The 54615-nt window shown below is 51.2% G+C and carries 67 protein-coding genes (2 of these 67 cut by a window edge); 46 read left to right on the forward strand and 21 right to left on the reverse strand.

Features of this window, described 5'->3' with window-relative positions:
- The 7 genes from map to ET464_RS19155 all read left to right on the forward strand — a co-directional run.
- Positions 1-215, forward strand: partial view of a type I methionyl aminopeptidase gene (map, locus tag ET464_RS19125; protein WP_129443685.1) — the 3' portion only. Its footprint begins 535 nt before the window's first position; only the last 215 of its 750 coding nucleotides appear in the window; its start codon lies beyond the left edge, outside the window; it ends in the stop codon at positions 213-215.
- Between the two features lie 86 nt (positions 216-301).
- Entirely contained in the window at positions 302-2113 is a 1812-nt protein-coding gene (gene ade, locus ET464_RS19130; protein WP_129443687.1) for an adenine deaminase, read from the forward strand.
- 89 nt (positions 2114-2202) lie between these two features.
- Complete coding sequence (locus ET464_RS19135) at positions 2203-2634, forward strand: GNAT family N-acetyltransferase (protein WP_129443688.1); 432 nt, start codon at positions 2203-2205, stop codon at positions 2632-2634.
- Between the two features lie 290 nt (positions 2635-2924).
- Positions 2925-4094 carry a Gfo/Idh/MocA family protein gene (locus ET464_RS19140; RefSeq protein WP_129443689.1) on the forward strand — a complete coding sequence of 390 codons (1170 nt, stop codon included), beginning with the start codon at positions 2925-2927 and terminating at the stop codon, positions 4092-4094.
- 26 nt (positions 4095-4120) lie between these two features.
- The gene (locus ET464_RS19145; protein WP_129443691.1) at positions 4121-5194 is read left to right on the forward strand and encodes a Gfo/Idh/MocA family protein; all 1074 of its coding nucleotides are present in this window, start codon (positions 4121-4123) and stop codon (positions 5192-5194) included.
- A 57-nt stretch (positions 5195-5251) separates the two neighbouring features.
- Positions 5252-6109, forward strand: a complete 858-nt coding sequence (locus ET464_RS19150) for a sugar phosphate isomerase/epimerase family protein (protein WP_129443693.1) — start codon at positions 5252-5254, stop codon at positions 6107-6109.
- Positions 6106-6990: an AraC family transcriptional regulator gene (locus tag ET464_RS19155; RefSeq protein WP_129443695.1), complete on the forward strand. Its 885-nt coding sequence runs from the start codon at positions 6106-6108 to the stop codon at positions 6988-6990. Before ET464_RS19150 ends, ET464_RS19155 begins: the two co-directional genes overlap by 4 nt.
- A gap of 549 nt (positions 6991-7539) precedes the next feature.
- On the opposite strand, the gene ET464_RS19160 is transcribed toward ET464_RS19155, so the two are convergent.
- From ET464_RS19160 to ET464_RS19180, 6 genes are all read right to left on the reverse strand, one after another.
- On the reverse strand, positions 7540-8001 hold the full coding sequence (locus ET464_RS19160) for a DUF2269 family protein (protein WP_129444595.1): 462 nt from the start codon (positions 7999-8001) through the stop codon (positions 7540-7542).
- Positions 8002-8035: 34 nt separating this feature from the next.
- Positions 8036-8335 carry a TetR/AcrR family transcriptional regulator gene (locus ET464_RS19165; RefSeq protein WP_244226785.1) on the reverse strand — a complete coding sequence of 100 codons (300 nt, stop codon included), beginning with the start codon at positions 8333-8335 and terminating at the stop codon, positions 8036-8038.
- A gap of 280 nt (positions 8336-8615) precedes the next feature.
- The gene (locus ET464_RS20945; protein WP_129443697.1) at positions 8616-8726 is read right to left on the reverse strand and encodes a TetR family transcriptional regulator; all 111 of its coding nucleotides are present in this window, start codon (positions 8724-8726) and stop codon (positions 8616-8618) included.
- A 69-nt stretch (positions 8727-8795) separates the two neighbouring features.
- Positions 8796-8948 (reverse strand): hypothetical protein, encoded by a 153-nt coding sequence (locus tag ET464_RS19930; RefSeq protein WP_165280060.1) that lies wholly within the window; start codon positions 8946-8948, stop codon positions 8796-8798.
- Positions 8949-9062: 114 nt separating this feature from the next.
- Complete coding sequence (locus ET464_RS19175) at positions 9063-9506, reverse strand: GNAT family N-acetyltransferase (RefSeq protein ID WP_129443699.1); 444 nt, start codon at positions 9504-9506, stop codon at positions 9063-9065.
- Entirely contained in the window at positions 9503-10249 is a 747-nt protein-coding gene (locus ET464_RS19180; protein WP_129443701.1) for an MBL fold metallo-hydrolase, read from the reverse strand. Before ET464_RS19180 ends, ET464_RS19175 begins: the two co-directional genes overlap by 4 nt.
- Positions 10250-10376: 127 nt before the next feature.
- Between ET464_RS19180 and ET464_RS19185 the strand changes: the two genes are divergently transcribed.
- The 5 genes from ET464_RS19185 to ET464_RS19205 all read left to right on the forward strand — a co-directional run bounded on the left by ET464_RS19185 (position 10377) and on the right by ET464_RS19205 (position 14761).
- Complete coding sequence (locus tag ET464_RS19185; protein ID WP_129443703.1) at positions 10377-10805, forward strand: Lrp/AsnC family transcriptional regulator; 429 nt, start codon at positions 10377-10379, stop codon at positions 10803-10805.
- A 451-nt stretch (positions 10806-11256) separates the two neighbouring features.
- Entirely contained in the window at positions 11257-12003 is a 747-nt protein-coding gene (locus ET464_RS19190; RefSeq protein WP_129443705.1) for an MBL fold metallo-hydrolase, read from the forward strand.
- The gene (locus tag ET464_RS19195; protein WP_129443707.1) at positions 11981-12547 is read left to right on the forward strand and encodes a TetR/AcrR family transcriptional regulator; all 567 of its coding nucleotides are present in this window, start codon (positions 11981-11983) and stop codon (positions 12545-12547) included. The genes ET464_RS19190 and ET464_RS19195 overlap by 23 nt, the downstream gene beginning before the upstream one ends.
- Before the next feature lie 172 nt (positions 12548-12719).
- Positions 12720-13928: an MFS transporter gene (locus ET464_RS19200; RefSeq protein WP_165280061.1), complete on the forward strand. Its 1209-nt coding sequence runs from the start codon at positions 12720-12722 to the stop codon at positions 13926-13928.
- 110 nt (positions 13929-14038) lie between these two features.
- On the forward strand, positions 14039-14761 hold the full coding sequence (locus ET464_RS19205) for a hypothetical protein (protein WP_129443711.1): 723 nt from the start codon (positions 14039-14041) through the stop codon (positions 14759-14761).
- A 157-nt stretch (positions 14762-14918) separates the two neighbouring features.
- Here the strand turns inward: ET464_RS19205 and ET464_RS19210 are convergent, their stop codons facing one another.
- Positions 14919-15149 carry a 3-dehydroquinate dehydratase gene (locus ET464_RS19210; RefSeq protein WP_129443713.1) on the reverse strand — a complete coding sequence of 77 codons (231 nt, stop codon included), beginning with the start codon at positions 15147-15149 and terminating at the stop codon, positions 14919-14921.
- A 350-nt stretch (positions 15150-15499) separates the two neighbouring features.
- On the opposite strand from ET464_RS19210, the gene ET464_RS19215 reads away from it, so the two are divergent.
- The 4 genes from ET464_RS19215 (at position 15500) to ET464_RS19230 (ending at position 19321) form a co-directional block, all read left to right on the forward strand.
- Entirely contained in the window at positions 15500-16261 is a 762-nt protein-coding gene (locus tag ET464_RS19215; RefSeq protein WP_129443715.1) for a sugar phosphate isomerase/epimerase family protein, read from the forward strand.
- Between the two features lie 24 nt (positions 16262-16285).
- Positions 16286-17308, forward strand: a complete 1023-nt coding sequence (locus ET464_RS19220; RefSeq protein WP_129443747.1) for a Gfo/Idh/MocA family protein — start codon at positions 16286-16288, stop codon at positions 17306-17308.
- A gap of 327 nt (positions 17309-17635) precedes the next feature.
- The gene (locus ET464_RS19225) at positions 17636-18532 is read left to right on the forward strand and encodes a CAP domain-containing protein (RefSeq protein ID WP_165280062.1); all 897 of its coding nucleotides are present in this window, start codon (positions 17636-17638) and stop codon (positions 18530-18532) included.
- Positions 18533-18673: 141 nt separating this feature from the next.
- Entirely contained in the window at positions 18674-19321 is a 648-nt protein-coding gene (locus ET464_RS19230; protein ID WP_129443750.1) for a 3D domain-containing protein, read from the forward strand.
- A 39-nt stretch (positions 19322-19360) separates the two neighbouring features.
- Here the strand turns inward: ET464_RS19230 and ET464_RS19235 are convergent, their stop codons facing one another.
- Together ET464_RS19235 and ET464_RS19240 are read right to left on the reverse strand one after the other, a co-directional pair.
- Positions 19361-20149, reverse strand: coding sequence for a polysaccharide deacetylase family protein (locus ET464_RS19235; protein ID WP_244226597.1), 789 nt, complete (start codon positions 20147-20149; stop codon positions 19361-19363).
- A gap of 170 nt (positions 20150-20319) precedes the next feature.
- Positions 20320-21582, reverse strand: a complete 1263-nt coding sequence (locus ET464_RS19240) for a methyl-accepting chemotaxis protein (RefSeq protein WP_129443752.1) — start codon at positions 21580-21582, stop codon at positions 20320-20322.
- A 231-nt stretch (positions 21583-21813) separates the two neighbouring features.
- Here ET464_RS19240 and ET464_RS19245 point away from each other — a divergent pair, with 231 nt between their 5' ends.
- The 4 genes from ET464_RS19245 (at position 21814) to ET464_RS20640 (ending at position 23688) form a co-directional block, all read left to right on the forward strand.
- Entirely contained in the window at positions 21814-22227 is a 414-nt protein-coding gene (locus tag ET464_RS19245; protein ID WP_129443754.1) for an O-methyltransferase, read from the forward strand.
- A gap of 74 nt (positions 22228-22301) precedes the next feature.
- Positions 22302-22487, forward strand: coding sequence for a hypothetical protein (locus tag ET464_RS19250; protein WP_129443756.1), 186 nt, complete (start codon positions 22302-22304; stop codon positions 22485-22487).
- A gap of 84 nt (positions 22488-22571) precedes the next feature.
- A complete protein-coding gene (gene trpS, locus ET464_RS19255; RefSeq protein WP_129443758.1) occupies positions 22572-23561 on the forward strand; it encodes a tryptophan--tRNA ligase in 990 nt (329 codons plus the stop codon).
- Position 23562: 1 nt separating this feature from the next.
- Positions 23563-23688, forward strand: a complete 126-nt coding sequence (locus ET464_RS20640) for a hypothetical protein (protein ID WP_279630109.1) — start codon at positions 23563-23565, stop codon at positions 23686-23688.
- Here the strand turns inward: ET464_RS20640 and ET464_RS19260 are convergent.
- On the reverse strand, positions 23678-23866 hold the full coding sequence (locus ET464_RS19260; RefSeq protein WP_129443760.1) for a hypothetical protein: 189 nt from the start codon (positions 23864-23866) through the stop codon (positions 23678-23680). The genes ET464_RS20640 and ET464_RS19260 overlap by 11 nt on opposite strands.
- 121 nt (positions 23867-23987) lie before the next feature.
- On the opposite strand from ET464_RS19260, the gene ET464_RS19265 reads away from it, so the two are divergent.
- Positions 23988-24209, forward strand: coding sequence for an alpha/beta-type small acid-soluble spore protein (locus ET464_RS19265; protein WP_129443762.1), 222 nt, complete (start codon positions 23988-23990; stop codon positions 24207-24209).
- 180 nt (positions 24210-24389) lie between these two features.
- On the opposite strand, the gene ET464_RS19270 is transcribed toward ET464_RS19265, so the two are convergent.
- Positions 24390-25376, reverse strand: coding sequence for a metal-dependent hydrolase (locus ET464_RS19270; protein ID WP_129443764.1), 987 nt, complete (start codon positions 25374-25376; stop codon positions 24390-24392).
- Between the two features lie 117 nt (positions 25377-25493).
- Between ET464_RS19270 and ET464_RS19275 the strand changes: the two genes are divergently transcribed.
- Positions 25494-25784: a hypothetical protein gene (locus tag ET464_RS19275; RefSeq protein WP_129443766.1), complete on the forward strand. Its 291-nt coding sequence runs from the start codon at positions 25494-25496 to the stop codon at positions 25782-25784.
- A 32-nt stretch (positions 25785-25816) separates the two neighbouring features.
- Here the strand turns inward: ET464_RS19275 and gerQ are convergent, their stop codons facing one another.
- Positions 25817-26365, reverse strand: a complete 549-nt coding sequence (gene gerQ / locus ET464_RS19280) for a spore coat protein GerQ (protein WP_341869719.1) — start codon at positions 26363-26365, stop codon at positions 25817-25819.
- A 38-nt stretch (positions 26366-26403) separates the two neighbouring features.
- Entirely contained in the window at positions 26404-26826 is a 423-nt protein-coding gene (locus ET464_RS19285; protein ID WP_129443768.1) for a cell wall hydrolase, read from the reverse strand.
- A gap of 245 nt (positions 26827-27071) precedes the next feature.
- On the opposite strand from ET464_RS19285, the gene cyoE reads away from it, so the two are divergent.
- The 4 genes from cyoE to ET464_RS19300 all read left to right on the forward strand — a co-directional run bounded on the left by cyoE (position 27072) and on the right by ET464_RS19300 (position 29594).
- Positions 27072-27935 (forward strand): heme o synthase, encoded by an 864-nt coding sequence (gene cyoE / locus ET464_RS19290; protein WP_129443770.1) that lies wholly within the window; start codon positions 27072-27074, stop codon positions 27933-27935.
- Between the two features lie 24 nt (positions 27936-27959).
- Positions 27960-28430, forward strand: coding sequence for an SCO family protein (locus ET464_RS19295; RefSeq protein WP_129443772.1), 471 nt, complete (start codon positions 27960-27962; stop codon positions 28428-28430).
- A complete protein-coding gene (locus ET464_RS19935) occupies positions 28427-28573 on the forward strand; it encodes a hypothetical protein (RefSeq protein WP_165280063.1) in 147 nt (48 codons plus the stop codon). Before ET464_RS19295 ends, ET464_RS19935 begins: the two co-directional genes overlap by 4 nt.
- Positions 28574-28655: 82 nt before the next feature.
- A complete protein-coding gene (locus tag ET464_RS19300) occupies positions 28656-29594 on the forward strand; it encodes an AEC family transporter (protein ID WP_129443774.1) in 939 nt (312 codons plus the stop codon).
- On the opposite strand, the gene ET464_RS19305 is transcribed toward ET464_RS19300, so the two are convergent.
- The 3 genes from ET464_RS19305 to ET464_RS19315 all read right to left on the reverse strand — a co-directional run bounded on the left by ET464_RS19305 (position 29585) and on the right by ET464_RS19315 (position 31559).
- The gene (locus ET464_RS19305; protein WP_129443776.1) at positions 29585-29956 is read right to left on the reverse strand and encodes a toprim domain-containing protein; all 372 of its coding nucleotides are present in this window, start codon (positions 29954-29956) and stop codon (positions 29585-29587) included. The two genes, ET464_RS19300 and ET464_RS19305, sit on opposite strands and share 10 nt — an antisense overlap.
- Positions 29957-30107: 151 nt before the next feature.
- The gene (gene yjcZ, locus ET464_RS19310; RefSeq protein ID WP_129443778.1) at positions 30108-30236 is read right to left on the reverse strand and encodes a sporulation protein YjcZ; all 129 of its coding nucleotides are present in this window, start codon (positions 30234-30236) and stop codon (positions 30108-30110) included.
- A gap of 135 nt (positions 30237-30371) precedes the next feature.
- Positions 30372-31559, reverse strand: a complete 1188-nt coding sequence (locus ET464_RS19315; RefSeq protein ID WP_129443780.1) for an MFS transporter — start codon at positions 31557-31559, stop codon at positions 30372-30374.
- A 184-nt stretch (positions 31560-31743) separates the two neighbouring features.
- Between ET464_RS19315 and ET464_RS19320 the strand changes: the two genes are divergently transcribed.
- From ET464_RS19320 to ET464_RS19375, 12 genes are all read left to right on the forward strand, one after another.
- Positions 31744-32202, forward strand: a complete 459-nt coding sequence (locus tag ET464_RS19320; protein WP_129443782.1) for a hypothetical protein — start codon at positions 31744-31746, stop codon at positions 32200-32202.
- A gap of 74 nt (positions 32203-32276) precedes the next feature.
- Entirely contained in the window at positions 32277-33425 is a 1149-nt protein-coding gene (locus tag ET464_RS19325; protein ID WP_129443784.1) for a transglutaminase domain-containing protein, read from the forward strand.
- A 41-nt stretch (positions 33426-33466) separates the two neighbouring features.
- Positions 33467-35554, forward strand: a complete 2088-nt coding sequence (locus tag ET464_RS19330; RefSeq protein WP_129444603.1) for a peptidoglycan D,D-transpeptidase FtsI family protein — start codon at positions 33467-33469, stop codon at positions 35552-35554.
- 488 nt (positions 35555-36042) lie between these two features.
- Positions 36043-36795 (forward strand): Cof-type HAD-IIB family hydrolase, encoded by a 753-nt coding sequence (locus ET464_RS19335; protein ID WP_129443786.1) that lies wholly within the window; start codon positions 36043-36045, stop codon positions 36793-36795.
- A 6-nt stretch (positions 36796-36801) separates the two neighbouring features.
- The gene (locus ET464_RS19340; RefSeq protein WP_129443788.1) at positions 36802-37290 is read left to right on the forward strand and encodes a DUF456 domain-containing protein; all 489 of its coding nucleotides are present in this window, start codon (positions 36802-36804) and stop codon (positions 37288-37290) included.
- 91 nt (positions 37291-37381) lie between these two features.
- Complete coding sequence (locus tag ET464_RS19345) at positions 37382-39037, forward strand: putative polysaccharide biosynthesis protein (RefSeq protein WP_129443790.1); 1656 nt, start codon at positions 37382-37384, stop codon at positions 39035-39037.
- Complete coding sequence (locus tag ET464_RS19350) at positions 39034-39564, forward strand: N-acetyltransferase (protein ID WP_129443792.1); 531 nt, start codon at positions 39034-39036, stop codon at positions 39562-39564. The genes ET464_RS19345 and ET464_RS19350 overlap by 4 nt, the downstream gene beginning before the upstream one ends.
- Before the next feature lie 153 nt (positions 39565-39717).
- Positions 39718-41322: a copper amine oxidase N-terminal domain-containing protein gene (locus ET464_RS19355; protein WP_129443794.1), complete on the forward strand. Its 1605-nt coding sequence runs from the start codon at positions 39718-39720 to the stop codon at positions 41320-41322.
- Positions 41323-41355: 33 nt separating this feature from the next.
- Positions 41356-41706 (forward strand): thioredoxin family protein, encoded by a 351-nt coding sequence (locus tag ET464_RS19360; protein ID WP_129443796.1) that lies wholly within the window; start codon positions 41356-41358, stop codon positions 41704-41706.
- Between the two features lie 135 nt (positions 41707-41841).
- Positions 41842-42786: a COX15/CtaA family protein gene (locus ET464_RS19365; protein WP_129443799.1), complete on the forward strand. Its 945-nt coding sequence runs from the start codon at positions 41842-41844 to the stop codon at positions 42784-42786.
- A gap of 6 nt (positions 42787-42792) precedes the next feature.
- On the forward strand, positions 42793-44559 hold the full coding sequence (locus tag ET464_RS19370; protein WP_129443801.1) for a UbiD family decarboxylase: 1767 nt from the start codon (positions 42793-42795) through the stop codon (positions 44557-44559).
- A gap of 209 nt (positions 44560-44768) precedes the next feature.
- The gene (locus ET464_RS19375) at positions 44769-45503 is read left to right on the forward strand and encodes a Cthe_2314 family HEPN domain-containing protein (RefSeq protein ID WP_129443803.1); all 735 of its coding nucleotides are present in this window, start codon (positions 44769-44771) and stop codon (positions 45501-45503) included.
- A 62-nt stretch (positions 45504-45565) separates the two neighbouring features.
- On the opposite strand, the gene ET464_RS19380 is transcribed toward ET464_RS19375, so the two are convergent.
- Positions 45566-45808 carry a NifU family protein gene (locus ET464_RS19380; protein ID WP_129443805.1) on the reverse strand — a complete coding sequence of 81 codons (243 nt, stop codon included), beginning with the start codon at positions 45806-45808 and terminating at the stop codon, positions 45566-45568.
- Positions 45809-45897: 89 nt separating this feature from the next.
- On the opposite strand from ET464_RS19380, the gene ET464_RS19385 reads away from it, so the two are divergent.
- The gene (locus ET464_RS19385; RefSeq protein WP_129444605.1) at positions 45898-46167 is read left to right on the forward strand and encodes a YuzB family protein; all 270 of its coding nucleotides are present in this window, start codon (positions 45898-45900) and stop codon (positions 46165-46167) included.
- Positions 46168-46187: 20 nt separating this feature from the next.
- Here the strand turns inward: ET464_RS19385 and ET464_RS19390 are convergent, their stop codons facing one another.
- Positions 46188-47252 carry an NAD(P)/FAD-dependent oxidoreductase gene (locus ET464_RS19390; RefSeq protein ID WP_129443807.1) on the reverse strand — a complete coding sequence of 355 codons (1065 nt, stop codon included), beginning with the start codon at positions 47250-47252 and terminating at the stop codon, positions 46188-46190.
- Positions 47253-47386: 134 nt separating this feature from the next.
- Complete coding sequence (gene mqnE / locus ET464_RS19395; protein WP_129443809.1) at positions 47387-48490, reverse strand: aminofutalosine synthase MqnE; 1104 nt, start codon at positions 48488-48490, stop codon at positions 47387-47389.
- A 255-nt stretch (positions 48491-48745) separates the two neighbouring features.
- On the opposite strand from mqnE, the gene ET464_RS19400 reads away from it, so the two are divergent.
- Both ET464_RS19400 and ET464_RS19405 read left to right on the forward strand, forming a co-directional pair.
- Entirely contained in the window at positions 48746-49102 is a 357-nt protein-coding gene (locus tag ET464_RS19400) for a HesB/IscA family protein (RefSeq protein WP_129443811.1), read from the forward strand.
- Positions 49103-49227: 125 nt separating this feature from the next.
- On the forward strand, positions 49228-50031 hold the full coding sequence (locus ET464_RS19405; RefSeq protein ID WP_129443813.1) for an alpha/beta hydrolase: 804 nt from the start codon (positions 49228-49230) through the stop codon (positions 50029-50031).
- A 63-nt stretch (positions 50032-50094) separates the two neighbouring features.
- Here ET464_RS19405 and ET464_RS19410 read toward each other — a convergent pair whose 3' ends face one another.
- Complete coding sequence (locus ET464_RS19410) at positions 50095-50343, reverse strand: hypothetical protein (protein ID WP_129443815.1); 249 nt, start codon at positions 50341-50343, stop codon at positions 50095-50097.
- 184 nt (positions 50344-50527) lie between these two features.
- On the opposite strand from ET464_RS19410, the gene ET464_RS19415 reads away from it, so the two are divergent.
- From ET464_RS19415 to ET464_RS19430, 4 genes are all read left to right on the forward strand, one after another.
- Positions 50528-50764, forward strand: coding sequence for a hypothetical protein (locus ET464_RS19415; protein WP_129443817.1), 237 nt, complete (start codon positions 50528-50530; stop codon positions 50762-50764).
- A gap of 219 nt (positions 50765-50983) precedes the next feature.
- Positions 50984-51235 (forward strand): hypothetical protein, encoded by a 252-nt coding sequence (locus ET464_RS19420; protein WP_129443819.1) that lies wholly within the window; start codon positions 50984-50986, stop codon positions 51233-51235.
- 128 nt (positions 51236-51363) lie between these two features.
- A complete protein-coding gene (locus tag ET464_RS19425) occupies positions 51364-51552 on the forward strand; it encodes a hypothetical protein (protein ID WP_165280064.1) in 189 nt (62 codons plus the stop codon).
- Positions 51549-51776, forward strand: coding sequence for a hypothetical protein (locus tag ET464_RS19430; RefSeq protein ID WP_129443823.1), 228 nt, complete (start codon positions 51549-51551; stop codon positions 51774-51776). The genes ET464_RS19425 and ET464_RS19430 overlap by 4 nt, the downstream gene beginning before the upstream one ends.
- A gap of 159 nt (positions 51777-51935) precedes the next feature.
- Here the strand turns inward: ET464_RS19430 and ET464_RS19435 are convergent, their stop codons facing one another.
- The gene (locus tag ET464_RS19435; protein WP_129443825.1) at positions 51936-53099 is read right to left on the reverse strand and encodes a metallophosphoesterase; all 1164 of its coding nucleotides are present in this window, start codon (positions 53097-53099) and stop codon (positions 51936-51938) included.
- 299 nt (positions 53100-53398) lie between these two features.
- On the opposite strand from ET464_RS19435, the gene ET464_RS19440 reads away from it, so the two are divergent.
- On the forward strand, positions 53399-54615 hold the 5' portion of the coding sequence (locus tag ET464_RS19440) for a DNA topoisomerase III (RefSeq protein ID WP_129443827.1). Its footprint extends 943 nt past the window's final position; 1217 of the gene's 2160 nt are visible here — the first part of the coding sequence; the start codon lies at positions 53399-53401; its stop codon lies off the right edge, out of view.

Genomic DNA, 54615 nt, shown 5'->3' on the forward strand with positions numbered 1-54615 from the left:
CGCAGGTTCCGCATTACGGCCCGGCGGGCAAAGGCGTGCGCCTGAAGGAAGGCATGGTTATTACAATCGAGCCGATGCTTAACACCGGAACATGGCGCAGCAAAATCGACGCCGACGGCTGGACTGCGAGAACGCAGGACGGCGGATTGTCCGCGCAATATGAGCATACGCTTGCCATTACGGCGGACGGACCGGTTATTATTACAAAGCAATAAGCGTACAAAGCAGTAACGCAAAAGCAATAAGCGAAAAAAACGGCTGACGCCGTTTTTTTCTTTGATCATACGGATAGGAGGGGTATATGGTGTTTACGAGAAAACCGCTGCATGAAGATGTGCCCGAGCTTGTTGCCGCAGCGCGCGGCGACTTGAAGGCGTCGCTCGTTATTACGAACGGCAAGCTGGTGAATGTTGTATCCGGCGAGATTGTGCCGGGTATTTCGGTTGGGGTGTACGGCTCGCGTATTGCGTATGTCGGGAAGGATGTCTCGCATATGATCGGCCCGGACACCACAGTCATTGACGCGGCGGGCAAATATATCGCGCCGGGCTTGCTGGACGGGCATTGCCATATTGAAAGCACGCAGCTGACCGTTACCGAGTTTGCAAGAGCAGTACTGCCGCTCGGAACGACCGGCGGATTTTTTGACCCGCATGAAATTGCTAACGTATGCGGCTTGCTGGGCATCCGCTACATGCTGGAGGAGGCGCGGCAGACGCCGCTTGCCGCTTATTTGCAGGCGCCTTCGTGCGTGCCGTCGACCGGCCCGCATTTTGAGACAACCGGCGCTTCGCTTGGTCCGGCGGAAGTGGCAGAGACGTATACATGGGGGCCGGATGTGATCGCCTTGGGCGAAGTGATGAACTTTCCTGGCGTTGTATACGGCGACGATAAAATGATCGGTGAAATTCAAGAGACGCTGAAAGCGGGCAGATACGTCGACGGGCATTTTACATGGGGGGCGACGGATTGGCGGCTGCCGGTTTACGCTGCTGCCGGCGTAACGGGCGACCATGAATGCGTAACGGCGGAAGATGTGATCGAGCGCGTCCGGTTAGGCATGTATGCCAAAATGCGCAGAGGCTCCGCTTGGCATGACGTTGCGCAAACGATCAAAGCCCATACCGAATCGAGCATTGATACACGCCGCATGATGCTGGTGACGGATGACCGCAGCTCGGAATCGCTGCGCGACGAGGGGCATATGGACTTTGTGGTTCGCCATGCGATTTCGCAGGGCGTTAAGCCGGTAACGGCTTTCCAGATGGCGACGATCAACACGGCGGAGCGGTTTGGCCTGCAGCGGGATATCGGCGCGGTTGTGCCGGGCAATTATGCCGATATTATTTTGCTGGACGGCAATTTGGCGGATGTCCATGTCGTAACGACAATTGCAGCTGGCCTTGTAGTGGCGGAAAACGGCAAAATGGCGGTGGAGCTGCCTTCTTATACGTACCCGGACGAAGTGCTGCATTCGGTTCATCTAGAGCCGTCGATTATGGCGGAGCAGCTGGACATTCCGGCGCCAATCGAATCCGGTGAAGTGAAGGCCAGAGTGATCGACGTTATTGAGAACCATGTGGAAACGAATGAGCGGATCGTAAATGTCCCTGTGCAGGCCGGAAAAGTGAAGCTGGACCCGGCTGGCGGCATTTGCAAAATTGCCGTATTCGAACGCCATCATCAAACCGGCAACCGTTCGGTTGGACTCGTCTCCAATGTCCGCTTCAACAAACCGGCTGCGATTGCGATGACCGTATCCCATGACAGCCACAACGTGGTGGTCATCGGCAGCTCCGATAAGCTGATGGCCCAAGCGGCCAATTCGGTTATTTCGCAGCAGGGCGGCGTTGCGGTCGTAACGGAGGAAGGCGTAACGGAATTTCCGCTGCGCATTGCCGGCCTGATGTCCACCGAGCCGTTCGAGACGGTGGCGGAGCAGTCCGCCTCCATCAGCCGCGCATTAGCTTCAGCCGGCTGCGATTTAAATTATGCATTTATGACCTTGTCGCTGCTGGCGCTTGTCGTTATTCCGACACTGCGTATATCCGACAAAGGGCTGGTGCGCATTTCGCCGGCCGGCATCGAGCTTGTTCCGCTGTTTGCGGAATAGCAGGACATCCCGGATGGCGCAGACTTGTCCCGCAGCTTGCGGGACAAGCAGATACATTAGGTAGTTAACACCCAGGAGGAGTATTTACGATGGTTGAAGTGATCCGCGTAGAAACAAAAGAACAATTGGACGAAGCATACCGCATTCGTATGAACGTATTTGTGGAGGAGCAGGGCGTTTCGGCCGACGTTGAAATTGATGAGCATGAAGACGAATGCGTGCATGTCCTTGCTTATTATAACGGGCAGCCGGCCGGAGTCGGCCGCGTACGCGCATTGGGCGAATATGCCAAGCTGGAGCGCATATGCGTGCTGGCCGAATTCCGCAAATACGGAATCGGCAAAGCGATTGTGGCGAAGCTGGAGCAGGTCGGCCGGGAACAGCTGGGCTTGCCCAAAGCAAAGCTGAACGGGCAGACGCATGCTGAGCCGTTTTACGCCAAGCTTGGTTATGAAACGGTGTCCGATGTATTTATGGAGGAAGGCATTCCTCATGTAACGATGGTGAAGAAGCTGGCGTAACACCCGTAACAGCTCCTCAAGCAGCCGTTGCTGAAGCGAGAGGGGCCCCCCGGCAGCCGCCGGCTGATTTAAGGACAAGTAACGTTAATATGATTGTGAATGGACAAGCTGCGACGGCTTGTCCATTTTTTTGTATACCTACAATCAAAGTGGAATCTGTCTGGCAGTACAACCACAGTTAAATATATGTTCGGAATTGGCTTACGACAATTAAGAAGTGTAAGCAGTTACATGATACAATGTCAGCATAGTACTTGAAAGTTATCCATTAAGAAGAAGGTGCGTTAAGAGTGGAGAAGGTGCGTTTAGGTATTGTAGGCATAGGCAATATGGGCAGTGGTCATGCGAAGTATTTGACTGAGGGGGCAGTGAAAGGCGCTGTGCTGACAGCGGTGGCTGACAGCAGCCAGGTGATGCTGGATCAAGCCGTTTCGAAGTTCGGATCTCATTTGAAAACGTATAGCAGCCCTGACGAAATGTACCGTTCCGGAGAAATTGACGGTGTTTTGATTTGCACGCCTCATTTTGACCATCCGACCGAAGCGATTAAGGCGCTGCATGCAGGACTCCATGTATTGATTGAAAAGCCGGCCGGCGTTTATACGAAGCAAGTGCGCGAGATGAACGAAGCGGCAGCGGCAAGCGATAAAGTATTCGGCATTATGTACAACCAGCGGACGAATCCGCTGTACGCCAAAATGAAAGATATCATTTCATCCGGCGAGCTGGGCGAGGTTCGCCGCACCAACTGGATTATTACGAACTGGTACCGTTCGCAAAGCTATTACGATATGGGCGGCTGGCGCGGCACATGGGCCGGCGAAGGCGGCGGCGTCCTTATTAACCAGGATCCGCATCAGCTTGATTTGTGGCAGTGGACAACCGGCCTCAAGCCTAAACGGATGCGCGCGTTTTGTTCGTTTGGCAAACACCGCAACATTGAGGTCGAGAATGATGTCACCGCTTACGTGGAATATGAAAACGGCGCCTCCGGCGTATTTGTAACGTCGACGTTTGAAGCGCCCGGAACTAACCGTTATGAAATTTCCGGCGAGCGCGGCAAACTTGTGGTAGAGGACGGAAAGCTGACCTTCTGGCGGCTGCGTGAATCCGAGACGGAATTTAACCGCACGTTCAAGGGCGGGTTCGGATCGCCGGAATGCTGGAAGATTGATGTGCCAACAGCTGAAGCGCAAGATGGAGAGCATCAGCGCATTACGCAAAACTGGGCGGATGCGATTCTGAAAGGAACCAAGCTGCTTGCACCGGGGGTAGAAGGCATCAACGGCTTGATGTTGTCGAACGCGATGCTGCTGTCGACCTGGACGAATGACTGGGTGGATTTCCCGATTAACGAAGATTTGTTTTATGAGAAGCTGCAAGAGCGCATCCGCGAGTCCACATTCCAGAAAGCGCCGGCAGAAGGCGGCAAAGTGGTTGATTTGAAGGGAACATTCTAATTCCAAACGGAAAGCAGGGGAAAACGATGAGTAAAGCAAACGGCATGAACTATGCGCCGGAAGGCAAACCGCAGCCGGTTGTCGGCCCGGGCGAATTTTATTTCGCGGCCTTGAACTTGGACCATGGCCATATTTATGGTATGTGCAACGGGCTTATTGAAGCGGGCGCGACCTTAAAGCTGGCGTACGACCCCGATCCAACGCGGCTGAAGGCGTTTTGCGACCGGTATCCGGGCGTACGCGCCGCAAGCTCCAAAGAAGAGATATTGCAGGATAAAGAAATCAAGCTGGTAGCCTCTTCGGCCGTGACAAGCTTGAGAGGGCCGCTTGGCATTGAAGTGATGGAACACGGCAAAGATTATTTTGTCGATAAAGCGCCGTTTACGACACTTGACCAGCTGGCGGCGGCTAAGCGGACGGTAGCGGCAACAGGGAAAAAATATGCCGTGTACTACAGCGAACGGATTCATGTGGAAAGCGCCGAATTTGCCGGCCAGCTCGTGAAGGATGGAGCAATCGGCAAAGTCGTGCAAGTGCTTGGTCTTGGGCCGCACCGCCTGAACGCGCCTTCGCGTCCGGACTGGTTTTTCCGCAAGGAATTTTACGGCGGTATTCTGTGCGATATCGGCAGCCACCAAATCGAGCAGTTCCTGTATTATGCCGGCTGCAAGGATGCCAAGGTGCAAAGCAGCAAGGTCGGCAACTTCAACAATCCGCAGTATCCGGAGCTTGAAGACTTTGGCGATGCAACGCTTATCGGCGACAACGGCGCAACGAATTACTTCCGCGTTGACTGGCTGACGCCAAACGGCTTGTCCGTATGGGGCGACGGCCGAACCGTTATTCTCGGAACCGATGGTTATATCGAATTGCGTAAATATGTGGATGTTGCGCGCAGGGCGGAAGGCAATAATCTGTATCTGGTCAACCAGGAAGGCGAGCATTATATTGATACAAACGGCAAAGTCGGGTATCCGTATTTCGGAGCGCTTATTCTGGACTGCCTGAACCGGACAGAGCTGGCGATGACGCAAGACCATGCCTTTAAAGCGGCGGAGCTTTGTCTGGAAGCGGAGCGCCAGGCAATTCGATTGAATTAATAGATTTCATGCGATTCGATTTCATGCGGTTCAGCCAATAAGAGGAGGTTAGCGGGAATGAAGCTTTCTGTATTTACGGTAGCGACGCCGGAGCTTACGCCGGAGCAGCTCGCAGCCGCTGCCAAGCAGGCCGGCATTCAAGGCGTGGAGTGGCGGTATAAAGAAGCGCCGGAAGGCGCAGAGACGATGAAACCATCGTTCTGGGGCAACAATATTTGTACGATCTTCCCATCCGGAGGAGAAGAACTCGCAGATCGTTTCGGACGTGCGGCGGAAGCAAACGGGTTGTCCACGATTAGCGTCACGCCTTACTTGCAGGCTGGCGACCTTGCTGAAACGGAAAATGTGCTGCGCACGGCGCGCCGGCTTGGCGCCTCTTACATCCGGCTTGGGGTGCCGGGGTATGACCGAACCAAACCTTTTAACGAGCTGTTTGAGCTGGAGCGGGCTTATTTGCGCGAAGCGGCCGAGCTGTGCGGGCAATATGGGGTGAAAGGGCTGGTCGAAACCCATCATGTGACGATTGCGCCTAGCGCTTCCGCAGCTTACCGGCTTGTAGAAGGTTTAAACCCCGATCAAGTGGGCGTATTGTATGATCCGGGCAATATGGTATACGAAGGGTTCGAAAACTACCGGATGGGCCTCGAGCTGCTTGGTCCGTACCTGGCTCACGTGCATGTCAAAAACGCGGCTTGGAAGCCGGGCGACACGCGCGAGGATGGGGCGGTTGCATGGAACTGCAGCTGGACCGGCATGAAAGCGGGGATCGTGGATTGGAAGCAAGTTATCCAGGATTTGAAGGCGATCGGCTATGACGGTTATTTGGGCGTTGAGGATTTCAGCCAGCAATATGAGCAGTCTGCAGATATGCTGCAAGCATTTGCCGGCTATATGAGGGAACTGCTGGAGGCATGATTGATTTTACGTACCGGAACAGCCGCCCAATTGAACCGGAATTCCATTCCCATACGTTTTATGAGGTCTATTACTTTCATGAGGGTATATGCAATTATTTGATTGGCGACAAGGTTTATGCGCTTGCTCCGGGCGATTTGATTGTGATGTACGGCATGACGCTTCATTGCTCGAAGATTGATCCGTCCGTTCCTTATGTCCGCTCCATCATTCATTTTGAACCGTCGTTTGTAAAGCCGTATACGGAACTTCCGAACGCGCTCAACATTTTGCTGCCGTTTGAGCAGCTGAGAAACTACCGGATCCGGCTGCAGGGCGAGCAAAAGGAGCGGATGGAAGCGATGCTGGAAGCGATGAACGGGCATAAACAGCGCGGAGGGCAGATTAGCGACAACCGGTTGACGCTTGCTTTTGTCGATATGCTTTACTTCATTTATGACCAGTGTATGCTGCCGATGAAGGATAAAGCGGATGCGGTGTCAAGCAAAGAACGGGCGGTGCAGGATATCGTCACTGCGCTGGAGTCCTGTTATACGGACGATTTGCATTTGGAGCAGCTGGAGGACAAACTTCATTTGACCAAATCGTATTTGTCCAAAATTTTCAAGGAAGTAACCGGCGTTACCATATTCCAGTATGTGTACCGGCGGCGGATTAACGAGGCGAAAATATTGTTTCTGCTGCAGCCGGACCTGTCGGTCACGGAAGCGGGCATCCGGCTTGGCTTCAAGCATTTGGCGCATTTCAGCCGCATGTTCAAGCAGCAGACCGGCATGTCGCCGGAAGAGTTTAAAAAAACAGGCGGATACCAGTTTGAAGCGAGCCGGACGATCGCGCTCAAAAAAGTACAACGACAGGATAATCCCGATTTAGAACCTTGATATATCAAGGTTCTTTTTCATTTGTACGCATTTTCTTGTCGTTTATTTATGGATGTGAAAATCCCTTGATACTGCGATAGCGACAAGAAAATCACCCTAGGTAGTGTATGAGCAATGTTTGAGCGGATCAGGTTGAGAAAATAAAGTGCTAACAGAAGACGTCATTAAGCTAAAGGGCCGGATAGTTAATCCTTCTTCCCGGGCTGCCTTTACATTGGAAGGAAACATGGTCACGAGTAGAACCGCCAAACAGATGGAACCCGCGTGAGAGGTAGCGGGGAACGGAATGCCGAGGCACCCGCAATTTCCAGCCACCCGGTGGCCATCACAATCCAATCCGGTTTTGGAAAAGCAGGCGGGATCATCCGAATGAGATCAGGCCGTCTTTTTCCCCAGTGGGCGGAAGCTGTAAGCAGCAGCATGATGGCCGCTGCCGTCTGAAGCGGAGAATGCCAATTGTCGAAATAAGACCAGCCGAACAGCCCAAGAACCCAGAACAACAGCTACGAAACAACAAGCGCAAATAGAGGTGCCATTTTATCTCTCCGTTTAGAAGCTTTTCGTTATCATGAGAAATAATATGATGATCGGCAGCAATGTCGCGGGAATTCCGAAGACGGCCCAATAGCGGGAAGCTTGATGATAGGCATTGGAGATGCGCCCGCTTTCGATGCATTGAGCGCTATGACGGATCATTCTGCGCTGCAGTGGAATGAGAATGGCTAACCAGATCACGCCGGTAACGGCAAACAAAATTAGCGATAGCATAAGCCAATTCAGTCCCGACAGCGGCATTTTCGCCTGTACGGCCATCACAATACCCGAGACAACGATGATCACGAGACCCGGGAGCGTAAATACATAATCGGCAAGCATGACGTTTTTTACCGTGCTGTGAATGACGGCCGGGTTTTTCGACAAATCCGCACGAACTTTCCAAAATGCTGCAGTAATGATATTTCCTACGAATACCACGACTCCAACTAGATGCAACGTTAACCACAAGTTCATGATATATTCTTCCTTTCTTTCTCTATTTAACCGCTCATAATACTGATTGAGAGTTTCCGAGACGATAGGCTGATCTTCCTTTCCAAGTAAATAGATCAGCACCTTGTTCCACTGCATTCATAAAATGATCGTTTGTCTCTTCGAGCCGCTCCTGCAGCATCCAGGCAAAGATCTCATCCTTGCTCTTCACGTAATGGAAGATAACGCCCTTTGACAATCCCGATTTTTCCATGATGTCCTTCATAGTGATAGAGTGACACCCTTTTTCCCGTATCAGTTCTTTGATCGAATCAAGCAGCGGCCTGGTTGTTTGCTCCCTACGTTCCTCATGCATCAAAGTAATGCCTCCGTGTTCTTTTAACGATGGATTAGTGTTATTATTTTCATTATAAAAACCGACCATCGGTTTGTAAATGAGGTTTATCAAATATTAACTCATTATTTATTTGTAGCAGGTTATGCAAGGTGGATGGAATACGAGAAGAAGGGTGTCGGTGTCTCGAAGCGGTCCAATACGGCCAGGATGAGCAACCTTAACGTGTCTCTATCCCACTTAGGCTGGGCAGGGAGGGGATTAGCAAGTTGTTGTTGGAAATAATTCCGGACTACTTCATCTAATAACATATATTTATCTGCAAAGTGAAGTAAAAAGTTCCTCGGTTTACGTTAGCCAGCTCGGTAATATCGTGAATGCGCGTCGCCTCGAAACCCTTTTTTTCGGACAATTTCTATAAGTGCCTGTTGCAGCAGATGGCGCGTACGCTGCACCTAATCTTGGAGCGCCTGTCTATATACTATAGCTTCGTTGCGTCAAGAACCAAATTCACCGCTGGGTCGACATGAAGCGGCACAGCGGTGAGCGTAGGGCTGGAGAACTTCTGGGGCTGGCGGCTCGCTCCGTCGGCGCCAAGCATGCCGAGAAAGCCTACAAGCTTCAACTTTGTCACCGATGCCTATGCCTATCACACATCGCCTCGAAACGATATTTACATCATGGTAGTTGCGAGGGGTGCCAAGTCCCGAAAGAATTCAGAGTATTGGTTTATCACGGTCTGCTCGAGTTATCCTTTGTATATTTGCATCCAGTTTGCTCCGTCCTTCGGTAGTTCAAAGCCAAACTTGGCGTACAGCTCCTGCGCATCTTCGGTTACAAGTAAGAAACGCCGCAGTCCTTGCAGATCTGGATGATTCACAATGATCTCCATCATCCTCTTGGACAAGCCTTGACCACGAAACTTAGATACGACGAAGACATCAGTCAGATAGGCGAAGGTTGCGCAGTCCGAGACGACCCGGGCAAATCCGATCAGTCGTCCGTTCACCGACGAATCGTACGTGCCGACCACGACTGCAGAATGGGCGACGGCTCTCTCGAAAGCGTCAAACGTTAGGTTTTTCGCCCAGTACATATGCTCATGCAGATAGCGGTAGGCAAAGGGGAGGTCGAGCAAGCTCTTATCCGTCGATATCATTACGCCGGAGGTGTTTGTTTTCGTCCGGTTCATAACCAATCACCATCCTCCGGGATGTAGACACGCTCGAGCAACTGCTGCTTGGAGAGCATCGTCCGCAGCACATCCCTTGTGACATGGCAATGGTTGATGGAATCCATATGAATAGCAACCACCTGGGTGTATGGCGCGTATCGGATTAGCTCGATTACGTTATCTTCATCCATCGTAATCACGTCGCCAACGGCAAATCTTGCCCCGCCTGCGTTGACAATTGTCATATCGGGTTTATAGGTATCCAGCGCTATCTTCACATCTTCACACCAAATTGTATCTCCTGCGATGTAAAGTGTGGGCTCTCCTGATGCTTGAAAGATGAAGCCGGACACATGCCCCATTTTCTGACCGATTTCGCCTGTCCCATGTTGACCATTCGTACGCTGAATGGTTACGCCTCGGAAGGTTACTGAGGTTTGAATCTCCGTTATGTTGGTAAATCCTGACGAACGGATAGCGTCGCTATCTCCCTGCTGGCAGAATATAGTCAATGACTTCGGTAGTTTCAGCATTGCTGCTTCATCCCAGTGATCGCGATGCAAGTGTGATACGAGTACAGCGTCCGGAGAGAGCCATGTATCTAGTGCGCCAGGCAATGGAACGAGCGGATTGCGCCGTTCGTCGCCGGAATTGGAAATCGGTGGGTTGGCGGCCTGATCACTGAACATAGGGTCTAACAAGAAGGTCACTCCCGCATATTCAATCCATAAAGTTGCATGTCGAATGAGCTGAATGTTCATTTGAAATTCCTCCCAAAAAGTTGATCTGTGATAATATTGATTTTAGCAATAGTCTCTGGGCTCGATACATAACTTGATGAACGAATTCAGGCGGTTTTACTTACGCCGTGAAAGGAGTGGGTGCCAAATGGCCAACCAAGCCATTGATGATATAGATTTGAAGGTTCTGCAAGCTTTATTAAATAACGCGCTCCTTACCTACAAGGAGATCGGAGAGATCGTCCATCTCACTGGGCAGGCGGTTGGCGCGCGGGTACGAAAGCTGGAAGACAGCGGCGTTATCGAAGGTTATACTCTGCGTTGGAATCCCGAAAAGATTGGTTTTAATGTTCATGCCTTTCTTATCGTCTTCATGAACTCAAATCAAGCCCATCAAGCTTTCCGAGACTTCGTCCAGTCGTCTGAATCTGTAGCGGAGGCGCATCGTGTAGGTGGTGAAGGCTGCTATTGGTTGCGCATCCGGATTAGAGACGCTTCTGAACTGAACAAACTATTGGAGGAAGTGCTGAAGTACGGCAATTATAAGTTGAGCCTTTCGATCGATCAGGTTAAGTAGACGGCCGTGAGAAAACTTGCCCTTACAGACAGTGCAGTGAACCGTGTAAAACGGAAGAGAGCAGGGAGACCAGCATTCAGGTTTATAAATTGTTTTGAATATATCACATCAAATCGAATACCAACTGCCTCTTGAACAATGAGATTCCCTCTCTTTTCGTATGCTTTTTTGGTGTGCTGCTGGAGTGGTATTCTAGGAAGCAAAGGTGTGTGACCATTGTCATTCCTTCCTTTTTAGCCGCATCGTTGACAGGGGTAGACGAAACAAAATCGAAAAGGACGTAAAATCCGGGTATCATCCCATGCGTTTTTTCTGTGCGATAAAAAAATTTATTTCTTGTCGTTGTACTAAAAAATAGGCTTGGCTTGCGGGAAAATAGCCTTGCAAAAACTAATACCATTAGTTATTATAAAACTAATGGTATTAGTTTTTATTTCAGGAGGCGATTTTCATGAAGATGACAAAGTTTGGCCATGTATACCAGCTGTCGTTTCTGCCGCGTTTATTTCCCGTCAATTGCTATTTGGTTGAAGAAGAGGACAGCCTGACGTTAATCGACGCGGCGCTTCCTTACAGCTGGAGAGGCATACTTCAGGCAGCCCGCCGGATCGGCAAACCGATCACACGCATCGTGCTGACGCATGCGCATGACGACCATATCGGAGCAGCTGCTGCGCTGAAACGGGAGCTGCCGGCTGCCGCGATCATTATTTCCGCGCGCGACGCCAGGCTGCTTGCCGGAGATGTGACGCTGGATCCAGGTGAAGACCCGTCGCCGGTCCGCGGAGGCGTGCCGAAGAAAGCGCTGATTAAGCCGGATGTGCTGCTGCAGGACGGAGAACGCGTCGGTTCCTTGCTGGCGGTTCTCGCTCCGGGGCACACACCCGGATCGATGGCGTTTATAGATACGAGAAGCAGCACGCTTATTGCAGGCGATGCCTTCCAGACGAGGGCGGGCATCGCGGTTTCGGGCATTGTGCGTCCGTTGTTCCCGTTTCCCGCAATGGCGACGTGGAGTAAACTGACGGCACTGGATTCCGCCCGCAAACTCGCGGCGCTGGAGCCGTCCCTGCTCGCTGTCGGCCACGGGCCGGTGCTTGCCGAGCCGCAAGCCGCGATGCGGCAAGCGATAAAAACCGCTGAACGCAAATTGCAGCGAAAGGAGCCATTGCAGCATGTCACCAAGAATCGGGCTTGATGCGGATACGATTGTTGAAGCCGCTGCCGGAATTGCAGACCGGGAAGGCTGGGAGGCGGTTACGTTATCGGCGCTGGCGGCGAAGCTGGGGGTCCGCTCCCCTTCGTTGTACAATCATGTGAACGGGTTGCCGGAACTGCGCAGCAAGCTGGCGGTATATGGAATTGGCCGCTTTACCGCTGCAATCGAGGAGGCGGTGCAAGGTTTGAGTGGCGAGGAAGCCATCCATGCGCTGGCGAATGCCTACTTGGATTTTGCGCGGACTCATCCGGGGCTGTACGAATCTACGCTTCGCGACCAGAGCGATCCTGTTATTCAAGCGGCAGGAAGGCGTATTGTAGAATTAATGGTACATGTGCTGCAGTCGTTTGGGCTGGATGAGGAAACCGGCATACATCTTGTACGCGGATTTCGCAGCCTGCTGCACGGATTTGTTTCCATTGACAGCAAAGGCGGCTTTGGCATGCCGCTTCACATTCAGGAGAGCATAAAGCTGGTGCTGGATACGTTTATGGCCGGCATTAAACAACTTCACTCCTCATAATCAGCCGCTCCAACGGCGCAAAAAGGGGTTATTCGGTGCTGACGCGCGGAATCGAAAAACCCCTCTTGCGCCAATATTTATTTTCTGTTCTAATAAGGGGTTAGTTACAATAATGAAACCCCTTCCATTGAAAGGAGCCGCACAAATCGTGTTATCCAGCAGCCGGCGAAGTATGATAAAGTTTGGGCTCCCGATGACGCCCCGCGTATGGCATAATGCCCGCATTGATTTTGGGACGTCTTGTTTGTTCAGTTTGTTTAATGTGGTCATGAACCAGTTTTTTATGCCTTTTGCGATTCAGCAGGGAGCCAGCAATCTTCAAGTCGGACTGCTCTCCGCCGCTCCGGCTATCGGACTTATTTTTTCGCCGATATGGGCGGTTTGGGTTGAAAAAAGCCGCAGTCCGCGCCCGTTTGTTATTATCCCGAACTTGGTCGGCCGGCTCCTGCTGCTGCTTCCGGCGTTTTTTGCCCACTCGACCGTATATGTATTTACCGCTATTATGTATCAAATATTAATGGGCATCCAGGCGCCGGCTTATGCTTCGCTTGTATCCCGGATGTATCCGGGCAATGTCCGGGGCCGGCTGATGGGGTATGTGCGGGTAGCGATGGGCACGCTGATGATTCCGCTTGCTTATGCGGTTGGCAGCTGGTCGGACGCTGCAGGACCGGCTGGGCCGCTTATTGCGGCAGCTATTGCCGGCTCGCTTTCGGCAGCTTTGTTTCAGACGCTGCGGCTGCCGAAGCAGGCAGCCGTCAAATCCGGCGCGGTCTTTTCTTTTCGCGATCAGTGGCAGCTCGTGTCGGGCAATAAGGCGCTTGCGGTCTTTTTGCTGGCGACAACCTTTGCCGGTTTTGGCAATATGCTCGCGAATCCGCTGTATCAAATTATTCAGGTCGATTCGCTGAAGCTGTCCAATACCGAAATCGGCTATGCAAGAATTGCTTATTATATAGGTCTGTTAGTGGCTTACGCGCTGGCCGGGCGTATGATCGACCGGTTTGATATTAAATTCACGCTTACGGCGGGCATTGCCGCATACGGTATTGTGCCGCTTATTTACGGCTTATGGGGAACCTATCCGGCGGTTATATTAGGCAACGGCATTCAAGGGATAGGCGAGGCAATTTGGGATATCGGCATCTTGTCTTATATCGTCCGGCTAGCGCCGGGCAGAGAAGCGACCGTATTTGGCCTGCATCTGATGATGTTTGGCCTTCGGGGCACGATTGGTCCGCTGTTAAGCGCTTCGTTATCCAGCCATGTTCCGCTTTCCGCGCTATTAGTCGGAGCGGGCATGTGCGGGCTGATCGGCACCGTCTTGTTTGTGTTCAGCAACCGGTCGAACAAGAAACTTCATTTAACGCACAGCGGATAAGGCAGCTGCAAAAGAGCGGAAAAGCAGAGCGGAAAAGCGAGTATTCATCTGTTGTTCATATAACGCTGATACGATAGAAGAAAGGCGTTAGGCAGAAAGGATGATCGCAAATGAATAACTCGTGGAAAGTCGCGCTGAGCGGCGCGCTTCTTGCTCTCGTGCTTGCCGGCTGCGGCGCAAAGGATGACGGCGGCGCTGCGGCGGCGCAAGGCAATGGCTCTGGCAGCCAGGCTGCCGCTTCTTCTTCGGCACAAAACGGCCGACAGCCGGTTCGCGGCGCTTTCGGCAAAATCAAATCGATCGACGGCAATACGATAACGGTATATAAGTCGTCTTTCACAGGAAGAGAGCGGCCGGAAGGCAAAGGCCAGCCGCCGCAGGGGCAAAATGGCGGAGACCAGGCTGCTGGACAAGCTTCGGGCGGAACGAGCGGAGCAGGCGGGTCGCAAAGCTCGGACGGGTCGCAAAAGCCAGACGGAGCGCGCGGCCAAAATCGCGGCAACTGGCAGCAGGGCGGCGGCATGAACACCGACAACATGTTTACGGATGAAACGATTACGCTCCAAGTGACGGATTCGACTCAAATTGTAAAACGTTCGTTCGAGAACAATAAAATGACGGAAACGAATCTGTCATTAAGCGATCTGAAAGCGGATGATATTATTACGTATACACTTGTAGACGGCTCGGAGGATCAGCTGGATACGATCAGCGTAGGCATGGGCGGCTTTGGCGGAGGCCGGGGTCCGGGAATGGGAGGCCGCGGCGGCGATTGGCAAGGCAGCGGCCAAGCAGCCGGCCAGACGGCTGGAGCAGCCGGATCCAATTCATAACTGAAAAAAGGGAACCGCGCTCGCCGGTTAGATGTGACTGTCCCCTGTCTGCGAGACAAGGGGCGGCTCTAACGGCGTATGCGGTTCCCTTTTCTTATGCCAAATGCCAAAAAAAGCAGGCAAAGCCTGAGACCGGATTGCCTGCGCGGAATGCTTATTAATAAAGCGAAATGGTCAGCGTATCTTTCTCATGATAGGAATGAAGCGTAGCCTCACTGCCAGTTATTTCAACGCTAATAAGCGATTTAATACAGTTCCTTAACGCGTTTTTGCCGGTTTCCAGCTTGCGGTTTAATACAACGGACAGCTTATCTACAGCTTTTTTATTATTGGATTCTGTAACGTATACAGGGATTGTTTTATTTTGAAACAGGATTAATGTTTTCATTGATAATAACCTCCATTCCTAAATTCCATTACCCTTATTCTACCTGACTATTATTAATAAAGTCTTAAAAAAAAGTTACAATATTGCTTTTAATGGGTAAAAGCTGCACGCTTAACGGCAATATGCACGTTATATGGCCAGGATCACGGTGCAAGCGAGCAGTTTCCGCTTTGCGCTATATTAGTTACGCATAAAACAGCTTTTTGGTTTCAAAGGGCGGAGTGCAAAATTGCATAAAAAAAGACTAATTATGCAGGCTATTTTCCGGTTTAGCGGACAGCTATAATTAGGACTGTGAAGCAAACAATAACCATTTTCCATACAATGACCAAGAAGAGGAGTGCTAAACAGTGAGAAATTTCAATATCGGGCTGCAGCTGTATACGCTCAGAAATGAAGCGGAAGCTGATTTCGAAGGCATGCTGCGCAAAGTAGCCGCATTAGGTTATGAAGGCGTTGAGTTTGCCGGCTACGGCGGCATGGAAGCGGACAAGCTGCGAGACCTGCTCCAAGAGCTTGGCCTTCAAGCAATCGGAAGCCATATCTCGCTTGCAAATCTGGAGGAAAACCTGGAACAGGAAATTGCCTACCTGAAAACGATTGGCGCACAATATGCGATTTGCCCTTGGCTGCCTGAAAACAAACGTGATGCGGAGACTTGGTCGAAGCTGATTGTCCAATTTGAGCAGTTCGGAAAGCGTTTCCGTGAAGAAGGGCTGGAGTTCGCTTACCATAACCATGATTTTGAATTCCATGTTGAATTGGAAGGACAATTCGTGTTTGACACGCTATACAACCGCGTTAGCTCCGATCTGCTGAAAGTGGAAATGGATATCGGCTGGGTACAATTTGCCGGCCAGGATCCGTTTGCCTATATTTCCAAGTATGCCGGCCGCCTGCCGCTGCTTCATTTGAAGGACTACCGCAAAGTGGGTACAGCGATGGATACGGTTGAGCTTGGACGCGGCGAGCTTCCGCTTGTCAAAATCGTAGAAAGCGCCAAGCAAGCTGAAGTGAAATGGCTGATCGTCGAGCAGGACAACTGCGAGCGTCCTCCGTTTGAAGCGGTTGCGGAGAGCATGCAGTGGCTGAAAGATAATCATATTTATTAATAGAAGAAAGGCAGGAAATGAATCATGAGCAAAATTAGAGTTGCAGTTGTAGGCTGCGGGTCCATTTCGAAACATCGCCATATTCCGGAGTATGTAAATAACGAGAACGTAGAGCTTGTCGCATTCGTTGATCCGGTTATCGAACGCGCGCAGCATTATGCAGAAGCGCATGGCGGCAAAGCGTTTGCCGATTACAAAACGATGCTGGCTGAAGTGAAGCCGGATGCGGTAAGCGTATGTACGCCAAACTATCTCCATGCGGAAGTGTCCATTGCAGCGGCTAACGCAGGCGCGCATGTGCTTGTTGAAAAACCGATGGCAGTAACGGATGAAGAAGCAGCCGTCATGATTGAAGCAGCACAAAAAAATGGCGTGAAGCTGATGGTTGGACATAACCAGCGTTTCTTCCCGCCGCATGTAAAAGCGAAACAAATTTTGGAAAGCGGCGTGCTTGGCAAAGTGCTGACGTTCCGCACTTCGTTTGGCCACCCTGGCCCTGACGCTTGGAGCATTGACGGCGCAGCGAGCTGGTTCTTCCGCAAGCCGGAAGCTATTATGGGCGCAATGGGCGACCTTGGCGTTCATAAATCGGACCTGATCCGCTGGCTGCTGCAAGACGAAGTAGCCGAAGTAGCCGGTTTTGTCGGAACGCTTCATAAAGAAGGCACGGAAGTGGACGATAACGCATCCGTACTGCTTCGTATGAAAAGCGGCGCGATGGGTACGCTTGTCGCTAGCTGGACGTATTACAAAGGCGAAGACAACAGCACGATCCTGTGGTGCGAGAACGGCGTGATGAAAATCGGTACGGATGAAAACGATCAAGTGATCGTGGAGCTCCGCAACGGTACGGTAGAAAAACATAAGGTTGGCGCTATCTCGACCAATGAGAAGCAGCTTTCAAGCGGTGTCATCGATGCCTTTATTTCTTCTATTGTAAATGATACGCCTGTTCCGATTCCTGGCGAAGAAGGACGCAAATCGCTGCAAGTTATTATTAGCGCGTTTGAATCGCAAGCTTCGGGCCAATTTATTCGTATGGCTTAATCCATAACTGCCATCCGTTCAGCAATACCTATGGTGTTTAGCTTCGGCTAACGTTGTAGGTATTGCTTTTTTTGCGTTTCAAACAAAGATGAGTAATTTCTAATTTACGCTCATAATCGTATTGATTTTTATAATGAAAACGCTTTAAAACCGTTGGGGCCACTGGAGTTGCGCAAAGTATGAGAAGCGGATGACTGTTTCTCATAATTGTTTTTTGGAGGGTTGTTTCCAGTTTTTGTGCCATGCTACAGGGATTTAGTGCATGTTACGATAGATGACGTACCGAAGAGCGATACAACTTTTGACAAACATGGAGGGATACGTTTGATGAAAAAGCATACAATCCGATTGGGAATCGCAACAGTAGCAGCTGCCGCATTAATGACCACAGGTTTTACGATGCCGCACGCAAACGCATCATCTATGCTGAAGCTTGATCCCAACATCGTTACTATAAATATGAATACAACTTCTGCATTAAAAGAGCTTGCCGATAAATACGGCTTTCAAATTACGAACTTGCCGAACGGCGTGTTTGTAAGCAATGTCGTTACCGTTACGAAGAAGCCGGACACAAGCACGGCAGCGAAGAAGCCGGACACAAGCACGGCAGCGAAGAAGCCGGGCACAAGCGCAGCGGCGAAGCCGGGCACAAGCGCGGCAGCGAAGAAGCCGGGCACAAGCGCGGCAGCGAAGAAGCCGGGCACAAGCGCGGCAGCGAAGAAGCCGGGCACAAGCGCGGCAGCGAAGAAGCCGGGCACAAGCGCGGCAGCGAAGAAGCCGGGCACAGGCGCAGCGGCCAAGCCGGGCACAAGCACGGCAGCGAAGAAGCCGAGCACAGGCGCAGCAGCCTCGATGAGCGATTTTCAATCGCAAGTGGTGCAGCTTGTGAACCAGGAGCGCCAAAAAGCAGGCTTGCCTGCCCTACAAGCAGACGCGCTGCTGACTAAAGTTGCAACGGCTAAAGCAAAGGACATGAACGACAACCACTATTTTGATCATAACTCGCCAACGTATGGTTCGCCTTTTAATATGATGTCTTCCTTTGGCGTGACTTATTCTTATGCAGGCGAAAACATCGCTTCCGGCCAGCAAACGCCGGCTGCCGTTATGGAAGCTTGGATGAACAGCCAAGGCCACCGCGATAACATTTTGAGCAAAAACTTTACCAAAATTGGCGTTGGTTATGTCAACGGCCAATGGGTACAAGAGTTTACCGGCTAACAATCAGAATCAGCTGCAACGCATAAGGACTGCGGGATAGGCCGCTTCAGTTACAGGCGGCCTGTCTCCATCCTGTTGCTTGTACATAAAGCAAAGCGGCGATCACAATTCGTTTTGCTTCAACATTAGGAGGATGAAAACATGAAAAAGATCATAACTGCGGCAGCATCCATCGGTTTGGCGCTTATGCTTGCAGGAGGACCTGCTCATGCAGCACAATCCACTTATACAGCGAAAGAAGGAGACACCTTTTGGAGTCTCGCTCAGAAAAACGGCATCACAATCAGCCAGCTTCAATCCGCTAATCCTAAAATCAATCCGCTTAACATTTATGCCGGCTTAAAAATTGCTATTCCAAGCCCGGCAGCCAAAGCTGCAACGGCTAAAACAGCAGCTGCCGGAGCGGTAACTGCCAAGGCAGCTTCGGCGCAGTCCATCATCGCCGGCGACGGCACGTCGTATGCTTTCTCCAAGACGCTTACAGTTAAAGCGACCGCTTATTCCTCTGCAGCTTCGGAAAACGGCAAATGGGGCGCTGTCGATTATTTTGGCAATCCGCTTAAACTGGGGACGATTGCGGTAGATCCGTCGGTTATTCCGCTTGGTACCAAGCTGTATGTGACCGGTTACGGCAGCCATAAAGGGCTTCCTGACGGCGGTTTTGTCGCCAAAGCAACGGATACCGGCGGCGCGATTAAAGGGAATCGTATCGATATTTTCATCCCGGGCACGCCAGCTGAAGTCAGCACGTTTGGCATTCAGAACATTAAAGTTTACATTTTAAAATAATATTCGTGTAACCGGCGCTTCCTCGGAGGCGCCGGTTTTTTATTTAGCCGCCTCTGTCCCGAGCAATACCGGGAGCGTTACAAGCTCGTAGCCTTCCTCCTCGAGTTCCTCAATAAGCGCCGGGAGCGCTTTAATCGTCCCGCTTAAATCTTCGCCTACGCCGCCTCCGGCATGCTGCAGAACGATAGAACCGGATCGCAGCGTTCGCCTTATATTGCGCAATATCGTTTCGCTGGAGCTGCTCTTCCAGTCCACAGAATCGACGTCCCAATTCGCAATCGTATAATTGTGGCGGCGAGCCCAGCGGACTTGAGAAGACATTAGTTCTCCGTATGGCGGGCGGATGAACCGCGGTTTATAGCCAACCGTTTCATCTATAATTTGTTCTGTATCCCCGATTTGCTTCTGGAATTGCGCAGCGGTCAACTTGGTAAATTCGGGATGGTTGAAGGAATGATTGCCAATGACATGGCCTTCGCGATGAATGCGCTCCACCAGGTCTTTATGTTTTTGGGCTTTATAGCCGATGACAAAAAACGTCGCTTTGACGTTATATTCCTTCAAAATATCTAATATTTGCGGTGTGAACCGCGGATCCGGCGCATCATCAAATGTTAATGCAACCCGTTTGGAGCTTCTGGAACCGTTTGTGACGAATGTTTCCGGATAACGCTGCCGCAGACGGACCCAGGACATATCTTGTGCATGGTGATCGGCAGCGGTTATGGCCGGTTTGGCAGCGGCGGCCTCAGCGTTCGCTCCTGCAGCAAGCAGCGGGCATAATAGAAGCAAAGCAAGGAAGCAGGCGGGCCAGCGATGGATGTTCAATCCGAATACGCCTCCTATTCTAAAGGAAATATGTAGCAGCCGGTAATAAAGACAACGTGTTTAGTGTGTCCGCCTTTGTTCGGTTTGATGCAAAAAAAAAGAAGCATGCGCCTGCAAACCGTAAACGGCTTGCCGGTGCACGCTTCTTCTAGACCGCAAGACAAGATGCGCTATATTTTAAAAACTTGAATCGTCCGTTGCAGCTGGCTGGCCATGGCCAGCATCTTTTCGGTTTCTTGTACAACGGCTTGTACAGAAACGATTTGTTCGTTCATTGATGCCGATACTTGCTCCGTACCGGCTGCCGATTGTTGTGTAATGGCGGAGATATTTTGAATCGACGAAGAAATATTGCGGGCGCCGTCCAGCATCGTATCGCTTTCGTCTGCGAACACGGCAATTTGTTTCGTAATAAATTGAATGCTGTCAACGATATCAATAAACACCTGTTCGGTTTCACGAATCCGCTCTGCCTGCAGGCTAACCACTTCTTCGTTAATTTTCATCATTTCAATCGTATGCTTGATGCCGTCGGTAATGCCTTTTACAAGGCTGAACACTTGCTTCGTCGACGTCATTGATTCTTCAGCAAGTTTGCGCACTTCCTGGGCGACAACCGCAAATCCTTTGCCGTGCTCGCCTGCACGGGCCGCTTCAATTGAAGCGTTTAAGGAAAGCAGATTCGTCTGGTCCGCAATATCCGAGATCGTTTTGGTAATCGCTGAGATGCCTTGGGCTTTTTGAGAAAGCTCCTGGATCGTCTCCGATACTTTAGTCGTGGCTTCAATATTTTTCCGCATGCCGTCCGCCTGCGTATCCAATGCTTCCCGTCCGCGTTCGACGAGGGAGAGGGTGGCTTGGGAACGGTTGTTCATTTCACGGGTGGAGTTGGCATAGCCGGTTACAAGCGTTTCGATTTCCGTAATGGAATTGGACATATCCGAGATGCTCTCGGAAATTTCGTTCGAGCCTTTGGCCAGCTCAGTGGAGGAGACAGCGACCTGCTCCATTGCGTTTTTAATATCGGTATTGCTTTCGAAGATCGTCCGGCTTGTTTCCGATACATGGCGCGTAATGGTCGTCGTTTCTTTTAAAATATCGCGTAATTTATCAATCATGCTGTTGAACGAATGGCCAAGCTCACCCAGCGAACCTGCAGACAGCATATCAATTTTTTGCGTGAAATCGCCTTTGGAGATGCGATATGCGGCGTCGGACATTTCGGCAAAAGAACCGCGAATGGTTTTATCCAGGAAAATAATTATAGGCTGCGCAGCTGCCGCGAGGACGACCGTTGCAATAATGCCAGTCAAAAAGGAACCGCCAGATGCAATAAGAATGACATTAAAAATGATCGCGATAACAAGCAGTGAAGCATAGTTCATAATGGTCAATTTTTTGCGAACACTTAATCCTTCAAACCATTCTCTCATATGTAAACGCTCCCTTTTAAATAATATCCATATTATAGCATCCGCTTTCGACATAGGTCTACAATCATATTGCTTATTTCCGATGCAACTCGACATAAATCGTTCTAAAGTATGAAAAAATGATGTATTTCACAACTTCCTATATTGTAAATAATTAGGATAACAATTATAATAGGCACCAAGTACCAAATGTAAGAAGCAAGTAAAAGTATAGAAAGGAGGAAATAAAGGATGGAGTTGGATGCTATGCCGTTGGCGAGACAAATTGATTTTGTATTTCGCCAACTCGAGAAGGAGCTTACGAATGCCGCTGCAGGAACTGTCATGATTCACATTCGCAACAATGCAATAGGCAAATTTGGCTTAAAGAACAACCCAATTGAAAGCAGAAACGGTAAATTGGAAACAGCCGAAAAAGGAATGACGCCAAAACAAGTCCAAGCTTTCAGACAACTGGCGATCGATGCACTAAAGCTTAGACGGGATTGGACGCATGGAGAGATACTGTACGATTTTTCCGTACGCCCTAATCAGGACTCTTGGTCGGCTAGCATCAGTTACGAATCGAATTATAATATGTCTAACTGGAGTTACCGCAATCCTACTTCCAATGCTTCCAAACTGCAAAGCTGGCGTGAGCTGTAGCGCCTTGACACGGCCGGCCGCACGGTATAAGCTTGGGTAAGATGCGATGAAGGGAACAAGTAGGAACGGAATTCATGCTTGCAGAGAGCCGGTGTCAGGTGCAAACCGGTGCATGTGCCGATTTTGAATGGGTCCCGGAGCAGGGCAGCGGAACACAATGGCCGGTCGCCAAAGCGGCTGCAGTTGTTAATGCCGTCCCGGTCCATTCCACGTTACGGAACCAAGGCTGGTCAGGCTTCAAGCCGGATACAGTGAATTAGGGTGGCACCACGGTCCTCGTCCCTTGCGGCGAGGGCCTTTTTGTGTTTTCAAATTTATTCAAGGAATAAAAGGGGTAGATGATTGTGGGTAAAGTATTATCGGGGATTCAGCCAAGCGGCAAGCTGACGCTCGGCAATTATATTGGAGCGATGCGCAACTTCGTTAAGCTTCAAGACTCGGAAGAATGTTATTTTATGGTAGTCGATATGCATGCGATTACTGTACCGCAGGAGCCTGAAGCGTTGCGGGAGCAGACGGAAATGGTAACGGCTCTCTTTATTGCTGCAGGCATTGATCCGGCCAAATCGAATGTTTTCGTGCAATCCCATGTGCCGGCGCATGCCGAGCTGGGCTGGATTATGACGACGCTCACCGGGATGGGCGAGCTTGAGCGAATGACGCAATTTAAAGATAAATCGCAGGGCAAAGAGTCTGTTGGCGCAGGGCTTCTTGTTTATCCGTCGCTGATGGCGGCTGACATTCTTGTTTACAATGCGGATCTTGTTCCGGTCGGAGACGATCAAAAGCAGCACCTGGAGCTGACTCGTGACTTAGCGCAGCGCTTCAATTCGCGGTTTGGCGACTATTTTACGATTCCAAATCCGTATATTCCGGAAGTTGGCGCACGCATTATGTCGCTGGATGACGCCAGCAAAAAAATGAGCAAAAGCAACCCGAATCCGGGCAGCTACATTGCACTGCTTGATGAGCCTAGCGTCATTCGCAAAAAAATTAGCCGGGCGACAACCGATTCCGGCCGTGAAGTGAAATATGATCCGGAGAACAAGCCGGAAATCAGCAACCTGATCAGCATTTATGCGCAAGTATCGGGGCTTTCGATCCCTGAAATAGAAGCCCGTTTTGAAGGGCAGGGCTATGGGCCATTCAAAAAAGAATTAGCGGAACGGATTGTAGAGCTGCTTGAACCGCTGCAGCAGCGTTATTATGAAATCCGGAAATCGGGCGAAATTCACCGCATCCTGAAGGAAGGCGCAGCGAAAGCATCTCTTATTGCCAACCGGACGGTAGCGGATGTTAAAGAACGGATGGGCTTCCTCGCGCCGCGCGGTTAATATGTCCGGAAAAAGAACGGATAAAGAAAAGAAGCTTGCTGAAATCAGCAAGCTTCTTTTCTTTATGACAAGCGCAAGCGGCGGGAAGCTGGAGGAAGGCTCGGCCGCCTATCGCGTTATTGCTTAGGCTGGAATCCTTGGCGCCGCAGCGATCTGCCGCGAACGATAAACCCGATGCCGATAAAACCGATTGTGACGATGCTGAGCAGCAGCGTGTACCAAAGGTTATGGCTGATGGATATAGCGGTTGCAGACATTAGAAGCGTCGAGATAACAGCAAAAAGCAGCGAAAGCGGTTTAGACATCAGTGATCTTCCTTCCGAGTTTTTAAATATATTTTTTACGGAGTGAGCATAGATTCCTGAACCCTGCACATAATAAGCTTGCAACACACACCACGTGCAGAATTGAAAGGAGAAATTCCGTATGGCAAGCAGAAACAGCAACAGCAACTCTCTAGTGGTACCACAAGCAAGCCAAGCACTCCAGCAATTGAAGATGGAAGCTGCTCAATCTCTGGGCGTACAAATTCCACAAGATGGCTACTATGGTAACGTATCGACTCGTGACGCTGGCTCGCTTGGCGGCTACATCACGAAAAAGCTGGTTCAAATTGCTGAGCAGCAACTGTCCGGCGGAACCCGTTAATCGTTACTATACACAACCAAAACACAGGGCTCAAGGAATCTATTCCTTGGGCTCTTTTTTTTATTTGCTACCATAAGAAGTCCGCCAGGCTAACCGGAGAAAAGGCTGACCCGCACATGGTGCGAATCAGCCTTATGCCGTTGTTCCGGACGGCTAAGCTGCTATTAGTTTAACACAGCTTTAATACGAATTCATCCGAAGTCTTTTGGAGAGCCGGTCGCTGCTGAGCCAGCCGACATAGGAGCCAACGGTTTCGAATTGTTTGTTCATCGCCAGCACCGCAACAAACGGATATTGCTTTCTGTGCCGGTAACGAACGTCCGACCAGCGTACCTCGTAACCCCAGGAATGTTCAATCGTTTCCGCACAAGCAAACTTGGTCAAATATAAAAAGGAGCGGATAGCCGGATCGTTTTTGGATTTGGCGACAGCCGGGTGGCTGGAGCATTCCACGTGGTCGATCCATTTCAGTTTTTTGCCCTGCAGCTTGCCGACGGCGAAGGTGCCGTCTCCTGTCCGTTTTACGATATGCCAGACGTTGAGCGAGATGGTCGGAATAAGCAGATACCTGTCTGAACTAAGCGGAGCGCTGTCCAAGGACGGAAGCAGCTTCAGCAGCGTTTTGTTAGCCCAAGTCCGCCAAACGAAATAAGCGGCCGTAAACAAATATAGCAGCGGGAAAATGATGGCCGGATCAGCAGCGCCAACCGCCCACAGCACAATGGCAACAAGGTGGGTAACAAAAATGACCGGATCGAAAATATGGATAATGTTCCACGATATCCACTTTTCATTAAACGGCCGCATCGCTTGTGTTCCGTATGCGTTAAACAAATCCGACAACACATGAACGACAACCGCCAGCAGCACCCAAGCCCCCACATGCAGCCATGGCAAACCGCCTTTGTAAATAAGCTGCAATAACCCCGTTATAAGTATGGTCCAAATGGCGATCGCCGGAATGGAGTGGGATATGCCGCGGTGGTTGCGAATATAAATTGCATTGCCGCGTATACGAAGCAGCGTGTCCAGGTCGGGCGCTTCTGATCCGATAATGGTGCCGATCAGCACTGCCGCGCTGAAGGTGGGGCTGGATGCCACTACAGGATCGGCCATAGCTAGTCCGCCAAGCCCGATACCCATAACAAGATGAGTGCCAGTGTCCATTTTGTTTGATCCTCCTAGATTGAAGCATCCCGGCTTTTTGACCGGAATGACATTTTTACTGTAGTATCAACGAAGTGGCCAAACATTATCAATGAGAACAAAGATGGAGGACTTTGCATGCATATTTGCTTTGCAGAATATAAAATTAGTCCGGAATACAGGGAACCTTATTTAGCCTATACAGGAAACTTGCTTGCATCAGGAAAATACGAAAGCCTTACATTATATGAAGGTACGGATCAGCCGTGCCTCTTCGTCGAAGTCTGGACCGCCGGATCGGCGGAAGAAGCCGAACAAATTAAAGAAGAACGCTGCGATGAGCGTTCTTCTTGGTATCGGGTGAGCAGCTGGATTGACGGCGGAGCCGCTAAAATGCATGTGTGGACATTCCGGCCGGTTCAGCCTTGAAGATAAGCGCCGAGCCGCGCGGCAGCGGCTTGTTATCTGCCGGAAACCGTGCCGACCGTAGCGGTTCCGAGCGGCGTTTGGTTCGTTATGGTACCGCCTTGGAACGGATATTCGTAGTTGATTGGTCCATCAAATGTGACATAATCCAGATTCAGCGTCAGCAGCAAATAACGCATGCCGGTTGAAGGATCGCTGATGATAATATGGTCGCGGCCAGCCGCTTCGATAATGCCGGTAAAAATTTTGGCGTTCCATTCTTTGTTGTTTTCATACGTCATATAAAAGGTAGCTTTTTTGCCCCGGTTCAGGCGGAGAATGTTTTCGACGTAAGATTCTTCAGATTGAACCGTGACGATGTTGCCGCCTGTCGGCGTTACGAACGAACCGCTGGGCACAGCAGCCGGGCTCATGGACGGGCCGCCGGTAACTTGGCTTGGCGCAGCCATAGGCGCTTGAAATTGGGGATGGTGAAAACCTGCATTCGCATTCGGATAATACGGCATAAAGCCTGCGTTTCCATTGTAGCGGAATTCCCCGCCTGCACCTTGATTAGCACCTTGATTGTTGTAGCCGAATACCATTGTGTTTGTTCCTCACTCTCTGAAATTGAAGTTATCGTTTAATAAACTCTTGGGCAATCTTCCTGGGTAGGAATAAAGAAACAATGCGCTTTAAACCGACCGCTGTTGGACTGGTTATACCATGTATCGGGACATTCGTTTGCCGGCCGGAAAAACCATAATGCGTTGGAAGCCGGGCGTGTGCGTTCGCCGTTAATGACGCGTCTTGCAAGACGAATTTCGCTGTCCCTTGCGCTTTGATAAAAGTATCCGTTTTGCGTTGCTTCAAAGCCGCCGGGGTTCTGGAATACCATTTGCGGGATGGAGCGGATATTTCTAAAGTCCAAGCAGTTGGCAAGCACACGATTCACGCCGACATTGCCAACCATCAGCATGCCAAGCTCGCCCTCGCTTTCGGCTTCCGCCCTCATAAGCCGGGCCAGCATTCTAACGTGTTCGTCATTGGCCTTTATGACCGCCATGCTCGCTCGCTCACTTCCTTTTCATTCTGGATTCATCACATACTTCTAGGCGTGCAACCACATACTTAGTGTATTGGCCTAAGGGTAAAAGGGTTCCAAATCTGTTCACATTTTGAGTGGCGAAATGATGAACAATGAGGAGCGGCGTTGTCACATTTTCATTTTTTTTGGTATGATTAAGTCGGTTTAAAACTGGAATAAAAGGCGTTTATGCGTCTTGTTTCTTAACCCGGGAGGCTTGTTGCGTGTTACTTAAAGATTTAATCCAATTAACCAAGCCGCGCCTGCTGCTGCTGAACGTCGTTGCATCCCTTGCCGGATTTTGGGTGGCTTCCAAATGGCATATCCATTGGGGACTCCTGATCTGGATGCTGATTGGTACAACCCTTACCATTGCTTCCGCATGTGTCATCAATAATTATTGGGACCGTGAGTTGGACAAAAAGATGGATCGCACCAGTGATCGGCCGCTGCCAGCAGGCAGAATGACGCCGTTATTTGTATTAACCTACGGAATTGTTCTTGGCATTCTTGGCGTAGGCATATTGTTTGTGCTTGTGAATCCTCCGGCCGGATGGCTGGGGCTGCTTGGCTGGGCTGTGTATGTGTTTGTGTATACGATGTGGCTGAAGCGCACTTCGACGTGGAATACGTCGATTGGCGGCATTTCCGGAGCAATGCCTCCGGTCATCGGTTATGTTGCCGTGACCAATGAAGTGGATATCGGCGCATGGCTGCTGTTCGCCTTTTTGTTTCTGTGGCAGCCGGCGCATTTCTGGTCGCTTGCCATCCGGAAGGTGGAAGAATACCGGGCGGCCGGCTTCCCGATGCTTCCCGTTGTGAAAGGCATCAACCGGACCAAGCTGCAAATGATTCCTTACGTCGTATTGCTTATTCCGGCAGGCATTTTGTTCTATGTATATGACTATGTCGGCATCATCTTTTTGGTTGTATCGACCATCTTCAGCATTGCGTGGTCTATTCATACGCTTGGTGGCCGAAAAGCCGCCAATACGGACAAATGGGCGAAAACAAACTTTATGTATTCAATTAACTACCTTATGCTTATTCTCGTCATCATGATTGTGGATACCTCGGGTTTGTATTAATTTACTGCAGAGGAGAAATAAACCGTGGCGTTTGTGCGCAAGCATGCATTTAAAATCGCAGTACTCGCGCTTTGCTTAAGTTTTGGTATTTATTTGTTTACGACAAAGGTTATCCAGAAGGAAGAGGCGCTGCCTGTCGTACAGGCCGCACCTTCCTTTCAGCTAACCGATATAGACGGCAATTCGGTGTCATTGGAATCGACGAACGGCAAAGCCCGTATCGTCTATTTCTATTTTGCGAACTGTCCGGATGTGTGCCCGCCAACGACGTTCCTGCTGTCTCAAGTGCAGGAGAAGCTGAAAAAGGAAGGAACGCTTGGCAAGAAGGCGGAGCTGATTTCCATTACCTTTGACCCGGACCGGGATACGCCGGACGCGATACGGGCATTTGCGGAACGGAACTTCGCCGACCCGGAGAATGGATGGGAGTTTCTGCGGGCAATGATGAGGACGCTACGCTGCAGCTGGCAAAAGATTTTGGCGTTGGCGTCATGAAGGATGAAGAGAACCATTCGTTTATCCATATGAATGTCATTACGCTTGTGGACAAGCAGGGGAAGGTTCGCAAATATATAAACGGAAGCGAAGAGCAGTTAACGGCGGACGATATTCTCGCTGAACTAAAAAAGCTGATGTAGCTCCTAATGCGCAGGCACTTTGACAAGGTATAAAAAATCGCTTTTTAAACGTCTTACAAGGCGGGAGAGGAAGCCACAGACCATGAGCATTTTTTTGCACATACTTGTTAACAACGTTATTCCGCTCTCTATCATGATTGCGCTTGGCATTGTGATGCAGCGTGCATTTTCCTTACATATTAAAACATTATCCAAGCTGAACTTTTATATTTTTTCTCCCGCTGTTATTTTTAATCTTCTGTACACCACGCCGATTTCAGTGCAGCTGATTGGCAAAGTATTGCTGTTTATCGTCATTTTTATGGTGCTGCAGGCGGTTTTTGTCGAGCTGGTCGTACGGGTGCGGAAGCTGGATGGCGGGATGCGGGGAGCTATGCGCAACAGCGTATTGTTCTACAACAGCGCCAACTATGGAATCCCGATTAACCAGCTTGCTTTTTCGGCAAATCCGTATACGCTTTCAATTCAAATCATTGTCATGATGACCCAATCGCTTATTCCAAACACATGGGGGATTTATTCGGTTAACGCACATAAAAGCGACATGAAGTCGATTATGCGGACCGTCCTGTCGATGCCGATTATTTATATTATCCCGATTGCTTTTGCGCTGCGGGGATTCCATGTCTCTATCCCGCTTGCGATTGATACGCCTATTCAATATTTGTCCAATGCGTTTATCGGCACAGCTTTAATTACGCTTGGCGTACAGCTGGGCAATATGAGCTGGCGCATTAAGCCGGCGCTGCTCGCGAATGTGCTGCTGGCGAATGCGCTGCGCCTGATTGCCGGTCCTGCACTGGCGGCCGCCGTCACCTGGGGGCTTAGCCTAATGATCCATATGGACTGGATGACGGCATCTGCCTTAATTGTATCTTCAGCGGTTCCGACCTCGCTCAGCAGCGTTCTGCTTGCCGTGGAGTTCGACAACGAGCCGGAATTTGCATCGCAGGCTGTTTTTTTATCCACCTTATTCAGTATCGTTACTGTAGCGCTGGTTATTTATTTCGTTCAAATCTGATCTTCTTTGGTCCAGGGAGAAGCGGGCGGAGGGTATAGGATATAAGCTTCCAGTCCTGCTTTTTCCAGCTGCTCGATTAAGTATTCCTCGGGGGTATGCTCGACGCCGGGATAACTGCGCCTTGTATAAATATGCTCGGCATCGGGGAACGCTTCACGCAGCATGCCGCGAATTCGTTTGCCGGAAGAGTCATTGTCCAAAAACAGATACAATTCAGCTGTGCCAACCTCTTTGCGAAGCTTCTCGATCCGGTCCGTTCCCGGCGTTCCGAATGTGCAATAAACGGGCACTTCATCGCTTAATACGCGGCGGAGCTTGCTTTTATCGTTTTTTCCTTCCACTATAATCGCGATATTCTCCATCGTTGCTCACCTCGCCTACAGTATGGAAGTTCGATGTGCGGAAGTCAATTCAGCCTCCTCCGCTTGCTCGCGCCGCCATACGGTTCATATCCGGCCCATAATGAAAGAACGGCCTTCAGACGAAGGCCGTTCTTAAAGGGTACTTCATACATTACCAGATGGAGCAAGCACATACGATAATGACGAGCAAAATGAACAATACGAGGATGAATCCGAAGCTTCCTGTGCCATGTCCGCCATGTCCATATCCGTAGCCTTTAGGTTCAACACATCCTGACATCTGTGAAGTCACCCCTCTCTCGCTTTTTCAGTGGAGGTCTCTGCAGCCGCCGTTCGTAGTAAGCGGGGTATTTAGCCATCGCAGCCGCTAGACACAATGTATCTTATGTACCGGGATGACGAATGCCTTGTGCATTCACCCAGTTCGCGAAAAATGGGTGTTTGACCGGTAGGTGCGGTTTTTCCGGTAAAACGGAAGGATGGAGACGGCTACCATAAGCACGAGAAAAGCAATGTAGTAAGGGGAAAGCTGATCGCGCAGCTGGCCGGCCAGCACCGGACCCAGGAATGCGCCGATGGAATACGCAATGGAAAGAATCGAGAAGGTGCGGCCGTAACGTTTGCCGCCGCTTTGCTCGATCAGCAGCGTCGGAATGGCGGGAAGGACGATGCCCTTCGCCATGCCGAGCAGCAGCAGCATCACGGCCAGCGGCAGCGGCACGCCGGCTGCAATGCCGTAGTACAGGATGGCAAGGAGCAGAGCTCCCCATAATGTCCGCATAAACGGCGAAAGCCGGTTCAGGAACAACATGCTTAGCGTAATGAGCGCGCCAAGGCTGACTACGGAAAAAAGCAGCCCGGTTGTCAGGATAGAATCTTTGCCCGTCCCCATCAGCGGCAGCTCAAACGATAATATCCCTTGCGCGCAGCTGGTTGCAATCGGCAGCGCATAGACCAGCCACGGAATGCCGCCTTCCGGCTGATTCGCCGCGGCCGGCGCCGGCTTCAGCGCCTCCGGACCAGCGCCTTTACCGGCAGCGGGCGCCTCCGGCAATGCCGGAATGTCCCGAATAAAAAACAGCGCGCATATCGAGGTGCCGATTAATATCCAGCCTAAGGCGTAAAAGGCGGTGGAGAAACCGATTTGTGCGACAAGCAATGCGCCAGCGGCCGGCGAAATGACGGAAGCGAGCGTGTGGACAAGCCCGTTGCCGGCCATCAGCTTGCCTTGTTTGGCAAGATCGCTGGTCATGCGCGCCAGCAGCGCAAGGCAGGCAGGCGATAAGAAGGCGAGCACAAAGCCGCTGAAAGAGCGCAGCACAAGCAGCTGCCATGGATTGCTTACATGAGCCTGGAACAGCAAAATGATTCCGGCAAACATTAAGCTAAGCACGATAAAGATACGGCTGCCAAACCGGTCGACGCTGTATCCTGCAGCAATGTTGCCGGGGAGATGGGTGATGGAGTACATGCCCATCATCAGCCCGATAAAGGATGGGGCGGCACCTAACGAAATCGCAAACGGCGTTAAAATCGGGTATTGGGCGTGCAGATCAAAAAAGGCGACAAACAAAAACAGATAAAGCCAGATGGCTGCTTTCACAGCTCGTTCCCCTCGCGTTTGACTTGGCGCTTTGCTGCCGTATAAACTACTTGTACGTCAAAGCTGGACGGGTTATGACTCGTTTGTCCATCGGGGGCCGGCAAGCGTTTACGGGCGCCCTTTTGGTCGGGTATAATATTTTGTAATACAACCTGCGGTACGTTATAATGGGAGGGATTGCGCTTTGGATTTTTTGAACTTTGCCAACTACGACTGGGATACATGGACGCAGTTTTTTAAGGAGCACTGGCTAGTGCTTGTTATTGCGCTTGTTGTGCTGCTGCTGATTATCCGGATTGTGAAGACGTTCGTAAAATGGGCGATTGTGGCCGTTATCGTGATCGGCGTCGTCGTATACAGCGGCTACAGCATGGATGATCTGAAGGCGCTAGGCTCCAAAGTAGCGGACAATGTGAAGCAGGAAGCGGTAAACGCGATGGTCGGCGAACTGAACGACGCTGCTTACACCGTGAATGATGACGGGACGTTTACGGTCAAGACGGATCATCTTCAATTGACCGGAACGCCGGGGAATAACGAAGTATCCGTTTCGTATCGGGGAACGCCGCTTGGCAAATGGCAAATTGACAACACGATCCAGACGCTTATCGACCATGCTAAGCAAAACGCATCGCGATCCTGACGGCAATTGCCCGTTAAAGATCACGTATATGCTTATGTTTAAATGAGAATGGTTTTACCACTTAAGGAGGCATCATGATGGACGGTTTATTGGCGATTCGCAATTTCGAGCCGGTATCCGCGGTCGTGCTCCTTCTTCTGATTGGCTCGCTTGTGCAAGGCATTGGAAGGGGCGCGTCGGGTTCTGCGAGGCGTCTTTTTCTTTTTGTTTGGGAAGCAGCCGTGATCCTCGTATGCCTCGCGGCCTCCGGCCGAATCGCCGGACTGGTGTCGCCGGCAGCGGCGGATTGGCTTTCGCGGAATGTAGCGGTACCTGAACGCGAGCTTGGCTGGATCGAGCAGCTGTGGTACACCTTATGGACAAGCGTAAGGGATTTCCCGCTGCTGCGGTACGGCGTTATTTTTCTGATCAGCTATTTGCTGCTCCGTCTCATGGCTTCACTGCTGGAGCCGTATGCCGTTTCCCTGATGGGCAAACTTATCGGCGGCCGCAAGAGGCCGGCGGCGGAGAAGCTGCCCGGCCAGCAGGCTGCGAGCAGGGCGGTCGGGGCTGTGATTGGCGCAATTCATGGCGCGGGCCGCTCCTTTGTTTTTATGGCGCTGCTGTTTGTGTATGTATCGCTGCTGCCGGGCTGGCCGCTTGCGGGCCAGATCGGGCAATCGCCGCTTTACAAGCAAACGGCCGATCTGCTTGAGCCTGTTGCAGGCAAAGCGCTTGCAGGCAAAGGGCCGGTGCTGGCGGAAGCGGTACAGGCGGAATTTAAAAACATATTGGAGCGTAAGTATGAAATCGTCGATTATAATATTCCTTCGGATATCGGCGAAGCAGCCAAGCAAATTACGAAATCGTCGGCTACGGATGAAGAGAAGGCGCGTGCGTTGTACCGCTGGGTAGGGACGCGCATATCGTACGATTGGGACAAAGCCGACAACTATGTTGAAAATGGCGTCTGGAAAGAGCAAACGCCGGAGGAGACGTTTGCTGCCCGCAAAGGCGTATGCATCGATTATGCACGCCTGTATGCGATGATGGCGCGTTCCGTCGGGCTTGAAGTCCGCGTAGTAACCGGCATGGGAGCAGACGGACGCGGCGGATTCGGGCCGCATGCCTGGAATGAAGTGAAGCTTAACGGGCGCTGGGTGCCGCTTGATGCGACATGGGCGTCTTCGGGAGACTGGTTTGACGCTCCTCATTTTGAACAGACCCACATCAGGGATGTATAATAATAAACACAGTTAATTTTACCGGATGCGAGGTGATAGCGTTGTCTGACGATCCGCAAAAAAGGGAGATCGTGAACCGGCGCAATTTTTCTTTTCGATTGAACTTATTTTTCTTTGCTGTTTTTGCTTTGTTTAGCGTGCTGATTGTTCGTCTTGCGATATTGCAGTTCGTAGAGGGGCCGACCTTAAGCGCGGCAGGCAATGAAAAAAGCACGCGCAGCGTCAAAATCGCGCCGATCCGCGGCAATATTTATGATTCCACCGGCACGGCGATCGCTTATTCAACCTCTACGCAATCGTTATATTTTACTATTTCTCCCGAGTTTAAAAAGGCGGATTCGCAAAAAATTGCGCAAAGCCTGGCAGATGTATTTAACAAATACGGCGATGCAAGCAAAGCGATGACGGTAGACGATATTATCCGCCAAATGGACCTTGATTTCCGCATTAATACGATATCCGTGCCGCGCCGCATCAAATCCGGCCTGACCAATGCGGAAGTCGCTTATTTTATGGAGCACCGTTCGGAATTCCCGGGAATCGACATTGTCGAGGAAAGCGTCCGGAACTATAACAAGGATACGATCGCGGTCCAGCTCGTCGGTTATTTGAAGAAGTTCAAAGGCGTCCGCGAGTCGATGGAGACGTATAAAAACATAGCGAAAGAGGAAGACCCTGCGCTGCAGTATTTGGATGAAGAAGACGTAGGCGTCGACGGCCTGGAGCTGATGTACCAAAAGGAGCTTCGCGGCAAAAACGGTCTGAAGACGTATCCGGTTAACAACTCCGGCGAAATTATCGGTCCGGTGCAAGTAACGAACCCTGAGAAGGGTGACGATCTTTATTTGACCATCAATAAAAATGTGCAGCTCACTACGGAGCAGGCCATTATGGACCAAGTGAAGAAAATAAGCACCTCCTCCAGTCCGGCGGAGCGGGCGGAATATGCCAAAACGGGCTATGCCGTTGCGATGGAAGTGGATACCGGCAAAGTGGTCGCCATGGCGAGCATGCCGGACTACGACCCGAATTTGTGGGCGGGCGGAAGAATCAGCAAAGACGATTACGAGAACATCATGTGGGTCATGAATAACGGCACAATCCGTCAGGTTTACGCCAAATATGATACACAAAAGGAACAAAACCGGCATCCGTCTTCGCTGGTGCCGCCAGGCTCGACCATGAAGCCGCTCTCCATTCTGATCGGCTTGAACGAAAAACTGTTTACAACGACTTCGACCTATAATGATACCGGCGCTTTTTATTTCGGTAAGGAAGGCCATCAGGTTAAGGTCGGCAATGCTTCAGGACACGTATACGGCTTGCTTGATCCGGCCAAGGCGATTGCCAAATCGTCCAACCCGTTTATGGCGGCGATGGTCGGCAACCAGCTGTATATGCGCGACGGCAAAAAAGGCATCGACATCTGGGATAATTACATGACCCAGTTTGGCCTCGGCGTTTCGACGCAAAGCGGGCTTGCGGGCGAGCTGACCGGGATTAAGGAATATTACAATGAATCCCAGTCAGGCAGTGCGCAGTCGGCATTGGTTTATGCGGCGTTTGGCCAGCAGGGCCGTTATACGACGCTGCAGCTGGCGCAATACGCTGCAATGCTTGCCAACCACGGCAAGCGGATGAAGCCGCAATTCGTCGAGAAGATTGTTGATTCGGACGGCGAAACGGTGCAAGGCTACTCGCCGGTTGTGCTGAATACGGTAACGTTCCCGGATGCCTATTGGAAAGAAATCGAAACCGGCATGTCGCAAGTTAGCGTGCAAGGTTTCGAAGGCGTCAGCTACACGTATGAACGCAAAACCGGCACATCGGAACAGTCCGTTGCCGGACGTTTGGCCGATAACGGCGTATTTATCGCTTATGCGCCTGCAGATCATCCGAAGCTGGCTGTAGCGGTTGTTATCCCGGACGGCGGTTTCGGCGGCTGGAGTGCGGCGCCGGTTGCGCGTAAAATATTTGACGCGTACGATGCAGAGGTCGGCTTGTACGGCACGCCGAAAAAACCGGCGGCCGACACCGGAACCGGTGCCTCCAATACCGCCGCAGGCAACACCGCTGCAGGCGACACCGCTGACAGCAATGGAACCGGCGCAGGCACTGACGGCCATTAAAATCATCATCGGGTCCGGACTATCGAACCTGCCCCGATTGCTTGCAGCTTTTCAAACCGCCTGCTGGAGCCAGCGATGCTCCGGCAGGCGTTTTTTTGTGCCAAGCGGGAACCGTGCGGTCCGCTTGCAGGTCGGCTTCCCGCCCGCAGAGCGCCAAACCGCTTGCAGGCGGCTGAGCAGAAGAAGAGCATCTGAACGCTTGCAGGAAGAAAGTTTCACTAGGGAAACTTTTTTGCATAGAATAAAAAAATAGGAGTACACTAATCCTTCCCATTCAGCGGAGACAGGAGGATAACCGTAATGAACAAATGGCGAAATATCCATCCCGCGCTCAAACGATTGATGATGACCATATTGTTTTTATCGGTGACCGCGCTTATTGTTTCATGCGGCTGACGGCGGATCAACCATTTGGATTACTCGTAAAATGTGCTAAAATGGGCAATGAAGAAGAAGCTAGAGACGAGACAGACTTAAGGGAGGTTCGGATGGGAGACTACAAGCTGGTTGCGCTTGATATGGACGGAACGCTGCTGAATGAACGAAGCGAAATTAGCGCCGAGAACGCTGAATGGATCCATAAAGCATTGGATGCAGGCGTGGTCGTCAGCTTTTCGACGGGCAGAGGTTTTCAAAGCGCTTTGGTGTATGCTGAGCAATTGGGTCTTGAAACGCCGATGATAACCGTTAACGGCGGCGAGCTTTGGGCTAAACCTCATGTGCTTCACCGCCGTACTTTGCTTGACGCACAGCTGGTCAGAAGGCTGCATGAGCTGGCATTGGAGCATGAAGAGCCATGGTTCTGGGCGTATTCGACAGCCGGGATCTACAACAAGGAGAAATGGATTGATCCGGCGGAAAGCTATGATGCGTATCACTGGCTGAAGTTCGGCTACTATACGGAAAATGACGTTATTCGCGAGCGTATTTATGAAGAAGTGTCCGCCTGGGGCGCTTTTGAAATTACGAATTCGTCGCCGGCCAATTTGGAGCTGAATCCGGTTGGCGTTTCGAAAGCTTCGGCGCTGCGCGAGCTTTGCGGGCTGCTGGGCATCAGCATGTCGCAGGTTGTAGCCGTCGGAGACAGCTTGAATGATATTGCCGCCATCCGGGAAGCGGGACTTGGCGTTGCCATGGGCAACGCACAGGAAGCGGTGAAAGAAGCGGCGGATATTGTTACGTTGACGAATAATGAGCACGGGGTGGCGCATGTGATCCGCAATTACGTGCTGAAAGGTTGATCGTCCATGTGGGTTGAAGTATTAGGCTGGATTATCGTCATCGTATTGTTTGCAGTAGGTATGGCGGGTACAATCTATCCGATTCTTCCGGGCGCTGTGGCGATTTATGCGGCATTTTTTGTGTATGGCTTTATGATTTCGTTTTCGCCGTTTGGCTGGGTATTCTGGACGCTGCAGACGCTTATAGTAGCGCTGCTGTTTATAGCCGATCATGCGGTCAATGCATGGGGCGTGAAACGGTTTGGAGGCTCCAAGGCTTCCATTGTCGGAAGCACAATCGGTCTTATTATCGGCCCGTTTGTCATTCCGGCTTTTGGCCTTATTATCGGTCCTTTTGCCGGGGCGGTGCTTGGCGAATTGTACGCGAGATCCAGCTTGGAACAATCGCTGAAGGTGGGCTTCGGCTCGCTGGTCGGCCTTTTTACTAGCGTTGTGGCCAAAATTGTACTGCAGCTGCTTATGATTGTTTTGTTCATTATTTGGCTGCTCGTTTAACGGCGGGCATAGAAAAACCCGTTCGGATACATACGCATTAATAAGCGGGCTGGCGGGCACAAAATAAAGACAGATTGAAGGACTTCCATTTATGTTAAAGAAAGATTCTTTGTTAAAAGGCACCGTCATTTTGGCGATGGCTGCGCTAGTCGCGAGAGTGCTTGGCGTATTCCAGCGCGTGCCGCTCGATTATATTATGAAGGATGCGGGCGATGCTTATTTTGGCGTCGCCAACACGGTTTATTTAACTTTGCTTGTTATTGCCACAGGGGGAATCCCAAGCGCAATCAGCAAAATGGTATCCGAGCGTTATGCGCTGCAGCGCCCGGAAGAAGCCCAGCAAATTTATAAGGCGGCGCTTCTGTTCGGTATTGTAACCGGTCTTATTATTACGGCGCTTCTTTATGTATTTGCGCCTTATTATGCGATTCATATCGTAAAAACACCTGGTGCGGAGACGTCGATCCGGGCGATTGCGCCTGCGCTGCTGCTGTTTCCGGTCATCGCGATGATGCGCGGCTACTTCCAGGGGCGGCAAATGATGGCGGCCGGCGGCATCTCGCAAATTGTCGAGCAGATTATGCGGGTAGTGGTCGGCGTCGCCATTGCATTCCTCTTTTTCTCATGGGGATGGGGGGACCGCTGGACGGCTGCTGCGGCCACTTTCGGCAGCGTATTCGGCAGCATCGGCGCGTTTATCGTCATGTTGTGGTTCGCCCGCAAGCTGAAACGCCAGGACAAAGCAGCTGCGGCTGAGGCAGGCGAAGCGGCGATTCAGGCGAAGCCGGCGGCTCCGGTATTGAAGCTGAGCGCTATTTACCGGGAAATATTCAAGATGTCGATTCCCGTCGTAGTGACGGGTATGACGGTTCAGCTCATTTATTTGTTCGACTCTTCGTTTCTCGTCCGTCTGACGGAATCGTTCTACAGCTACAGCACGGCGGTGGATGTGCTCGGCCAGTTTAACTTCAAAGCCCAGTCGATTGCTGGCATTCCGCCGATTCTTGCGATTGCGCTCAGCCAGTCGATTATTCCGGTCATCTCCGCCGCATATTCCGTCCGGAATATGCGCGAGGTACAGCGGCAATCGTCGCTTGTCATGCGTATCGTAGTGTTTACCGGCGTACCGGCTGCGCTCGCGCTTACCGTAACGGCTTATTCGGTGACAGGCTTATTGTTTTCCGGCACGGACGGCAGCGGCATCGTGGCTGTATTGACGGCAGGAACAATATTTCAAATAACAATGATGACCAGCAACTCTATTTTGTTCGGTCTTGGCAGGCCTTCTGCACCAATGAAGCATACGCTGATCGGCATCGCCCTTAAAATAGTGCTGAGCATTGCGCTTGCGCCGCTGATGGGCATTTACGGTTTAATTGTATCTTCAACCATTTGTTTTATTATGATTACTTGGATGAATCTGGAGCATATTCGCCGGATCACGAAGCTGAATGTGCTTGGCGGCCGCTGGCCGGCCTATATGGCGGCGATTGTGGTTTCCGCCGGAGCTGGCTACGGCGTTGACGCTGGTTTGCGGGCTTTGCTTGCCGGACTGCCGGACAAGCTGGCATTCCTTATTGCTGCGGCTTTTGCCGGCGGCATGATGGTGATTTTATATATCGGGCTGCTGGCGGTTCTTCGTGTCGTTACGCCGGAAGATGCCCGGTCGTTCCCGGGTCCGCTGCGCAAAGTGTTTGTCCGTTTGACCCGAAACCAGAACGAGAACCAATCCGGAGGTACAGCATGAGCCACTTTACAATGATCAATGAGCAAGTAACCGACTCCATTAAAGCGATGCAGGCGATGCCGGAGCATACGCATGAAGTGATGGGGCTGCTGGTGCGGACAGCCGAATGGCTTCGGTCAATAGGCTCCACGCAGTGGGGCGCTTTGCTGGAGGGGGAGGATACGCACAATACCGCCGATGCGGTGCAAAGAGGAGACGTGTATCTGTTCCGTGACGGCGAGACGCCGGCGGGCGTGGTGATGCTGCTGCGGGAGCCAAGTGCATGGGACTGCGAGCTGTGGGGGAAAGAAGGCCACGAAGGTGCCGTCTATTTGCACCGGCTTGCCATCAACCGCAAGTACAGCGGCCTGGGCGGCTCGATTTTGCGCTGGGCAGAGTCAGGCATCTCATTCCCTGGCGTGGACCGGATCCGGCTGGACTGCATAAGCGATAACCGTTATTTGAACTCGTTCTACAGCGGGGCGGGTTATGAGAACAAAGGATTAGCTCCAACCGGCTTTTACAAATACGAAAAACGAATCAAATAACCCATTTTTATAACGCGGAACAAGCCTTATGCGGCTTGTTCTTTTTTGTTTGGATTGAATTCCATACATTTACAAATTGGAAGATTTTGATTACAATGATAGTCTAAATCTACTATTTTTATAGGTAACATTGGGAGAGGGGAATTAAATTTGATGAAATGGAGCAGGACCAGAAAGCCTATCTTTTTTTTGTTTGCGCTAGTGCTTGTTTTTGTTGCGGGCTGTAAAGCGGTTGGAGGGGTGGATTTCAACCGTGTTCTGAAGCAATCCTTAGAAGTGACTTCAGCTGAAAGCAATAACACGATCGAACTAAACCTGCTCGTAAACGAAGAAGCTTCCGAATATATGTCAGAGGAAGAAGCGGATTTGCTTCAATTGTTTGCCCATACGAAGCTGGAGCTTGATCAAGTGAAACAGCAGGACGACAGCCATGTATCGCTGAGCGGCAAGCTGAAGTTCGGGACGGATTTGGCTGCTGGCATCGGCTTTAAGGCTGCTGTATCGGACGAGAAGGCCGTTATTGAGATTGAAGGCGCGAAACATCCGTTTGTATTGGATATGACGGGAGAAGCGCTTGCCGAGCTGGAAGGCGTCAGCCTGGCAGAAGGATTGGGAACGGCGCAGGCAGGCGACGACCAGTCGATTACGGCGATCGGCGACCAGCTGCTTGATGCTGTAAGCGGATTTGCGATCGACAATCTGCCTAATCCCAAAAACTTAAGCGTCAACTCCGTGAATGAATCGATTAACGGTGTGAATACATCGCTTTATCATGTACATACCGAGCTGGCCGGCCAAGAAATTTGGGATTGGGTAAAAGCGTATGTAGACGCGCTCGCCGCCGATAAAGCAGGCTTGAACAAGCTGGTTAACGGCATATTCGAGGCATTGGCAAGCGATCCGGAAGTGCTGGCTGCTTTAGGGCTGCCTGACCCGTCCGGCGCAACGCAGTTGGATGCTCCAACGCAAGAGGATATCGTTAAATCATTCAGCGGCAGCATTTCGGATTTGCTGACGAATCTGCAGGCTGAACTGGCTCAATTCGAGTCGGAGCAGGCCGAATCGCTTGGCCAGCTGCTTGGTCCGGAAACGTATGTAAAAGCCGACGTATATGTGGACCGGAAGTTTGATGTACGCAAAGAGAACATTGAATTATCCGTCAAGCCGACAGGCGACGTGAAGGATTCGTTGTTCCCGCTTGACGGCTTGGTACTGACAGTAGGCTCGGAGCGCTGGAATGTGAACGGCGCTGTGCAAGCGGATGAGCCAGCTGCGCCGGATGATGCGGTAACGCTGGACGAAACGGATCTGGATCAAGGCTACAAGCTGTTGAAGCAGTTTGACGAAAACTCGATTGCCTATGATATACTGAAAAATAAGCTTCACATCGGCCGCCAAGAGGTGGATTTATACGCCGACGACTATTTGCCGCCGATTATTACGCCAAAAGGCGTAACGATTATCCCTTTACGCGATACGGCAGAGCAGCTTGGCGCTGAAGTGAAATACGACAGCAAAACGCAGAAAATTATCGTAGTTGACGAAGCAACCGGCACGACAATAGCGCTGACGAGCGGAAGCGACACGGTTACCGTCAATGGCAAAAACGTCAAATGGCAGTTCCCGGTCACATCTGTAAACGGAACAACCTACGTGCCTGCCCGGAGCTTTGTATCTGCACTGGGCGCTGGCCTCCATTGGGAATCTTTCTACGAGGACGGTTCGAACGACATTCTCGTCATCAGCCGCGAGCTGTAAGCACCTGAGTCAACATGAGGAGGAGCATGCCTAATGAAACAACTAAAGACTGAAGCGGAATATCGCGAGGCGATCGCTTCTAACGATTTGTCGGTTATCGTATTCAAAACGACCTGGTGTCCGGATTGCCATTTCATTGATCCGTTTATGCCGGATGTCGAACAAAAATACGCAGCAACCGCAACGTTCTATCACATTGACCGCGATGAGCTGCCCGATCTTTGCTCGGAGCTTAATATCCTTGGCATTCCAAGCTTCGTGGCGTTCCGGAACGGTCAGGAGCTTGTTCGTTTCGTCAATAAGCTGCGCAAGTCGCGGGAAGAAATCGAGCAATTTATCGACCGTGCTGCAGCGGTTGCAGGCGCGCTTCCAAGCGAGCAATAACGAAAAAGCCCGTGCGCCTTGGCGCACGGGCTTTTTGTCACGTTTCCGCCATGCGCGCGACACATTTTGAACATGGCTTTTGATCATATTAATAGCTATAATGAATGTGATTAAAAGAGAAAAAGGTGATATGTCATGGTTACAGGCCGTTTCCGCAGTTTATCTCTTATTTCATGCATCGGAATGCTGCTTGTACTGCTGGCGGGCGCGCTTGTCACAAATACGGGAGCCGGGATGGGATGCGGCAGGCATTGGCCGCTTTGCAACGGGAAGTTTGTACCAGCCCTTTCGCTGGCATCGCTCATTGAATATTCCCACCGTTTTATTACGGGGCTGGAAGGCATTGTTGTCGTAGCTGTTTTTATATGGACCATTATTTATTTCCGGAAAGATAAAAGCAAGTTTCTGGAGCCGCTATATTATGCCGGCGCAGCTTTGCTGTTCACCATTATCCAGGCGCTTATGGGCGCAGCAGCTGTAATGTGGTCGCAGGTGCCAGCCGTAATGGCTTTGCATTTTGGCATTTCTTTGCTGGCGGTTGCTGCAACGATGCTTCATGTCGCATGGACCCGCAGGGAAAAGCACGGGGAACTGGACAAGCCGCAAATACTGCCGCGATCGATTTTTCCGCGCATGCTGCTGTTAACGATCTATTGTTATGTCGTTGTTTATTTGGGAGCGTTTATCCGTCATACCGAATCCACCGGCGGATGCCTGGACTGGCCGTTATGCAATGGCAAAGTCATTCCCGATATGATCGTATCCACGGGGCTTAGCGCCTCCGGAGCTGTATTTATTCACCGGGTGGCGGGGCTCATTTTAGGCCTGTGTATTTTGGGCATGTTTTTACATATCCGCAAAGTAACCAGAGGCCGGAGCACGGTGCTTACGCGTTCATCCGCTTGGTCGCTGGTGCTGCTCATTGCCCAAATTTTAAGCGGAGCTTGGCTGACGCTTACGATTTTGGATGACGACTGGTTCATATTTACCAGTTTGTTCCACAACTTGATTGTTACGGGCCTGTTTGGCCTGTTGGTCGATATTTTGATCCGTTCATGGAGATTTAGAGAGAGGCGGTAGTCCGTTTTGAGTTTTTCCAACTTGCGTGAATTTGTTGACGCCTTGAAAAAAGAAAACGATCTAATTGTGATCGACGCCCCGGTTGATCCTTATTTGGAGCTCGCGGAAATTCATCGCCGCATTATTGAAGAAGAAGGACCGGCGCTATTGTTCACAAATGTGAAAGGCAGCACATTCCCGGTTCTTACGAATATGTTCGGAACGAACAAACGGGTAGACCTTGCGTTTGGGCCGCGGCCGGAAGCGCTTGTGAAGCAGCTGATGGGCGCAATGGACCGCGTTATGCCGCCTAGCGCGAAGGCGATCTGGGGAGAACGAAGCTTAATATGGGAAATGTTGAAGGTTGGCGTAAAGGAAGTACCGCCAGCCTCTTCGCCGATCTTGCAGGCATCGAAGCGGGAACGGCCGCTTGCCGGCCTTCCTGCGATTACGAGCTGGCAGGAGGACGGAGGCCCGTTCGTCACGCTGCCGCTTGTCTATACGGAAAGTCCGCTTAACCGGAAGCTGCATAATTTGGGCATGTACCGGATGCAAATTTTTGACGATCAGACGACCGGCATGCACTGGCAAATTCATAAAGGCGGCGGTTTCCATTACCATGAAGCTGAAAAGCGGAATGAAGCGCTGCCGGTCTCGGTATTTCTTGGCGGCCCTCCCGCCCTGATCGCTTCGGCGATTGCCCCGCTGCCGGAGAACCTGCCGGAGCTGATGATGGCTTCGCTTATTATGGGCGGCAAGGTGCCGCTTGTGAAGGACCCGATTGGCAGCCATCGTATTCCATCGGAAGCCGAATTTGTGATCAGCGGCAAAGTGGAGCCGCATATTCGCCGCCCGGAAGGGCCGTTTGGCGACCATTTCGGCTATTATTCGCTTATCCATGATTTCCCTGTCTTTAACGTGTCGCATGTATGGCATCGCAAAGACGCAATCTATCCGGCGACGATCGTCGGCAAACCGCGCCAGGAAGATTATTACCTTGGCGAGTTTCTGCAGCGGCTGCTGTCGCCGGCTTACCCGATGGCGATGCCGGGTGTCAAAGACTTATGGGCATACGCCGAATCGGGCGTGCATGCGCTAGCCGCTGCGGTTGTCCGCGAAGCGTATTCGCGGGAAGCGTTGTCCACGGCGTTCCGTATTCTCGGCGAAGGCCAGCTTCGTCTGACGAAGTTTTTAATGCTGACGAATGAAGCAATTGACTTGTCCCGCTTTGACGTGCTGATGGAGACGGTGCTCGAGCGGTTTAATCCGCATACGGATCTGTTTGTGTTTGATGAAACATCGCATGATACGCTTGATTATACAAGCGGCAAGCTGAACCACGGCAGCAAAGCCGTTATGATGGGGATTGGCGCTCCTGTAAGGAGCCTGCCTTCCGAATATACGGAAGGCGTCATCGACGGCATTACGGACGCGAAGCCGTACTGCAAAGGCTGTCTGGTTGTATCCGGCGCTGAATACAGCGCTGATCCCGGCTTGGGAGAGCGGCTGCTGCAGCAGCTGGCCGGCAAAGGAACGGAATGGCCGCTCGTCATATTGGCCGATGACACGTCGATTGTGCAGTCGCAGACGGCTATGCTGTGGACCGTATTTACCCGGTTTAATCCTGCCGACGATATATATGCCAACGTCGATATCCGCCGCCATCACTTTGGCTACAAGCTTCCGATTGTCATTGACGCGCGCATGAAGCCGGGTTATCCGGACGAGCTGTTCCCGCGCGAAGACATCGTTAAGCTGGTCGACAGCAGATGGAGTGAATATTTTAAACGCTGATACTCCGGCGATGGAGCACGAATGAATGAATGAATGAATGAATGAAACAAGCCCTCAATGCCGCGCACTTCCGGGAAGCCGCGGTTCATTGAGGGTTGTTTGTATAAAGCGGGACAAAAAAAGAGTAAGAAACAGCATGGGAATAGTAACGTTGGGCATAATTTGAAAATGCCGCCCGTTCGCGATGAAGGTGAAAGGAGCTGATACCTATGCTGCGTTTTATGTTTGAAGAGCCAAAAGGGCAGCCGCAAGGCTTGCTGCTGGAAGCTATACAGCTGATGGAGCAATTTGCGGACTTATCCGGCGAGCGGGTTGATGCGGGCCTTGATAAGGAGCATAAACTGCGCAAATATGAAATTTGGACGCAGGGGCTTATAGTCTCGCTTGATGAGCTGGAGCAAAGCTGCTATGCGGCCGCCCGCTTTAAGCAGCGTATTCATTCCGCAGCAGTCAGCGATATGAAGGAGCAGGAGAAGGACGATTATCATCGTTTTTTATATTTCGATAAAAATGGATTGATCCGGTTATTTGCTTTGCTGGATAAGCTGGGCATTTTATTAAACGAGATGCTGGAGCTGAAAACCGAGCAGATCAAGCCGCATTTTTCGTATTTTACCGTCATTCGTAATTTGCGGGAGCGGCATCTGTATCCTGCGCTTTCCGAAAAGCTGGACGAGGTTAAAAACCGGACCCGCGATCCGATCAACCGGCTGCGCAAACGAAGAAATACGGAAATCCATTTTATGAATGAAGAAATGGTGGATGATCTGGCTTACAGCCATAAGATGCCAGGAGAGGAAGCGGCGCTTGAAGATATTGAAGCTCAGCTTGCCGATTTGACGCAAGGACTGGAGATGGCTGTTGAGTCGCTGGTCTGGGCGTACCGCTTCGCCTGCGACTGGCTGCGCCAGCACAAGCCCTCGCTCGAGAAACGCCGCAACTAAAAAAAAAATCTTGCCGGGGAGAAGCTGCTGCTCCGCATCCCGGCAAGACTCTTTGAGCTGTATTAGAATACTTGAACGACTTCCTGAACGCCTTCCACTTCTTCAAAAAGGGCTCTCTCGATGCCCGCCTTGAGTGTAATGGTCGAGCTCGGGCAGCTGCCGCAAGCACCCATCAGACGAAGCTTAACGATACCGTCCTCCACATCAACCAGCTCAACGTCACCGCCGTCGCGCTGCAAGAACGGGCGAAGCTTATCCAATACGTCCAACACTTCATCGTACATGACTTGTGTTTGTTCACTCATTGCAATCATCTCCTTTCTCCCCTATTATAGTACAAAGCAACTCAATTGAAAATGGATATCAACTTACTAAAGCAAGGTGATTATAAATGATTAAACCGGTTATTGAATTTTGCGCAAGCAACATGCATCACGGAACCGATCGCGTAATGAAGCAGCTTGAGCAGGATGAGCAATATGAAGTAATTGAATACGGCTGTCTCGGCAATTGCGGCGAATGCTACATGTATCCTTACGCCATGGTTGACGGGGAGATTGTCCTCGCCGAAGACGCGGATGAATTGTACGGCCTGATCGTAGCTGCCGTGAAACGGCAGCAGGCCGATCGCGAAATGCTGGACAAGCTGCTTGACGATCTGTAATAAAGCAGAGGTACCCGGGATTAGCCGAAATGGCGTTTCGACTTCCAGAGCACACCGCTTTTAATCATACGCGGAATACGGCCCATCATAGGCGTGTTGCCCATTAAACCAAAGCCGGATTTTTTGCCAAGCGAACCGAGCGTGCCTTTGAGCACAATTTTGCCCAGTTTAGGCGTACGGTTATGCCAAATCGCTTGCAGCACTTCGGCAATTTGCTTGCCTTGTGCGCCGGCCACTTGACCGCTTGGAGAAAATGGTACGGATGCGCAGTCGCCTACGATAAATACATCGTTGTAATCCGGCAGCTGATGATATTCGTTTACGACAAGACGGCCTTGTTTGTCTTTAGGCAAATTCATGTCCTGCACAAGCTTCACAGGCTGAATGCCGGCAGTCCACACGGTAACATCGGTCAAAATGGTTTCAGGGCTGTTCTGGTCGTACAAAATACCGCCTTCCAGTTTATACAGCGATACATTGCCTCTCATTTCCACTTCGTGCTCGCGGAACCACTCTGCGACAAATTGCTGCAGCTTGCCAGGGAAAGCGGACATAACGCTTGGTCCGCGGTCGATGATGCGGATGTTCAGGTCCGGTCTGCTTTCGCGCAGCTCAGCAGCTACTTCGACGCCGCTTAGGCCGCCGCCGATAATGGAAACTTGACCATAGGGTTTCACGTCATTAAGCAATTGATACGTCCGTCTTGCAGAAGAGAACGTCTGGATGCTGGTCGAATATTGTTCAGCGCCTTCGATCCCGTGGTAACGGTCCGTACAGCCAAGGCCAATAACGAGCCAGTCGTACGAGATCGGATCTTGCCCTTCAAGCTGCACGAGCTTGTTGTCCATGTCGATGCCGACTACTTCGCCAAAAGCAAGCTGCAGACGCGGGTCTTTCGGGAATTGTACGCGCAGCTCAAGGTCAGACGATGTGCCGGCTGCCAGCGCGTAATATTCTGTTTTTAAACCTTGGAACGGCATGCGGTCAATCAGCGTCATTGTTACGTCGGATGGAAGTTTGTCAAGGAGATCGCCTACGATAGCTTGGCCGCCGTAGCCGCCTCCCAAAATAACTAATTTTTTCATATGATTTCTCCTACCTCACCTGTTTCTAGATGTTAACATAACGATATCGTCCTTGAAGGAGGACGATATCGAGTGTTTGTATATAATCCCGCTCAAGAAGCTTTTTTGGTGTAATATGCCCTTGAACGCTTACATTACTCATACACTTTTATTTCATTGTAAAAAGTATCCCGTTCGACCGGAATACGTCCAGCGCCTTTCACAAGCCAGATCAGGTCTTCACGCGTAATGCCTTCCGGAGTCAGCGCCCCCGCGGAATGGCTGATGCGTTCCTTCACAATCGTACCGTGCACGTCCGAAGCGCCCATTGTCAGGGAAACCTGGGTCAGCTGCGTTCCGATGTTGATGAAGTATGCTTTAATATGTTTAAAATTGTCCAGCATAAGACGGCTGATCGCGATGGTCTTCAAATCTTCATAAGCCGAGTTGCGGCGTCTGATGCCTGCACGGGGATTAATCGGCTGCATCGACAGCGGAATAAACACAAGGAAACCGTTTGTTTCATCCTGCAATTCGCGGATATGGAGCATGTGACGGATACGATCCTCATGCGATTCGATCGAGCCGTACAGCATTGTCGTATGTGTTTTCAGGCCAAGCCCGTGAGCTGTCCGGTGAACGTCCAAATATTGGGAAACATCCGCTTTGGTTACTTTCATTTTTTTGCGGTAGTAGTCGGATAAAATTTCCGCGCCGCCGCCCGTCAGCGACTCAAGGCCGGCTTTCATCAATTCCTGCAGCACCTCTGCATAGCTGAGTCCGCTAATACGGGAGAAGAAATCAATCTCTGCTGCCGTATAGGCTTTGATGGTTACTTCCGGGAATCGTTCTTTTAGAGCTTTGATGGAGTCGACATAATATTGGAACGGCACATGCGGGTTATGCCCTCCGACGATATGGAATTCGCGGACGCCGGGATGATAATGCTGTTCGACATATTCAATCATCTCAGGGCCGCTAAGCGTATAAGCGCCTTCCTGGCCTTCATCTTTACGGAAGTTGCAGAATGCGCAATGCGCTTCGCACACGTTCGTAAAATATAAGCTCATGTTTTCGATGAAATACACTTTTTTGCCGTTTTTGTGCAAGTTGACTTCGTTAGCCATTTTGCCGATGCTGAGCAGATCATCCGATTCGTACAGGAAGACGCCGTCTTCAAGCGTCAGACGCTCGCCGTTCTGCACCTTTTCCATAATTTCTTTCATGCGGCTGTCCGCAGTAGGAACTATTATATTCATGCTGTATGAACCTCCTTGCCTGTAAAATTGCTGTTGTTGTGCTGATCCGTTCGTTTACGTCAATTCAAACAAAAAAAAGAAGCCGGTCTCCGGATGGCGAATCGTTACTATTATAAACCTCGCCTTGAAAAGCGGCAAGCATAAACGGTTGTGCCGAGCTTCCGGCGGGAGGCGTTCCTCTCTTGAGGAGACTTACAAATCGGAGTATACTAAACCTAAGCAAGTGCTTTTTTTAGCATAGAGGAGGGATTAAGCATGATCACGATCAGTGAATCGGCATCAGATAAAATTAAAGGAATGCTTGAGCAGGAAGGCGATCCGGGCTTGTTTCTGCGGGTAGGCGTTAAAGAAGGCGGCTGCACCGGCTTTTCTTACGGCATGGGATTTGACGACCAGCTGCAAGATGGAGACGAGACGATCAAGCTGGAAGGATTTAATGTCGTTGTCGACGGAGAAAGCCGCAAATATTTGGTTGGCCTCGAAATCGACTGGAAAGAATCCGCGATGGGCGGCGGTTTCACGATGAACAATCCGAATGCGACGGCTACGTGCGGCTGCGGCTCCTCGTTCCGTACGGCAGCAGCGGCCGGCAAACCGGACAGCGACTGCTGATCCAAAGCTTTTGCAATTTAAACCTCCTGGACGGGTCAACAACGCAGGAGGTTTTTTTCTTCTATTATATGAAAGCGGATACAATAACTCTGGTTTTATTCTTTTATAAAGGAAGGTATATACCTATGAATACTGTTGAATCCGTTGTGTTATGGCCGGAAGGCCATCCGCTTGCGCCTGGGCCTGCGGAAGGCCAAGTGATGCTGACGCCTTATTTGCTGCCGTCTCATAAGCCGCTGGCTGCAGTCATTGTATTGCCTGGCGGCGGGTATGCCCGCCGGGCGGAGCATGAAGGCAAGCCGATTGCGGAATGGCTCAACCGCACCGGCATTCATTCGTTTGTGCTGGATTACCGCGTTGCGCCAAACCGGCATCCGCTGCCGCTGGCCGATGCGCAAAGGGCAATCCGTTATGTACGCTGCCATGCGGAACAATACGGCGTGGATCCGGAGCGGGTAGGAATTGTTGGCTTTTCCGCAGGCGGGCATCTCGCTTCCACGGCAGGTACGCATTTTGACCTGGGTGACGCTGCAAGCGGCGATCCGGTTGAACGTTACAGCAGCAGGCCGGATTTGATGGTGTTAGGTTATCCGGTTATCTCATTTGGCGAATTCCGCCATAACGGTTCCAAAGCGAATCTGATCGGGGAAGATGCGCCGGATGAGCTGGTGCAGCTGCTGTCCAATGACAAACAGGTTACGCCGCAAACGCCGCCCGCGTTTCTGTGGCATACGGAAGATGACGGCGCCGTTCCCGTTGAGAATAGCCTGTTGTTCGCCGCTGCATTAAGAAGAAACGGCGTACCGCATGAGGTGCATGTATTTGAAAGCGGCCGGCACGGGCTTGGACTGGCGGAGGGGGAACCGGAGACGTACATGTGGCCGCTGTTATGTGCCAATTGGCTGCGAAGAAGAGGCTTCATCCGTTAAATGTGAAAAGAGACCGCCGTTTGCGATTAAGAAACGACGGTCTCTTTGTACGTTTTCTCCGTATTAATATACTTGATTAATCTTGTCGATCGGAATGATAACGATGCGGCCATTATAGGCAATCCCAACAGAAGCATTCCCGAAAGTGCTGCTGCTGCCGCCGCTATTGATTATAGTGTCTGTTGTAGTCGTCGTTGTGACACCCGAAACAAAAGCAACCGTTCCGCAAATAATTCTGTTATTATCGGCTCTTTCAATCGTAACCGGAAGAAGATTGTCAGCGCGCGATTGCAGGAATGATAATATATCCATTCGTGTCCACTCCTTTCTATTCAAGTAATAGTATCGTATGCAAGCGAAGATGGACATGCTCTAGACTCCTTCTTCATTTGCTATACTTCAGGTTTAAAAAAGTTGCAAAAGCTGGGCTTTTGCCGGTGCCCGTAGGCAGATGGGGAACATTTAATGCAATAAGACCAGAAGGAGGCGGCACACGATGAAGTGGACTCAGCGGTTAATGCTTTTTAAACGGCTGCTCATTAACGTTCAGCTGCGGCTGGTCGACGGATCAACCGTCAGCGGGCCAATATTAGGCGTCCAGGAGGATTTTGTGACGATTGATGATAGGATGCTGAACGTATTGGACATCCCGTTCACTTCCATCGTTTTTATTGCCCCAGTTCATGTGACTCATCCAACCCGTCAGGTACCGCGCAAAAGAAAGAGCAAATGAAATCCCTCCTGAACACTATCATTCTATTAGCGACTATTAGAATCGGTTACGGTCAATCGCGTAATTTAAGAGAATCTGGATACATAGGTTTGGCCTAATGACCTGCTTCATCCCCTGCATCGACAAAGATTACACGAATATACTCATCTATTCGTCCAAACGATTAATCTATGAACTTAATAAACTAGTACTATCTGCTAGAGGGAGGAGGCACAGCAAATGAGCAACAACCATAATCATAGAAGCGCCGTTAACTCTGCTGCCAGTTTTCTGCTTACTCTGAATCCAGGAACACTAGTTGCCTTTCAATATGATGGAGGCGGTCTAGGCGGTTTGTGGAGGGGGAATTTTCAAGGTGTCGACACACTTGGAAACGCGTTGTTTACCAATGTAGTAAACGCAAATGGCACGACAACGATATCAGGCATTACTCGCGTGCGTCTCAATACGATCAATTCGGTTAGCCTGTAAGGAGCGCAATATGGGCTTGGGGGCCGCCACCGGCGGCTTCTGTACATAGTCCGGGCGGGCATCCGCCCGGCCGCCGGGTACCCGCCTTGAATATAATACAGCAACTCAAGGTGAAGGATGGAAAGCGGATGCCGCAAATGCCATTAACGGTATTGTACCAGCTGGCGCCGGGCACGAATGTGTTTGTCTGGTTTGACAGCTCCGGATTTATTTTTGCGCGGTTTGAAGGAGTGGCCGGGAATACGGCGCATTTTGTCATTGGAGGCAGCCTGCTGCTGCGGGTTGATGTTCATGCGATAAAGGCGGTGCTCACATGAAACGAAAAAAACGCTCCCGAAGGAGCGTTGTTTCCGTGCAGGCGGCGCAAGCGGCGAACCCGTATGCGCTCACTTTAAGGCTGTCGCCCGAGCAGTCGCGCAAGCTGTTTGCCGCAGCCGCTGCAGAGCCTGAGTTTGCGAGGCGGTTATCTGCAGCGATCCGCGAAGGCAACTTGCCGCTTATGCGCAGCCTGTTTCGGGCGAGAGGCATCCGGCCGGACTAATCCATCGTCCCAGCCGCCAAGATCGGGCGATGCTGAGCCGGTACGGCTCGCTCGCCTGCCCAACAGCCAATCTGCCGGCTGCAGAACCGCCCGCCCGGCAGCCGGTCTGCGGGGAATAACCGCGCGCAGCCCCGGAGGATGGCCGTACGCCGTTAAGAACTATACCGCTTCCGGCTCAAACGTAACCTCGACCTGCACGATTTCGGCGCGGCTTGCAATCCGGACCGGAGGTCCCCAAGTGCCGAAGCCGGAAGAGACGATGGCATGGAGGCGGCCTTTGTGCAAATAGCCGTAATCCAGCTCAAACATCCTTCTAGTGATCCAGTGATTGGGGGCAAATTGCCCGCGATGCGTATGGCCGGATAACGAAATGTCAATGCCGTTGTCTGCAATCGCATCCAGGTCGGAAGGCTGGTGGTCCATCATAATAAGCGGCAGCTGCTTGTTCAAGCTGGCGGTCAGTTCTTCCACATTAAGCCGTCCGCCGAAGTCAGGGCGCGCCGCTGTTAAGTCTTTACGCCCGATCAGGTAAAAGCTGTTGTCGATCAGCACATGTTCATCCTGCAGCACGCGGATGCCGATGGCGTTCATTTCCTTGATGTAGGTTGGAATATGGCCGCCGTAATATTCATGATTGCCAAGCACCGCATAGACGCCTAACGGAGCTGAAAGCTTGCTCATAATACCGGACATGTTGTTCCGGATATACGGCTCGATATCTTCGTCAATGACGTCTCCCGGAAACAGGATCAGATCCGGTTTCATCCGCTCAAGTTCTTTGTGCAGCCGGGATAAATGGCGGTTGCCTACGATCGTGCCAAGATGCAGATCGGATGCGACAGCAATCCGAAGCTTGTGTCTGCCGCCGGCCTGTTTCGCAACCGAAACCCGGTATGTATGGACAATAGGCGTCCAAGCATTCCAGGATCCTCGTATGATCAGCGCAGCAATCAATACGACGACAACCGAACCGACGACGGTTACATATTGGTCTGAAGAAACGTCAAGCGCTTTTAAAATAAGAGCGGCAATGTCGGCCAGCGGCAGCAGTATCATGGCATATTCAAGCACGACCAGCCAATAGGAGCCGATCAGCTTCAGCGCTCTGGCAGGCAAGCTGACAGCGGGAATCCGGACGGATTGGCCGGCGCGTCCGATAATAAATGCGATGGCGATCAATATCATAATGGCCGAATATAAGCCGGCATGCTGAATATCAAACAGCGAAGCGAGGAATACCCAGCCGTTCCAGCCGATATACCAGACAAGCAGCCCGTAAATGACGGCAAACGAAGCGACGGTGCCCACGAGTTTAAGCTTCAAGGAAACAACCTCCTTATGTATGAAATAGGAATCAGGTTTGACTTGGTTTTTACTATATCATAACGCCTTTTGGCCGGTAAAATAATGTTATTGTAACTTCTTTTGACTTTTTGCGCTGATCGCGGCATTGCGGCAGTTAGCCGCCAAAGCAAGGTGCAGCCCGGCAGAGGGCATAGTCACGATATGGAGCCGGATGCCGGCGAATAACAGCCAGCCGCAAGCCAATGGTATTCGAATAGCAGTTCGGACGGTATAATGGGAAGGTGGTTAAAGGATTAGCAGCGAATGGAGTGTAAATCATGTCGAAGTCACTTGTACTTGCGGAAAAGCCTAGCGTAGCCAAAGAAATCGCGCGCGTGCTCGGCTGCGGGCAAAAACATAAAAGCTACATCGAAGGGCCGGAATATGTTGTAACCTGGGCGCTTGGCCATCTTGTTACGCTGGCAGAGCCGGAGGATTATGATGCCAAATATAAAACATGGAATTTGGAAGATTTGCCGATTTTGCCGAATGAGATGAAGCTGAAAACGTTAAAGGAAACATCGCATCAATATCGCGCTGTAGCGGACTTGTGCCGCCGGCACGATATTGGAGAGCTTATTATTGCAACAGATGCAGGACGGGAAGGGGAACTTGTCGCCCGCTGGATTATGGAGCTCGTGCGCTGGCGCAAGCCGTTTAAGCGGCTCTGGATTTCATCGCAGACGGATAAGGCGATCCGCGACGGATTTGCGGCGCTTCGGCCCGGCCGCGATTATGATGCGTTGTACGCTTCGGCGGTTTGCCGCGCGGAAGCCGACTGGCTGATCGGGCTGAATGTTACCCGTGCGCTGACAGCCAAATATAACGCCCAGCTTGCGGCAGGCCGGGTGCAGACGCCAACGCTGGCCATGCTGATGGACCGTGAAAAAGAGATTAACCAGTTCCAGCCGAAGCCTTATTGGACGGCAGCGGTTTCCTATGGTTCGTTTACCGCCCAGTGGCGTTCGGATGCATCGCCGGACGGACGGTTGTGGTCGCGCGAGGAGGCGGATTTGACGGCTGCCCGCCTGAAAACCGGCGAGGCGAAGGTGGAGAGTATCCGCACCACCGATAAGCAGGAGCCGCATCCCGAAGCATATGATTTGACCGAACTGCAGCGCGATGCGAACCGGCGGCTTGGCTTCTCGGCCAAGCATACTTCCAGCGTGCTTCAGAAGCTGTACGAGCAGCACAAGCTGGTAACGTACCCGAGGACCGATTCGCGGCATTTGCCAAGCGATATGGTGCCGACCTTGAAAGGGCGGCTGGAATGCGTTGCCGTCGGGCCGTATGCGCAGCCCGCGCGCAAGCTGCTCCGCAGCCCGTTGCCGATTACAAAACGTGTGGTGGATGACAGCAAAATCAGCGATCACCATGCCATTATTCCTACCGAAGAATATGTGAATCTAAACGCTTTAAGCACCGATGAGCGCAAGTTGTACGATTTAATTGTGCGCCGGTTTATCGCGCTGTTTTATCCGCCGTACCGTTATGC

The sequence above is a fragment of the Paenibacillus protaetiae genome (assembly GCF_004135365.1).
Classification (GTDB): domain Bacteria; phylum Bacillota; class Bacilli; order Paenibacillales; family Paenibacillaceae; genus Paenibacillus_AP; species Paenibacillus_AP protaetiae.

Bases quoted from the DNA above. Each gene is read 5' to 3' on its own strand.
- ET464_RS19935 (WP_165280063.1), top strand. From the start codon at position 28,427: ATGAAGGATGAAGAGAACCATTCGTTTATCCATATGAATGTCATTACG.
- ET464_RS19420 (WP_129443819.1), top strand. From the start codon at position 50,984: ATGAGCAACAACCATAATCATAGAAGCGCCGTTAACTCTGCTGCCAGT.
- ET464_RS19155 (WP_129443695.1), top strand. From the start codon at position 6,106: ATGATTGATTTTACGTACCGGAACAGCCGCCCAATTGAACCGGAATTC.
- ET464_RS19145 (WP_129443691.1), top strand. From the start codon at position 4,121: ATGAGTAAAGCAAACGGCATGAACTATGCGCCGGAAGGCAAACCGCAG.
- ET464_RS19360 (WP_129443796.1), top strand. From the start codon at position 41,356: ATGAAACAACTAAAGACTGAAGCGGAATATCGCGAGGCGATCGCTTCT.
- ET464_RS19325 (WP_129443784.1), top strand. From the start codon at position 32,277: ATGATGGACGGTTTATTGGCGATTCGCAATTTCGAGCCGGTATCCGCG.
- ET464_RS19165 (WP_244226785.1), bottom strand. From the start codon at position 8,335: ATGCATGAGGAACGTAGGGAGCAAACAACCAGGCCGCTGCTTGATTCG.
- ET464_RS20640 (WP_279630109.1), top strand. From the start codon at position 23,563: ATGTCCGGAAAAAGAACGGATAAAGAAAAGAAGCTTGCTGAAATCAGC.
- ET464_RS19335 (WP_129443786.1), top strand. From the start codon at position 36,043: ATGGGAGACTACAAGCTGGTTGCGCTTGATATGGACGGAACGCTGCTG.
- ET464_RS19365 (WP_129443799.1), top strand. From the start codon at position 41,842: ATGGTTACAGGCCGTTTCCGCAGTTTATCTCTTATTTCATGCATCGGA.
- mqnE (WP_129443809.1), bottom strand. From the start codon at position 48,490: ATGAATATAATAGTTCCTACTGCGGACAGCCGCATGAAAGAAATTATG.
- yjcZ (WP_129443778.1), bottom strand. From the start codon at position 30,236: ATGTCAGGATGTGTTGAACCTAAAGGCTACGGATATGGACATGGCGGA.
- gerQ (WP_341869719.1), bottom strand. From the start codon at position 26,365: ATGGTATTCGGCTACAACAATCAAGGTGCTAATCAAGGTGCAGGCGGG.
- ET464_RS19340 (WP_129443788.1), top strand. From the start codon at position 36,802: ATGTGGGTTGAAGTATTAGGCTGGATTATCGTCATCGTATTGTTTGCA.
- ET464_RS19205 (WP_129443711.1), top strand. From the start codon at position 14,039: ATGAATAACTCGTGGAAAGTCGCGCTGAGCGGCGCGCTTCTTGCTCTC.
- ET464_RS19245 (WP_129443754.1), top strand. From the start codon at position 21,814: ATGGAGTTGGATGCTATGCCGTTGGCGAGACAAATTGATTTTGTATTT.
- ET464_RS19425 (WP_165280064.1), top strand. From the start codon at position 51,364: ATGCCGCAAATGCCATTAACGGTATTGTACCAGCTGGCGCCGGGCACG.
- ET464_RS19405 (WP_129443813.1), top strand. From the start codon at position 49,228: ATGAATACTGTTGAATCCGTTGTGTTATGGCCGGAAGGCCATCCGCTT.
- ET464_RS19160 (WP_129444595.1), bottom strand. From the start codon at position 8,001: ATGAACTTGTGGTTAACGTTGCATCTAGTTGGAGTCGTGGTATTCGTA.
- ET464_RS19285 (WP_129443768.1), bottom strand. From the start codon at position 26,826: ATGGCGGTCATAAAGGCCAATGACGAACACGTTAGAATGCTGGCCCGG.
- ET464_RS19300 (WP_129443774.1), top strand. From the start codon at position 28,656: ATGAGCATTTTTTTGCACATACTTGTTAACAACGTTATTCCGCTCTCT.
- ET464_RS19210 (WP_129443713.1), bottom strand. From the start codon at position 15,149: ATGAAAACATTAATCCTGTTTCAAAATAAAACAATCCCTGTATACGTT.
- ade (WP_129443687.1), top strand. From the start codon at position 302: ATGGTGTTTACGAGAAAACCGCTGCATGAAGATGTGCCCGAGCTTGTT.
- ET464_RS19180 (WP_129443701.1), bottom strand. From the start codon at position 10,249: ATGAACATTCAGCTCATTCGACATGCAACTTTATGGATTGAATATGCG.
- ET464_RS19150 (WP_129443693.1), top strand. From the start codon at position 5,252: ATGAAGCTTTCTGTATTTACGGTAGCGACGCCGGAGCTTACGCCGGAG.
- ET464_RS19430 (WP_129443823.1), top strand. From the start codon at position 51,549: ATGAAACGAAAAAAACGCTCCCGAAGGAGCGTTGTTTCCGTGCAGGCG.
- ET464_RS19265 (WP_129443762.1), top strand. From the start codon at position 23,988: ATGGCAAGCAGAAACAGCAACAGCAACTCTCTAGTGGTACCACAAGCA.
- ET464_RS19355 (WP_129443794.1), top strand. From the start codon at position 39,718: ATGAAATGGAGCAGGACCAGAAAGCCTATCTTTTTTTTGTTTGCGCTA.
- ET464_RS19185 (WP_129443703.1), top strand. From the start codon at position 10,377: ATGGCCAACCAAGCCATTGATGATATAGATTTGAAGGTTCTGCAAGCT.
- ET464_RS19275 (WP_129443766.1), top strand. From the start codon at position 25,494: ATGCATATTTGCTTTGCAGAATATAAAATTAGTCCGGAATACAGGGAA.
- ET464_RS19220 (WP_129443747.1), top strand. From the start codon at position 16,286: ATGAGCAAAATTAGAGTTGCAGTTGTAGGCTGCGGGTCCATTTCGAAA.
- ET464_RS19250 (WP_129443756.1), top strand. From the start codon at position 22,302: ATGCTTGCAGAGAGCCGGTGTCAGGTGCAAACCGGTGCATGTGCCGAT.
- ET464_RS19240 (WP_129443752.1), bottom strand. From the start codon at position 21,582: ATGAGAGAATGGTTTGAAGGATTAAGTGTTCGCAAAAAATTGACCATT.
- ET464_RS19380 (WP_129443805.1), bottom strand. From the start codon at position 45,808: ATGAGTGAACAAACACAAGTCATGTACGATGAAGTGTTGGACGTATTG.
- ET464_RS19230 (WP_129443750.1), top strand. From the start codon at position 18,674: ATGAAAAAGATCATAACTGCGGCAGCATCCATCGGTTTGGCGCTTATG.
- ET464_RS19270 (WP_129443764.1), bottom strand. From the start codon at position 25,376: ATGGACACTGGCACTCATCTTGTTATGGGTATCGGGCTTGGCGGACTA.
- ET464_RS19260 (WP_129443760.1), bottom strand. From the start codon at position 23,866: ATGTCTAAACCGCTTTCGCTGCTTTTTGCTGTTATCTCGACGCTTCTA.
- ET464_RS19415 (WP_129443817.1), top strand. From the start codon at position 50,528: ATGAAGTGGACTCAGCGGTTAATGCTTTTTAAACGGCTGCTCATTAAC.
- ET464_RS19345 (WP_129443790.1), top strand. From the start codon at position 37,382: ATGTTAAAGAAAGATTCTTTGTTAAAAGGCACCGTCATTTTGGCGATG.
- ET464_RS19190 (WP_129443705.1), top strand. From the start codon at position 11,257: ATGAAGATGACAAAGTTTGGCCATGTATACCAGCTGTCGTTTCTGCCG.
- ET464_RS19400 (WP_129443811.1), top strand. From the start codon at position 48,746: ATGATCACGATCAGTGAATCGGCATCAGATAAAATTAAAGGAATGCTT.
- ET464_RS19195 (WP_129443707.1), top strand. From the start codon at position 11,981: ATGTCACCAAGAATCGGGCTTGATGCGGATACGATTGTTGAAGCCGCT.
- ET464_RS19225 (WP_165280062.1), top strand. From the start codon at position 17,636: ATGAAAAAGCATACAATCCGATTGGGAATCGCAACAGTAGCAGCTGCC.
- ET464_RS19200 (WP_165280061.1), top strand. From the start codon at position 12,720: ATGATAAAGTTTGGGCTCCCGATGACGCCCCGCGTATGGCATAATGCC.
- ET464_RS19410 (WP_129443815.1), bottom strand. From the start codon at position 50,343: ATGGATATATTATCATTCCTGCAATCGCGCGCTGACAATCTTCTTCCG.
- ET464_RS19350 (WP_129443792.1), top strand. From the start codon at position 39,034: ATGAGCCACTTTACAATGATCAATGAGCAAGTAACCGACTCCATTAAA.
- ET464_RS19390 (WP_129443807.1), bottom strand. From the start codon at position 47,252: ATGAAAAAATTAGTTATTTTGGGAGGCGGCTACGGCGGCCAAGCTATC.
- ET464_RS19175 (WP_129443699.1), bottom strand. From the start codon at position 9,506: ATGAACCGGACGAAAACAAACACCTCCGGCGTAATGATATCGACGGAT.
- ET464_RS19375 (WP_129443803.1), top strand. From the start codon at position 44,769: ATGCTGCGTTTTATGTTTGAAGAGCCAAAAGGGCAGCCGCAAGGCTTG.
- ET464_RS19135 (WP_129443688.1), top strand. From the start codon at position 2,203: ATGGTTGAAGTGATCCGCGTAGAAACAAAAGAACAATTGGACGAAGCA.
- ET464_RS19305 (WP_129443776.1), bottom strand. From the start codon at position 29,956: ATGGAGAATATCGCGATTATAGTGGAAGGAAAAAACGATAAAAGCAAG.